The organism is Paenibacillus sp. LC231 (assembly GCF_001860525.1).
In the GTDB taxonomy this organism is placed as follows: Bacteria; Bacillota; Bacilli; order Paenibacillales; family Paenibacillaceae; genus Paenibacillus_AQ.
Window position 1 is genome coordinate 115,344 of sequence record NZ_JFOM01000053.1, and the last position, 57,671, is coordinate 173,014.

The window sequence follows — 57,671 nt, forward strand, 5'->3', positions numbered from 1 at the left end:
CTATCCTTGGTTGTCTAATGCTTTCTGATGAATCTCCAGATACTTATCCAGCTGCAATCCTTTAAATCCGCTGACATAGGCATCCCAGTCCTTCTCGATATCCTTGCTGCCGGTAACGAATTGGGCCAGATTCGATTTCACGTAATCCTGAATCGTCTTCTGAATCTGCGCGATAAAGGTTGCGTCTTTCGGATCGATGAACACATCCGTCGGGTACACAAGCTCCGGTTGGGCAAAAGGCTCGTATTTCTTCGCAGCCAGCCACAAGCGATATTCGTAGGCTCCGTTTCCGAGCGGATCTTCCGGAGCGACAAAGGATTCGCGGAGGGAATTCACCATCAGCATCGTGCCGAGCTGCCACCAGGTTACGTCAAGCGATCCCTCTGGCACATCCCGTTTCAGCGCTTCATATGCAGCCGGCTCGCCGTTGTAATCAAGCGCGCCGGACTCCGCCTTCCGCCATCCATCTCCTTCAAAACCCCAGGAAGTCATCACGGTGCCTTCTTCGGAGAACAGGTAATCCGCCAGCTTAATGGCCGCGATCCGCTGCTCCTCCGTCGCTTTGTTCGTAATGACAAACGATCCGTCTCCTGCTCCGACGCTATAACCTGCAAGCTGCACGCCGTTCGGTCCTTTCAGCGGCGGAACAACATCGTATTCCTTATGACGGGGCTTCGCGTCGGTCGGCTCCAGCACGCTGCTGATCAGCGCATAACCAACGGCGCCGACCACATTGTCCGCTTTGTTCCCGAGCTGCTTGACGGCATCGCCGTTTTGCGTAAACGCTCCTTTGTCAATCAGTCCTTCACTGTACAGCTTGCTGAGATATTTCAAGCCTTCCTTCCATTCGGACTCAGCCGCGGACAGAATCACCTTGCCATCCTTCACGCTTAGATAGGTCGTGCCATTGTTATATATAAAAGCATTCATCAAAAAGGCATCAACTCCTCCTCCCCACACATCAAGAGAAGTAGTCATCGGAATTTCGTCGGCCTTGCCGTTCCCGTTCGGGTCCTGCTCTTTAAAGGCTTTCAGCACTTGATAAAATTCATCGGTCGTGGTTGGCATCGCTAGACCTAACTTCTCAAGCCAGGTCGTATTGATCCACATCCGCTGTCCATACGTGCAGTGCAGGCACTCGTTCACCTTCGGAAGCGCGTATATATTTCCGTCCGGCGCGGTCATCGCCGATTTTAAATAGGAGACTTCCTCCATCGCTTTTTTTATGTTAGGTGCATGCTGGTCGATTAAATCATTCAAGGGAATAAAGGCCCCCTGCATACCGTACTTGATCTGATCCGCCTTGGATATGCCGGCATTCATAATGAGCGCCGGATAGTCACCGCTTGCCAGCATCAGCAGTTTCTTATCGTTAAATACCGCGTCGGGTGTCGTATTCCATTTGAACGTAATCCCCAGCTTCTCTTCGATATGCTTGGAGAATGGATTGACATCGAGACTCTCGATGCCGGCGGACTGGGGAGCAAATACCGACAGTTCAACGGGTCCCTCTGACCCCGGAGGGCTTGCCGGTCCTTCAGTTCCTGTTTCACTCGTCTTGCCGCAAGCGGATAGAACCAGCACTGCCACGAGAACCAGACTTAAACCTATTCCAGTGAACCTTTTCAAATGAATTCCTCCCTAATATGAAATGCTTGCCCGTACTTCGCATGACGAGCTGTAATTTTGCATATACCCCCTATGTGTCCGATCATCGGAATTACCTATTCTATAGTGCCGGCATCACCTCCTTCACGGAATAAGAATCACCCTTTTAAAGAACCGATCATTACGCCTTTGACAAAATACTTCTGCACAAACGGGTAAATGATCAATACCGGGGCGCTTGCCACCACGATCAGCGAATACTTCAGCAAATCCTTCAGCCCTTCACGGACCAGCAGTTCGTTGACGTTCGTCACCATTTCGGCGCTGACGGAATTCAGGATCAGAATATCCCTCAGGAAGATCTGAAGCGGAAACAGGCTGCTGTCCTTCAAATAAATCAAGGCGTTAAAATAGGAGTTCCAATGGCCAACGGCATACATGAGTGCGAGCACGGCCAAAATCGGCTTCGATAGCGGAAGGACGATTTTAAGGAAAAAGGTAATATCGCTGCTCCCGTCCATCTCGGCCGCTTCGGCCAATTCATCCGGAATCGTTGTCTGAAAAAAGGTTCTGGCGATGATGACCTGAAACACGGCTAGCGCCCCCGGTATAATCATGGCCCAACGCGTATCGAGCATGCCGAGCGACTTCACAAGAAGATAGTTCGGAATGAGCCCGCCGTCAAAAAACATCGTGAACACCAGCAGCATCATGATGATGTTGCGAACGTAAAACGTTTTGCGGGCGAGCGGATAGGCAAGCATCACGGTGAATGCGACATTCACGATCGTGCCGACAACGGCATAGAACAGCGAGTTGCCAAACCCGATCAGAATGTTGGAATTTTGGAATACCGCTTTGTAGCCGATCAGGGTCACATCCACCGGCCACAGCCACACTTTGCCCGAGGACACTGCGCCCGGAGAGCTAAAGGATGCGCTTACAATATGCAGCAGCGGAAACAGGATGACGATCAGTACGACAGACAGAAACAAATACACGATACCAAGGAAAATCCGGTCTGCAGCGGACTCCCGTACGGTTGATCTGCTCATGCGCTACCTCCTACCATAGACTTGTGGATGAAACTTTTCGGGATACGTAATTGACGATGACCAACAGAATGAAATTGATAATGGAGTTGAACAGGCCGATGGCGGCGGAGAAGCTGAAGTTGGCCCCGAGCAGGCCGACCTTGTACACATAGGTAGAGATGACTTCGGACGTGTTCTGATTGAGCGGGTTTTGCATAAGATAAATTTTCTCAAAGCCTAGACTCATCAGATTGCCCAGGTTCAATATGAGCAAAATGACGATGACCGGAAACAAGCTGGGAATATCGATATTGATGATCTTTTGAAGCCGGGTTGCCCCGTCCACTCTTGCCGCCTCATACAGATCCGGGTTGACTCCCGCCAAGGCCGCAATATAGATGATGGCACCGTAACCAGTGAACTGCCACACATCGGACCAGACATAGATTGACTTAAACAGTTCCGGCACGCCAAGGAAATCAACGGTCTCAAGCCCCAGTGCCCGGAATAGATTGCTCATCAGCCCCGTGTTGGGCGAGAGGTTCACAATCAGAATCGAGACGATGACCACCGTTGATATGAAGTACGGCGCGTATGTCACCATCTGGACGGTTTTCTTGAAGCGGCCGTTTCGGATTTCATTCAGTGCCAACGCTAACAGAATGGGGGCCGGGAAACCGACCAGCAGGCCGTACAGGGAAATCTCGAGCGTGTTGCGGACATACTGCCAGAAGAACGGAGCATCGAACAATTGCTTGAAATAATCGAACCCTACCCAGGGACTGCCGAATATCCCCTGTACGACGTTGTATTCCTTGAATGCAATCAAGACGCCGAACATCGGAACGTATTTGAAGAGGATGATGTAGACTAACGGGAAGAACACGAGCAGATAGAATTGCCAGTGCTTCATCAGCTTCTTCCTCGTTCGGTTCATAGGCTTGTTTGGCGGTAAATTCGTTGGCGCCTGTGCATCTGCAGGTACTGGGATTGCGCTGCTCATTCGAGCCACTTGGGTCACCCTCCTTCGCTTTGTGTTGATCCCAAGTCTAGGGCCGACAACACCTTCCGATCAATAAACAAGATTCTCCGAATCAACGTATTTCCGCGAACAGTGGGAACTTAAGGTCCGACAGGCCTTAAGGGCGTATAAACCTTTTTCCGTGGCTAAACCTATCTCCGTTTACAGCAAAAAGCCCGCGGGACGGTTCATCCGCAGGACTCTTTTGCTTGGTTATATATGCATGACCTGGTCAGAAGGATTCTCTACTTGATTCAGTACGCATGAAGCAGTTAGAAGCATCGTTAGTTCCCGTAATTCTGCTGCTTATAAGCAGCCTGCTCACGGTAATCCCCCGGTGACATCCCCATCAGCTTTTTAAACATCCGGCCAAACGAGATGGCATTGGAATACCCAACTTCGGTCGCGATATCTTGTACAGGCAGCATGGTCTCCTCGAGCAGCTTCCGGGCATGGTTCATCCGCAGCTCAATTAAATAATCCACGAATTTCTGGCCGGTCTCCTCCCGGAACAGCTTGCTCAGCGTCTTCCAGTTCATATTGAAGCGTTCGCTTAAATAATTGAGAGACAGATCCGGATTGCTCGAGTTCTGCTCCATAAACAAGCGCACCTTCTGAATCGTGTCCGCATGATTCCGGCCCTCCATGAGAGCGAGCATACTGTCGTACAGAGCGGATAAAGCCTCCCCGAACTCCTGTTCCAGCTGCTCCAATGTATCGGATGATTGAAGCGCGTTCCGTAACGCAGGCTGCCCCTCTGTCAGCCACAAATCCTGAAATTCTTTTGCCATGCACGACATCTCACGTCCGAGCGAGTACATCATGTAATCCACCAGGTTCACCACGCCGTCCCGGTCCAGCATGTTTTGTCCAATGTTAAGGATGAGGGCATTGTATTTCTCCTGCCAATCCCTGTTGCCGAGCCGGAAGGATTGAGCCATCGAACGGATCAGGTTCAAGAAATCAAAGGCATGGCCCCGCTCCTCCCCGGATACTTGGGTGTAATGAATGATTCGGTTCTCACCGAGGATCATTTTGTATTTCAATGCGGTGCGTGCCTGATCATAGGAGTCCGGGATATCCGTATATCGCTCTGTTTTCTCCCCCATACCAACGGTTATGGTCAGCTTCAGATGCTGCTCCACCCACTGGCGGGTCTGCTCAAGCAGCGTGACCACATGCTGTGCTGCGTCCTGGTCATCCGCCATCGTCATCACGCCCAGCTTCGAAGCGGATATCCATTCTGTCCAAGCACTCGTTTCCTGCCCGGCTGCAATTTCTTGAACGACGCTTTTGAGGGCAAATTTGATCAAATACTGGTCCTGCTGCGGGTACTGCTCGCAGAACAATGGATATTTATCGATTTCGATGACATTGACGATCTGTGATTCGGACAAGTCCGGCAGTCCCATGACGTCCCGCTGCTCATTCCACTGCTCCATATGGGACGGGTACTGCCCCTCCATCAGCTGCTGGAACAGATACGCTCTGCGCAGCAGCAAATCCTCCCGATGCTGCTGTTGAAAGCTGCTCGCCTGTTCCAGCATACTTTCGAGTGCCGATTCGATAAATGCGAACTCATCCTGTTTGCTGTTATGGATCAGCGCGCTCGTTTTAGACTGTGAATAGTTATGAATCCGGGACACGATGGCTTCAATCGGCTTATAGTTTCGGCGCGTAACCACTACGATCCAGACGACCCCGGCAACGCACATGAGCAAGCCAACAATAAACCAGATATTGTACAGCTGGCTGACGATACCGACCACTCTGCCTTGGGTAAGACCTCCCTCATATACCCACCCGGTATAAGGCGAAATCGCCTTGGAGACAAGCTCCCCACTCTCTGCCATGGAGGTACCGGGGAGCATGGACTGCCCCTGCGTATCCTTCATATGAATGAAACTAACATCGGGATTTACCATGCCCTGAATCATGTTTTGTATGGCGTCCACCTTGATATTAACGGCAATAACGCCTTTCCCATGGGTAACGAAGGGTGCATCTCGCACCAGGGTCACCACATGCTGCATACTGTTGAAGCTGAACTCCCGGAAATTCCGCATCGCACTCCACTTTGCTTCACTATTGACCTGGTCCAAATAAGGCTTGAGAAAGTCATAATCCGCATAATCCTGCAAGTTGAACGAGGACGAAGTACTCAACACGAACTCATCCTGGGTCCGCACGAGCACCATGGAATCCACAAGCGGATTGGACACCTTGAACTGCTTCATGGCCTTCACCGCCTGCATGTTCAAATAGACGTTGTCCTGATCCTCATGATTGAAAAATCCCGACATATCGGGGTTGAACAACAATTCCTGCACGAGCAGCTGATCGATGGCCTTCAGCGAGTTGTCCACCGAACGCATCGCCTGATGAATCATCGTTTCATTTGCCTGAATCGCACCTTGCCGAGACTGTTCCCCGAGCATCTGGAAAAAGACAAAAAACACAAATGAAATCACGATAAAGAAGACCGGCATATACGATAAAAGCTGACGGTAAAACCACGCTTTTCTTCCCATAGGCATCCCCCTAAAGCGAATAATTCCTTATCTCATCGTCGATTTGAAGTAATTTCATCATAGAAGAATGAGCGGAGTTTACCAACACTTTTTTAAAGAGCGGAAGAAAAACAAGTCTAAAGCATCACGACTTCCATAGCATGGACGTGGTCATTAAACATATGTGATTTGAAAGCAATGAAGGGAGTTAACAAATTCAAAAACTATTTGATTTTATGTTACATAATCTTGAAAAGACTATTTGTACTCCTCTTATAGATTTTTAACAAGTGCACAGCCGGCTGATCATGCGCTTGAAGAACACGAACAATCATCTTATCCTCCTTTTGAAGAATAGTGCATATACACGTCTCTTAAGTTACCTGCTTTATAATATGGATACTCCATCTTCTGCTGAACTTGAAGAACTGTCTCCTTGGTCGTCAACATTTCGACCAAGTATAGCCCCAAGTCGATGGAAGCCGTAACCCCCGCACCAGTTACCGTATTACCATCACGCACAACACGAGCAGAAATCACTTCCGCACAATAAGGAGCCAGTAAATCATATGCTGATGAGTTGGTAGTAGCCCTTTTCCCATTCAGGAAACCAGCTGCGCCCATTAGCAAAGCCCCAGTACAAATAGAAATCTTATACGGTACAAGTTCCGCTGTCCGAACCCAGCTCATGAAATCCTCATCAAATCGAAGCGTTCTGGTTGATAAGCCCCCAGGGAAAAACACTAAATCAAATTCACCTAAATTAGGCAACACCGCATCGGACTTCATTTTAAGCCCCCGGTCATCCGTGATCTCCGGCCTGTCTGCACAAAACGTCCATGATACGTTTTCCTTCGCTTTCAGGATCGCTAGCCAGGTCACTGCTTCATAAAATCCAGCTAAGTCCATGCTTGTCATTCCATCGAATAACACAAACGCTATTTTCATCGCCGCTACCAGTCCTTTCATTCCTTGAAAAATAAATAAAGCGCTTGATCAAAAGATCAAACACTTTGCCCAGGCGTACGGCATATAAAATATGTGCTTCCTCGTGGTTCAATCCACTTTTACGCCAGTCACACATACCAGATTTTTAATACTTAATATACATGATCTTTGTTCACATTGTAAATATATGGATTAAAGTAAAGAAGGAGCACCTGCCGCAGCAAACTGCTCCTTGTATATTGACATACATCTCCCGTTAGTTGAGGAAACCATGCCCTGCCAGTAATCAAAACATAACCGTTGACGATCCTTAGTCCTCTTGGAGAGAATTATGTCCTGTAAAACCCTCTTGGATCTTTTTCATTCTTTCAAGGTGTGGTTTCAACTGCCGTAGTATCTCCGCTTTATGTGACTCTATTTGATCTTGGAAAAACATGTGATGTGCGTCATCCTTAATCGACGTAATCGTTTCGTTTAACGCGCGGAGCTCAGTCGCCAATGAGCGCAAGGTTTCTCTAGTCTTGGCGTCTATTGTTTTAGGATTAGACTTCCAATACAAATAGCTTATATGGTATAACGGTGGCCATGTCCTTGCCTGAGTTGCAAGATAAAACATATCCTGCTGCATATTCGTTGTCATTGCCGTATTATTAACTGAAAGCTGAGGAACAGCATTGTTTCTGAAGGTATCGCTAAATTCAATGATTGTTAACAGTTGCTCATCGATTTCTTCCGCTTGGATCTTCGCCTTATCGATCAATTGCCGAATCTTAGCAGGATCTTCATTTTCCTTCGACTCACTAATTGCCATTAAAGTGTCAGCAAGCGGATTCATTTCAGAAGCGTGCTTTACTAAATAGACAAATGCCGAGTCGTTCTTCTGCTGATACAGTGAATAGAGGTCATTGTATTTTACAGATGATTGGTTTTCCAAATGTTTGTACATCGCAGCGTTTATTAATATGTAAATAATAAGTATTAGTACGTAAATCTTTATGTGCTTGGGCAAAGGGGACTTCCTTTCTGAAACATTTAATTGTCCTGGTAGCGTAAAACATTCAAAAGAATAGTTTAGCATGGAATTCATCACCCATAAATGGATAATATATTCCACTAAACTGCCCGTTTGCTTTAATGGGATGCCAAGATGGATTGACCTTAGGCAACCTTGTTATCGGGCATGTATTCACTTTCTCCTGAACTTACTTATTAATCATTCAATAATGAAAGAATTTGTACATCTTTCGCCTACAGGCCTGATTTTCATCAGGATACAATGGAAGCTATCAATAGGCGAGAGGTGATTAATCATGAATGCACAAACGGCACAGCCGGTGGGCAAGGCCAAGCTGGACAAGAATATGAAAGCGGTTGCCAAAACACTCAAAGGGCGCTGGAATGCTCCGTTAGCCGGCTACCTGTTCATCGCTCCCTGGCTGCTGGGCTTTCTTATTTTACAGCTGTGGCCCATTATCCAGTCCTTCTATTTATCCTTCACCGAGTATTCGCTGCTGGAGCCGGCCCGCTGGATCGGACTTGAGAACTACCAGGATATCGCTCACGACCGGCTCTTCTTCAATTCGCTGAAGGTGACATTTCTGTACGTGATCGCTTCCGTGCCGCTGAAACTGCTGGCCGCGCTGGCTGTAGCCCTGCTGCTGAACCGGAACATCCGGGGCATATCCTTTTACCGGACCATCATTTACCTGCCCTCTCTGATCGGCGGGAGCTTGGCGGTGGCCGTGCTGTGGCGCAATATTTTCGGTTTGAACGGCTTCATTAATCAGCTCGTGATTTGGGTCGGGATCGCCCCCAAAAACTGGATCGGCACCCCCTCCACCGCCCTCGGCACCCTGGTGCTGCTGACGGCCTGGCAGTTCGGTTCATCGATGATTATTTTCCTTGCCGGTCTCAAGCAAATCCCAAGTGAGCTGTATGAGGCCGCCTCCGTGGACGGGGCCTCGCCGCTCCGCAAGTTCATCCGGATTACCCTGCCCATGTTATCCCCGGTCATCCTGTTTAATCTGATCATGGGCATCATCAACGCATTCCAGATGTTCACATCGGCTTTTGTTGTCACGAATGGAGGACCGGTCAATTCAACCGAGATGTTTGCCCTGTTCCTGTACAATAAAGCCTTTGGATCCCTGCAGATGGGCTACGCCTCGGCCCTGGCCTGGATATTGCTCGTTATTATCGGCATCGCCACGGCGCTTAATTTTGTCGCGTCCAAATACTGGGTCTTCTACGAAACCGAAACGGAGGGCCGCAAATGACAGGTTCACATAATAAACAAAACTGGCTGGTCCATGTAGTGATGATTGCATTCTGTTTCGTGATGTTTTATCCCGTGCTTTGGTGGATCGGAGCCTCCTTCAAATCAACACCGGAAATCAGTCTACCCACCCTGTTCCCTAAAGTATGGTTGTGGCAAAATTATACGGAAGGCTGGATGGCACTGCCCAAGTATACATTTACACGCTTCTTTATGAACAGCCTCATGCTCAACGTGGCGACCACAATCATTCATGTCATTTCAGCCAGCCTGGTGGCTTTCGGCTTCGCCAGGCTGACCTTCCCGCTGAAGGGGTTATGGTTTTCCATCCTGCTCATGACCCTGATGCTTCCGGGACAGGTCACGCTCATCCCGCAGTATACGATGTTCCATTCCTTCGACTGGATCAATACCTATCTGCCGCTGATCGTCCCGTCAGCCATGGGCGGAGCCTTCTTTATTTTCCTGATTGTCCAATTCATCCGCGGCATTCCGCGGGAGCTCGATGAGTCAGCGAAAATCGACGGCTGCTCCTGGTTCGGCATTTATCTGCGCATCATCATGCCGCTGACCCTGCCGGCACTCATCACCGTTACGATCTTCTCGTTTATTTGGGGCTGGGACGAATACTTTGGGCCGCTGATTTATCTGAATACCGTGGACAAGTATACTGTCCCGCTCGCGCTCAGGATGTTCATCGACTCCCAGTCGGCCGTTCCGTGGGGGCAGCTGCTTGCCGTATCCCTGCTCTCCGTGCTCCCGCCGGTGATCATTTTCTTTCTGGCGCAAAAGCATTTCGTGGAAGGGATCGCCACAACCGGGCTGAAAGGTTAAGTTTCAGAGCGGTAAACGGATACTGTGCCGTGTTCTTTCAGCTCTTCTTCAGGCAGCGGTCAAGACGGAGAGGTTCAAGCATCCGGCTTCCGCCAACCAACATGGACATTGAGGCAGCAGCGTGAATGCAGAGTCCTCATGGCTTCCAAGGGGAGGGAAAAACGCATGAATCCGTTTCGCACGTTCCGCATCGATTACGTTTTTTTCTTCAGCTTTGCCGGTTTTATCGCGGTTCTCATCACGATTATGATGATTGTCAGCTATCGATTTTCGGCAGATGAGCAGGCGGACAGCGCCTCCATGTACCAGCAGGCGGTGCTGCAGCAGCTTAACAAGCAGCTTACCGACCAGATGAGCGCTGTGGAGCAAACCTCGCTGGCCGTGTCCATCAACTCCCCTCTGGTCAACTATATAACGATGAAAGGAGATTATTATGCACGCAAGAAAGCCAGCGACGAGCTGAACCGGGATTATTTGGCGCCGATGCTGAACAGCTCGCGCTCCATGTTTTCCTTTCAGATTTATATGAAAGATCCGCTTCAGGTTGATCCCAACGCCAACATTCAATACCTCCCGCTCGCCTCGGCCAGAGGAGAGAGCTGGTATCCGGCCGTCGACAAATCCGATTTTCTCTGGATCGGCCAGCGCGAGGTCGGTTCGCCGCAGGGAAAGCAGCAGGTGATCAGCTTCGTCCGGAAAATCACCACGCTGGACGGAGTAAACCGGGGAATTTTGATCATCAATGTTCGGGTTAAATTTTTGCAGGAAATTCTGACGGAAGACAACTCCTCGGCCAGTCGGCTGCTGCTCGACTCCGGCGGCCGGATGATCATGCACACCCGGATTGCTCCGCCCCCCGGGGAAATCGACGCCATCCTGGAGCGGGTCAGCGGGGACGCCGGCCATGCGCATCAGTTGTTGGCCGCCGCCGGCTCGCTCCCGGAGAAGGACATGCTCACCGTGTGGTCACGGACGTCCCCCGGCAGCTGGATGCTGGTGGAGCTTACGCCCTGGAAGGAAATCACCAGCGGGAGTGTCCGCCTCGCGTGGACGATGGCCGTGGTTGGAGCCGCCGCCATATTGCTGTCCCTGTTCTTCACGTTGTTCCTTTCCCGAAATTTCACACGGCCGATTCGGAAGCTGGTTCAGCTGATGCAGGCGTTCAATCCCGGGAAAGGCGGGCAGCCGCTGCCGACGGAATACCGCAACGAATTCGGCAGCCTGTTCAGCGGCTACCGCAAGCTCACCGAGCGGATCGAAACGCTGTATGCGTCGCTGGAGCAGCACTATAAAGCGCAGCGCGAAGCGGAGATCAAGGCGCTTCAAGCGATGATTAACCCCCATTTTCTCTACAATACCCTGGACCAGCTGAACTGGATGGCGCTTGAAGCCGGACAGGAGAAGATCAGCCACGTACTCGAGCTGATGGGGCAGATGTTCCGCATCGGACTGTCGGGCGGTGAATCCATGATTTCGATTCAGGAAGAGCTTCTGCACGTTGAATGCTATCTGAAAATCCAACAGTTCAAGTGGGGTGAAGGATTGGTATGGCACTTCGATTGCCCGGAGGATTTGCGGCAGCTGATGATTCCGAAACTGACCCTGCAGCCCTTTGTGGAAAATGCCGTTATGCACGGTTTTCATGGCAAACGCCAGGGCCGGATCCATCTGACTTGCGCGGAAGAGGACCGAGGCATCCGGATTCGGATTCGGGACGACGGCATCGGGCTGAGTGCCGACTGGAAAACGCGCAAACGCCATCCGACGGGCGGATATGGCATCCGCAACGTGACGGAGCGCATTCAGGTTTATTTCGGTCCGCCCTTTGGCGTTTCGCTTCGAAACCGTACCGATCCGTCGGGCACCGAAGCGGAGATCTATTTGCCAAGGCTAAATCAGCAGTGGGATCAGGATCAGGAAGGGGGAGGAAACCATGTGGACCATCGCTATCGTGGATGACGACCGGCAAGTGCTCGGCGGCATGTCCCGGCTGATTCCCTGGGAGCAGCTCGGAGTTCGGCTCGTCTTGGAGGCCATGGATGGTGAAGAAGGACTTCGGCTGATTGAAACAAGCCAACCCGACATCGTCATCACGGATATTTACATGCCGGTGATGAACGGTCTCGACATGATCGAACAGCTCCGTAAGCAGCAGTATGCCGGCAAAATCATCATTTTAAGCGGGTACTCGGATTTTGATTACGCTCGTAAGGCGCTTCGGCTTCAGGTTGACGATTATTTGCCCAAGCCGGCCTCACCAACCACGATCCGCGAGGTGCTGCAGCGTGTTACCCGCGAGCTTGCGGAACGCCGTGCGCTGGAAAACAGAGAGCGGGAGCTTCAAAACCAACTCATGGAGTATGAGCCGTATCTGGAAAGGGAATGGGGCAAATCCATCCTCATCGGAGGGACCTCCTCCCCGCTGACGGATCCCTCCCGTATGCTGGAGCGGCTGGGCTGGAAGAATGCCCAATTCATGATGCTGGCCTTAGAAATCAAGCGCCAGGGACGCATGGAAGGCATCTCCGTCCGGGACTGGCACCTGTTCCGTTTCGCCGTAGGCAATACGGTGGAAGAGCTGGCCGGGCAGGATGGGCTGCGCAGCTATTTCCTGGAGCTGCACAGTCACCACATGGCACTACTGCTGTATAAGCCCCTCACCTGGCCGACAGAGGCGTTCCGCTCGGAAGTTCTGGCGCTGGCAGGGCGAATCATTTCGTCCGTGCATCGATTCCTCAAGGTCAAGCTGCACATCGGTGCCGGTCTTCGCAAGGACGACTGGCTTGCCATCTCCGACTCCACCGAAGAAGCGTTTCAAGCACTCGCCGAGCGGCACGAACCGAATGTCGCCCATCCCTGGGTCTACGTATATAGCGAAGGCGGCTTCCGGCGTACAGCGCCGCGGAACGTACGGCCGGTGCGATTTTTCCAGGAGATGACCGACGCCGTGCGCACCTTCGATGAGCCCAGGGCGCTGCTGGCGCTGGACGACTTCTTCCGCAAAGACGGCGGCGCGGCTCAGCTCCAGCCCGATGAGCTTGCCGCCATCGGAACCCAGCTGTTCGCCATCCTCTCCTTTACCCTGTACGAGTCCGGCATTCGGCTTGACGATGAGCTATCTCTCGCGGACTTAACCAAAGAACAGGAGCAATTGGAAGATGCCCAGCAGTGGAAAGCATGGGTAGCGGAAAAAGTGAAACGAATCTGTTCGCGTTACACGCCCAATGAAAACCTCAAGCATAAGGAAACGGTCGATTATATCATCCAATACATTCATGAGCATTACGCCGAGAACATCCATCTTCAGGATGTGGCCGATCAGGTTTATATCTCCAAAAACTATCTCAGCACCTTATTCCGCCAGTTTACAGGCGAAACCTTTGGCGATTATCTAACCAGGGTTCGAATGGAAAAAGCCAAGAGCATGGTGCTTGAGAAAAAGCTGCTGATCGCCGAAATCGCCGAGCGGGTCGGTTACCGGAATGTTCCGTACTTTACCACCCTGTTCAAAAAGCATACCGGACGCAGTCCCACCGAGTTCCACAAGGCCTAAACGAAGGGTCGCGTTTATTCCTGGCGTCTGAGCATCTCCCCCATCATTCGATCATCGTAAAATACTGAAATGATTTGTTGATTTGTCCCCTACGAGAAGAGCCTTGGACTTGGTACGGTAAAGGAAGAAGAAGATTCGTTATTTAAGGGAGGTTCATCCGATGAGAAAATCTTGGCACCGTCTCGCCGTCGGCGCAGCGGCCGTGCTGTCACTGTCCCTGGTTCTATCCGCCTGCAGCGGGATCAAGAAGGAAGAAGCCGGATCCGTGGAGTCGGGAGACGGCAAATCCATCAAGCTCCGGATCATGTGGTGGGGCTCTCAGGCCCGGCATGACGCAACTTTGAAAGCGCTTGATTTGTACTCTGAAAAGCACCCGGGCATTACGTTCGAACCTGAGTATCAGTCGTTCGACGGGTATCAAGACAAGCTGTCGACCCAGTCGGCGGGGAAAAACACGCCGGATATTTTCCAAATGGATGCCGCCTGGTTCAACGATTGGGCGTCCAGCGGACGGCTGGAGGATCTCGCCTCCATTCCGGCGGACGATATCGATAAGGTGCTGCTCGAGACAGGCACCTACCAGGGCAAACTGTACGCGATGCCGCTCGGCAACAATGCCTGGGGCATGGTGTACAACAAGACGATGATGGACAGCCTCGGCGTTCAGCCGCCGAAGACATGGGACGAATTTTTTGCCATGGCGCGCGACCTGAAGCCAAGGCTGGCCAAGGACCAATACCTCACGCGGGACCTTACCGCGGACGGCGCCTTCTATATGTCGTATCAGCTGAGCATGGGCAAAGGCTTTTCCATGAGCAAGGACGGAAAATTCCATTATGACGAGGCTACCTGGAAGGATTGGATGAACAAATGGGCGGAGCTGCGCAAGGACAACCTCGTGACCCCCCCTGACGTAACCGTATCGGATAAAGCGCAGGACGCACAAATGGACCTGCTCATCCAGGAGAAGATTCTGCTTCGAGGCGCGCATGCCGCGGAGTTCGGCGGAACGGATGCCTTAAAACCCGGCGTGATGGCGTTAACGGCCCAGCCGAGGGGAACGCAGGCGGGCGGCTGGCTGAAAGCCTCCATGTACTGGAGCGTCAGTCCCAACAGCCAATATAAAGAGGAAGCGAAGAAGTTCATCGACTGGTTCGTCAACAGCGAGGAAGCCGGAGAAATTTTGGGTACCTCACGCGGGATTCCGGTCAACAAAACCGTAGCCGATACGCTCCAGCCCAAATTTACGGACGTCGATAAAAGCTCCCTGAGACTAATCAACGAGGTGTCCAAGGACGGCGCCGCGTTTGACCCCGGCCCCGGGAATAAGGGCGGCTGGGCCAACTTCACGAAGGAGTACGACAACATCACGCAGTCGATCATGTTCGGTAAACTCAGCATCGACGAGGGCTGGGACCAGATTGTCAAATTGAGCAAAAGCCTGGAGTAATCCATGCCGAAAAGCTGCTGCTATAATTTTGGATAGAAACCGTCATCGAAGCGGTGGCACGCCAAAAAGCACCTGAAGGAATCGGGTGCTTTTTTCTCGTTTTTATTTTTACAAATCTGAGTAGCATCTCGCAAAAAATCGTCTGCAATTCGTTCTGCCTGTATAACTGTCTTTTGAATATGGACTCACGTCATTCACCAGTACATATCCCAATCTTTAAAGACCCTCACCAACGCCTCGAAATAGAAATAGTCCCCCCAAATGCAGCATTCGTCGATGCCGTTGCCAAGCGGCTTTCCGTAGACCGCATGCTGCAGAATGCCGTTGGATTCAGGGAGCGTTGCCGTCGTATATCCATCGCTTAAAGACGCCAGGATGCGCAGTGCCGCGTTCTCGTATGTACGGCGCTGCGGATGCGAGAGCGGTACATGCTTGGCCAGCTCCAGCATTCCGCATACCGATATGGCGGCTGCCGAGCTGTCCCTCTCTTCCTGCCCTTCGGTGAATATCAAATCCCAATAGCACACATCATCCTCCGGCAGCCGATTCAAATAGTAATTCGTGACTCGCTCGGCATCATGCAGCCGTGTTTCTTCCTTCGTATAGGCATAACTGAGCGGCATACCGTAAATGGCCCAGGCCTGACCGCGGGACCAGCACGAATGATCCGCATATCCTTGGGACGTTTGCCCAAACCTTGGTTCTCCGCTCTCGACATCCATATAATACGTGTGATACGTTGAGGAATCCTCGCGGATCAAATATCGAGCGGATTGCTGTGCATGGCTTATGGCGGCGCGCCGATACTCCGGTTTGCGGGTTTCCTCCGTCGCCCAATAGAGCAAAGGCAAATTCATGCAGCAGTCGATGATCATTCGGCCGCGCTGTGACGGCCTGTCTAGCTTGCCCCAAGCCTGAATGATCCCGGCTTTCTCGAAATACCGCTCCATCAGCAGGTCTGCTGCGGCCAAGGCAATCCGTCTCGCTTCTTCATTCCCGGTCAGCTTATAAGCGGCAACGCAGGACAGGGAATACAAAAATCCCAGATCATGCGTCTCCGTGGCGATGCGCTGCTCCACGCGCTCCTTATAGCTGTGGAGCTGAAGCTCCGCTATCGACCGGTACTTCGTTTCCCCCGTGACCTCATAAGCAAGCCACAGCATTCCGGTCCAGAAGGACGATGTCCATTCCGTATTGCCGATTGGCTCATAAATATGATTGCGGCTTGCAGGAGATGGAAAATGGTCCGAAAATGTGTCTAAATTCTCATCGATCTTATCCAGCACGAATTCGATGGCGGCTTCGGTCCTTTGCCGCGTCCATATCGTTGCCTCGCCGTATTTTAAAGGTTCCCGGATCGCTTCCATGGCTAATTGGCCACTCCTCTCCTCGTTTAAGCGTTACTGCCCGCTTGCGCTCACCCGATATTTGCCAGGGGTCACCCCCTCCAATTTCTTGAATGCCCGGATGAACACAACATCATTGGTATAGCCGACCAGTTGGGCCAGCTGCGCATTGGTCAGTTCCGATTGCTCCATCAATGTCTTCGCCTTCTCAATCCTCGCACGGGTAATATAATCGGTGATATTGCATCGATTCATCTTTTTGAAGAAACTCGAGATATACTGCGGCGTCATGCCGAAATGGTCGGCAATCATGCCAAGTCCTAAATTATAATCGGTTAAATTCCTGTCGATGAATGCCATCATATCCTGCTGCAGCTGGATGCTGTGATCGCTATGCTCCGTATGAAAGAGACAGGTCAGTTTGTCATATAACCGCTTGGTCTCGGCCTGCATTTCATCACTTGTGGAACAACCGAATATGTGTTTTACGGGATCAAAGCTCGGGCCCAGCAGGCTTTCATGATCCGTGTTCGTCAAGTTCAGTATTTTCAGAAAGGTGCTAATGATATTGAAGAACAAGCATCTTCCCAGTTCCGGGGTCATCCCCGCCGATTTAAAGTTCATCGTATAAATATTGTCCAGCAGCTTAGCGACATTTTCCGTATCGCCGCCTCTCACATGGTTGACAAGCTGCGTCTCGAATTCGATCGGATAGTAATAATGATGCTTGATGTCGCGAACATGCCCGAAGTGAATGATCGAATTTCTTCCGCTGAACATACGGTAATCCAGGGCGGCCATGGCTTCGAGATAAGCGCTGCCGATCGTTCCGTTTCCTGTGTGTACGCTGCTGACGGCAATCGTCACGGAAATATGGAAACGGTCCTCCAGTACCCGGAGCAATCGCTCTGCAATCTCATGAAGAAAGAGCTCGGCTTCCGCCTCCTCAACCGGATGGAAATTAACCAGGATCGCTACCCGGTCGCGTTCCATATCGACGGCGAATCCCTGGTGACCCGAATTTGCGATATCCGTGCCGATATTCGAGATAATAAACCGAATTTGCGTCCAACCTTGCTCGGATGGCTCCGGCGACAACCTTGTAATATCCACGGCTTGAACAATGATTACGGCAAACTTGTCGGACTCGAAGCGGATGCCCATGGTCGCTAATGTCGGACCCCCTTGATCCCCTGCATGATCCGGATCGATGTACCCCCGAATGAGCCTTGACAGAAAATCAGCGCGGATGACGGGCGTCTGCCTGAACAGTCGCTCCCTCAGATGCCGCTGCTCAACGAGCGAGCCTTCGATCGTTTGCAATATGAAATCATATTCGTTCGCGGCCGGCTTATCCTGAATCGGCTTTCCTTGAAGAATGGCATCCACCACCCGTTTGACGGGACTGTATTGTCGGTATGCAAACCAACAAGCAACGGCCGCTCCTGCGACAAGCGATACGACAAACACCGTCAGCGCCATTCTCTTCAGTTGTGCTACTCGTTCCATGACACTGCCCATCGGCATGACGGACACATATTGCCAGCCGGCCTCCTTGGATTCCGTAAAGGTTACCATGCTGTCCGTGCCATTTAATGCTGTCTTGAACAATCCCGACGGACCGGCCAATCTTTCCGTCACCTGCGCGGACAGCCCCGAGCCCGACGAGCTTGCAATCACGCCCCGTTCCTTATCGAGGATATAAATCTCGCTGTCGTTGGCGGACTCGATTTGGCGGAACATCTCTTGAAGCTGCTGTCCATCGATCATAATAACCAGCGTTCCGCGGATATTGGACACGTCATGAAGTGGAAGGGATTGCGCATAGGTAATCACATCCGCCGGGTTGCCATTTCCTTGGTTCGGGTTCTGCAGCAGCACATCGGAGGGCAGGAATGCCTTGTTGTGGTAGCTGCCAAGCATCGTACGCTTCCATGATTCAAAGTCCATATGCTCAAACCGGTAATACTTCTCGTAAAAGGTTCTGGCATCCGTCCGCAATCCAGGCTTCAGGATGACGTCTCCGGCCTGCAGATGAACATAGTAGTCTCTTACGAATCCGCTTACAAAAGATTGATAGCGATTTAAGTAATCGCGGACGAATTCTACCTGGCGGTACGCCCCTCCTTGATCGTGCCGATCAAGATTCAGCAAATAAGTTAGTTTAGAGTTAAACATGATTTGCTTAGCCAAAATATCCACTTCTTTAAGCTTGCTGTCCACGGAAAGCCGCAGCTGCTCCAGCATCGCCGAATTTGATCGTTCCGCATTGTTTTCCATCACGTTTTCCACCCGTCCATATAGAAAAAGCCCCACGGTCATAGGCAACAAAAGGATGAGCATATACGAAACGATCATGGTTTTCAAGACGCGTCCCCGGCTGCTCTTTCGCTTGCCGGGAAGAAGGCCGGGTATCGAGATCATGTCGCATTCCTCCAAGAAAATGTATGGAAACCTATTTCTTGAATCCTTCGCCGAACGGACCAGCAAACCCTTTAATCCATTCGGTCACCCAAGAGAGAAGCCCCCGTGATAAGGAATGTTTCCATTTTGGGAACAGCGGGGTATTTAAAGCACCTGAACTAATCGCACGGAACGAAGCTTCACGGCAGCTGCCTGCCAAATTTCCGGTCCAAAAGGTTTCGGCTTCGCAAGCTTGCTCGATAAGGTCAACGCATACGTGCCCGGATTCTCTATTACGATCCGCCCGATCGTTGAATGTATCTCGGTGTACGGATGCTGACAAGAAATGGAGTCGCTGACGACTTTATCCTCTCGGGGAATATAAGCAATCGTCTGTCCTGCTGCCCGTACGGTGACTTCATGATCATATTCCTGTTCCCAAACGGCATCGGATTTCTTGAAATTGACGAGGTAGACTTCATATATGCCGGACGACGCTGCCTTGAAGGTCCACTGGGCCTCGTTCATCCCGTTGCCTGTCGTTATTTCCGACAGTACAAGATCCAACTTAACAGCGCCGTTCGCCTGTTGGATAAAACCCTGATCTACATCGATCCTTCCCTCGAGTTCCAATGCAATAACCGATACATGGTCTTCTGGCGGAAGTTCAGGCAAGCGGATCCGCATCTCGTGATGGTCAGTTTCCGGCCGATAGCTCTGGTGCACAGGAAGACATGTGCTGGGATCCGTGAGCAGATATGCTTTGCTAACCGTATTTCTTACACCGTTCAATACCAATTCTTCCGCAGGCCAAAAGCGATTGTACACATGCAGGAAGAGCGTATTCTCTTTTACCGTAACCGCTCCCCATTCCAGCTCATAAGGGAACGTGCTTGCACTTGTGCCGTATACCGCCTCGCCATTTCGCTCAAGCCAGGCACCCACTTCCTCCAGGCGTTCAACCGACTTCGCCGGAATCACGCCTGTTTCCGTCGGGCCGACATTAAGCAGCAGGTTCCCTCCCTTGCTTACGATATGCACCAACTTTCGGATCAGAGCATCCGTGGATTTCCACACTTGATCCTTGGTGCTGTACCCCCACGATTGATTTAAGGTCATCGGCGTCTCCCATTCCCGCGTTTCCTCGCCTTGCATCGGGATTTCGTTGTCACCCTTGGATTGATAGTCACCGAAATCAGGCCAATGGCTTACCCTGCTGTTAATCAGGCAATCGGGTTGAAGCTCGCGGATCATGTTTACCATCGCTTCGCTCTCCTTCTTCGACAATCCCCCGGATGTATCGAACCAGAGCAGCCCGACCGGACCATATTCCGTCAGCAGCTCACGCACTTGTCCCTTCGCTTTATGGTTCCAGTAACGAAAGAACGCCTTCTTCTCCAGCTCATAGTCCCATAGATTGTTAAACGTATCGTGAAGAGCATGCGGATGATGCCAATCAATGACATGGGAATAGTAGAAACAGAGCCGGATTCCTTCCTCCCTGCAAGCCTCGGATAATTCCTTCAACGGATCCCGGCCGAATGGAGAAGCATCCATGATATTGAACGGGTCCGTCCGTGAATGGTACATGGCGAAGCCATCGTGATGTTTGGCTGTGATGACGATATATTTCATGCCTGCCCTTTTGGCGCAATTGACCCAAGCCTTGGCATCAAACTGCATCGGATTAAATTCCTTGGCGAGTTTTTCATATTCCTTTACCGGAATTTTGTTGGCATACATGACCCACTCCCCTTTGCCGAGCAGCGAATATACCCCCCAGTGGATGAACATGCCGAATTTGGCATCCTTCCACCACTGCATCCGGCTCTTGCTTTGCGTTACGATATCTAATGAGTCAGCCATCGTTCTCCTCCTATTCCTTAATGGCGCCGATCAAAACGCCTTTGACGAAATATTTTTGCAAAAACGGATACAGAAGCAGTATCGGCAATGTGGAAACGATAATCGTTGCATATTTAATGGTGTCCGCGATCGCCATCCGGTCTCCCGAGGCCTCCGTCATCATGCTGTCGGTCGTATTGGTTATGAGAATTTCCCGGAGCACGAGCTGGAGCGGGAATAGCTCCCGATCCCTCAGATAGATGAGCGCCCCGAAATATGAATTCCAGTGTCCCACGGCATACCACAGAATCATGACGGCGATAACAGGCATGGACAGCGGAATAATGATACGGAACAGAATGATCAGGTCGTTCGCCCCGTCGATTTTCGCCGATTCCTCAAGACTTATCGGAACGGACTGAAAGGCAGTCCGCATAATGATCATATTGAACGTCCCGATCATCCCGGGGATCAGCATCGCCCAGATCGTGTTCAGCATCCCCAGGTTATTGATCAGCAGATAAGTCGGAATCAGCCCGCCGCCGAAAAACATGGTGATGACGATCAGCATCATCAGGACATTTTTGAAGTACAAATTTCTGCGGGACAGCACATATGCGCCGATCGCCGTGGCCACCAGATTGATGGCCGTTCCTGCCACAACGTAGATCAGCGTGTTCCGATATCCCGTCGTAATCATCGGATTGTTAAACACTGCCTTATAGGCTTCGAAGTTAATATCAAGCGGCGCGAACAGCAGCCCCCGGTGCTGGGCCAATGAAGCGGGATCGCTGAACGAAGCGAAGGCAACATACACGAACGGATATAAGGTGACGAAGCAGAGGCCCGTCAGGATCAACGCATTCAGACAGACGAAGGTTATCTCTCCAGCGGATCGTTTGTTAGCCATGGACGACCTCCTCTCTACCACAGTTTATGTTCGCTGACCCGCTTGCTGATTGAGTTCGCGAGTACAAGCAGGATAAAGCTGACTACCGCATTGAATAATCCAACGGCGGTCGTGAAGCCGTAATCCGTCTCCAGAACCCCTCTCCTGTAGACAAAGGTCGAGATCACGTCTGCCGTTTCATAAGTAAGCGGGCTGTACATCAGCAATACTTTTTCGCTGCCAACGCTAAGCATGGAGCCCATATTGAGAATGAAAATGATGATGATTGTCGGCAGCATGCCCGGCAGCGTAATGTGCAGCATCTGTTTCCAGCGGCCTGCACCGTCCATCTTGGCCGCCTCGTACAGGGTCGGATCAATGGTGGCGATGGCAGCAAGATAAATGATCGAACCCCAGCCTACGCCTTGCCAAATGCCGGAGCCGACATATATCGTACGGAACCAGTTGGCCTCGCTCATGAACGGAATCGATTCGATGCCGAAAAAGCCCAGAATCTGATTCACCAAGCCATCTCTTGCGAGAAAATCGAACATGATCCCGGTTACCACGACGATGGATACGAAATGCGGCAAATACGATATCGTCTGAACCGTACGCTTAAACAGCCGGCTGCGGATTTCGTTCAGCAGCAGGGCAAGGATAATCGGTGCCGGAAACGCGAAGATGAGCTCATAAATATTGATCAGAACGGTATTGCGCAGAAGGCGTTCGAAATAATAGCTGTTAAAAAAATTGCGGAAATGCTCAAATCCGATCCACTCGCTTCCCCAAATACCATCGGCAATGCTGAAATCTTTGAAAGCCATCAACAGGCCGTACATCGGTCCATAGTGGAAGACGGCATAGTATAGAATGACGGGAAGCGCCAGTATGTAGACGTATTTGTTCCGTTTCAAATCGTTCGCAATCGTTGTCCATTTCCCTTTGCGATGCTCGAAGGGATACTCCTGGGTTGCTGACAATCAAATCCCTCCCTCCAAATCAATTTATATGGCGCCAAGAGCGGCGGAGTCTGCATGTTTCCGCCGCTTCAGGACGTTTACCGTTTACCGTTTACCGCTTACCATAGCGCTCCAAGGCTTTCTGCTGTATTTCCAGAGCTTCGGCAAGACCCATGGATTCAATGGTTTTCACATACTTGTCAAACTGATCCAACGGCTCGGCGCCCATAACGAACTTCAAGTACATCTCGTCCTTGTATGTGTTGATGTCCGTCATGATGGAAGCGTAGCGGCTGCTCTCGGATTGGGTCGGCGTCGTGCGCGGCATTTTCTTCTCCATGGTCGGCTCTGCCCAGATGATCTTGGACTCCAGCTGATCCGGCTCGGTCGTATATTGTTGATCGAACCGAATATCAAGCATGAACGGCCCGCTGAAGGTTGCGCGGTTGTGCTTGGACATGGACTGGATCACCGGCAGTCCGGAAGGGTCCTTCAATACTTCGGGCTTAAATATCGGCTTGCCGTCCTCCATCGCATAGCTGACGCCCTCTTTTCCGAAGTTAAACAACAGGGTGCCTTCCTCGGAATAGCCGTAATCCAGCCACTTCACCGTTTCAATCGGGTTTTTGTTGCTGGTGGTAACCGCTGCCCCGATTCCGTTAAAGGCATGGTCCTTATATCCCCAGATCTGCTTGTCGCCCTTGTTCATCACAGGGTAGGGGGCTGCCACCAGTCTGAAGTTCGGATCTTTATCCTTCATGAGCGTTCCATACTTGCCAATCCCGCTGCCGGTGTATAGAATCGCTGATCCGATCTGCCCGCCCGTAATTTTCGCCTCCAGCATTTTCTCATCGGTCGTCGCAAAGTCTTGATCCAGCAAGCCTTCCTTGTACCACTGGTTCATGAGCGTCAAGAACTCCTTAAACCTCGGGTCCGTCGGGCCGTATTTAACCTGACCCTCCTCTTGGTAAAACCCGGCATTAATACCCCATGCCCCGAGAAAAGCGGTCGTTGTATCGACATCTCCTTTCGTCAGATACAGGGGAATCTCATCCGCCTTGCCATTGCCGTTCAGATCTTGCTCCTTAAAAGCCTTCAACACGTTGTACCATTCATCAATCGTTGTTGGCATCGAAAGTCCCAGCTTATCCAGCCAATCCTGCCGGATCGTCGGCCCGAGAAATACCTTAAGCTTGTCGTCGGTGCGGAGAAACGGGAACACATAGATGCTGCCGTCATCGGTCGTAATTTCCTTCTTCCACTCCGGATGCTCCTCGAGCACCTTTTTAAAGTTCGGGGCATATTGGTCGATCAAATCATTGAGTTTGATGATTTTACCGTCCTTGATCGCCTTCTCCGGTCCCCCCGGATAACCGGCCCATGAATATTCGATCACATCCGGGAGTTTATCCGAGGTCATCATGAGGTTGAACTGCTCCGTCGCCTGCTGGCCCTGCGGAGGATGCTGAAAATCCACTTTCACCCCGGTGATCCCCTCCAGTTCCTTATAAGCCTCGATTTCGTTGTAACTCTTCATCGTAGCGGACACCTGGCTAACGATTTGCACCCAATACGTCAGTTCCGATAGAACCGGAGGAGATTCCGGGTCCTTCGATGCCTCCGGTTGTTCCTTGGCAGGGCCGCCGCAGCCTGCCGCTGATATGGCCATGGTGGCGGCAAGCAAAACAATCCAGAATACTTTAAGCCTGTTGACCTTCATTATCATTTGCCTCCCTTTTCATTTGCTTGTTGTGTGAACTTCTGGTTGTTAAGCACCACCTTACTGAACATTTTGGCGATTGAACACTGCCGTGTTTTCTAATTGTGCAATATATTTTTAAGGCAGTACATTGTCTATATTTAATCTCGGACTGACTTATTTCATGATGGATGGTCATTACAGAAAGGAAGGGCGGCCGCAACGGCCGCCCTTTCATCCATGTAAGCTGCTAGGAAGCCGAGCTGCGGCTTCGGATGTAGTCAATGTCTCCAAGAAGAAGCTCTGCGAAGCCGGAATCGATATGCTTGCCCTGCTGCGCCTTAATGGCGTGCTCCAGCGAAGTCAGCGCATCTTCGGCGGCTTCGCTTCCTGCCGGCTGCTGCTGGAGATCCGCGATTTTGGCTAATAAGCTTCGGGTGATGCCCTGGTTATCGATCCAGCCCTTCTCTTCCCCCGCGGTAACGATATCGTCCAGATGATCCCGATTCACAACGACTTCGAAGGGATACTCGCGAACGGTGACGTTCCCGGCTGCATCTTCTGCCGTTATGCGCAGGGTGTGCGGTCCGGCTGACAGCGTTAACGGCTCTCTAACCAGCGTTTCGGAAGCTTCCTTGCCATCCAATTCCAAGCTGAAGCCGGATACGCCGCTTAATGTGTCCGTGATTTGAGGTGAAATGGTGAAACGCTCGGTTTGGTATACCGATTGGGCAACGGTCGCCGTAATGGCCGGCCCCGTCCGGTCGATCTTCACCGTCTTGGAAGCTTCGTCGCTTCTCACACCCGACATAGCGGCCGCGCGGGCATATACGATGGTCTCGCCTTCCGCTTCCACGAGGATAGGTGCCGTGTAATCCGTCCATTTGCCTTCGGATCCGATCTTATACTGGCTTCGCATGCCCGCCGCTTCAGCTTCCGCTGTCATGGTAACGGTGACCTTCACCGATTCACGGTTCCATTCGGTTCCCGTGTCGGCCTTGATCTCGGGTGGAGCACTCAGCGTATGCGTCTCCCGCAGCCGCCACAGCTCCTGCGTAGGCATCGGCAGATTCAGGGCGTCCACGCGGGAACGAACCTCTTCTTTGGAATACGGCAGTGCCCATTTGTCAAAAAACTCCGTCAGGTTCTCGCCTGCGATTGTGGATGCCATGACCACAAACGTATCGATCTCCTCTTGATTCGTCGCGGGCAGCTCCGTCGCCGGCAGCTCCCGGTAGGCCTGATGAAGCTCAGCATAAAAGTCCCATCCGTAAGCCAGGGAAAGCTGGCGGAACATTACGAGATAGCCGAAAAGATCCAGCTGGCCCGAGCTGCCGAACGACTTGTTCGGTATATCGCTTTCGATATAATCAAATGCTAAATCATAGAAATCTTTCCCATCGGCGTTGCGAATCAATAAGTTGCTGCTGTTGCCGAATTTCTCTTGGATGTATAGGGAGTAAATATTAACCGTGATTTCACCTGTCACGTTCCAGTTCCAGGCTCCTTGCTGATATTCGTGGCCGGTCTCGTGCCAGAAGCCCCAGCCTCCCTGGGTTACTCGGGATATGTCCACGGCGTGACCCGCTGAAGGATCGATGTGGAACATGATCGGATAGCCGGCATGCATATAACCCGCACTGATCTGACGATCCGCAACGTAACGGAATGGAAGGTCGATACTCTTATGCCGCAGTGGTTGATTCGGGGAAAGCCCCGCGACTTCCTCGGTGTAGTCCACGATCGCGTCCCACTTCTCCACTAATTGCTGTGGATCTCCAAGCTGCCTGATATACTCGGACGGAAGCGTCAGGATCACTCTGCGCCCTTGAAGCTCTGCCCATGGAGCGGGATGATGCCGAATCGTATCTTCCCATTCAGTCGAAGAGGTCTCACCAAGGATATAATACGGAGCGCGAACTCCGCCGCTGATTTCAATATCCTTCGCAACGCCCGGCTGCGGCTTGGTCGGAATCAGGTAAATCAGGCCGCCATAAGGGCTGCGGATCCGGTTCTCGCCCGGAAGGAGCGGCTTCCGCTGTGTGATGACAGGAGGTCGTTCCCATTCCGTTTTACTTGTCAAATTATCCGTGTGAGCCCCTACCTGCACATCTAAATTCTGGGTGCCTTCAGGAACATGAATCGTTACCCATTCTCCGGCCGGTGCGTATAACCCCGTGCTGATCCAATTCTTCGGAACCGTCCCTTGGCGTAAATAGTCAAAGGTTGAATAATCAAAATTCACGTGAACGGATTGTCCCGACACTCGCGGCGCGTCCCCCGGAACGGTTCCGGGAAATTGATCGGCATAAGGGGATTTGGGGGCCGTCAGGTCATTGCCGATCCGTCCCAATTGAAAAGCTAACAATGCGCTGGTATAGGGCGCTTTGGAACGGTCGAGCGGAAACGTAAGTTGGGACTCTAAGTCGCTGGCATCCTGCTCGATCACAGCATATAGCGGACTTTGCGGGGAGATGCTGCTGACGGTTCCACCGGTCACCGAAGCGATGACTTGCAGCTTCTTGTCAGCGCCGGCGCCAGGCCGTCCGACGTTCACCTGATCCGGTGATAGCGTTCCAGCCTCAATCGCCTCGGCCTGCTCCAGCAGCTTTAGCGAATGGTAATTGGCCGATTGCTCCGGTGTCAATATGGGCAAGGTTTCCGTTCGAGTCGACGCCGTATTGTTCATCAGACCAAGACCCATCCGGTTCAATAGGCGCTGCACCGGAAAATCTTCACTGAGCCTGCCCGAACGGCCCTGATATTCATTCCCGAGGAAGACGTGCGGATATTGCTCCATCACCCATCCTTTTAAGGGGACAACGACATGACCTCCTTGCGCGACGTAATGCTCGACGGCATCGACCTCGCTATCCTCCAGCGTCCCGTCAATATAAGCTACGGGGTAACGGGACGGATCCAGATGCTCCTCCGTGAATTGGTCCAACCGAACCAGATCGATCGGCACATCGGTTTCGATGATATAATTCTTCCACGTTGCCGACAACATGGGCAATCGCCCCTTGCCTTCCAACGCCTCCTGATAGGTCAACGTCTCGGAATCCTCTGTTAACCACAGGAGGATGTTGCGTGCCACCGTCTTCCGCTCATCGGTAATATCGGAGGTGAATTTGAAATAGGAGTCATCGCCTGCCACAACGACTTTGCCTTTTCCGTAGCGAGCCGCTGCAAGTATCGGCGTCGTGTCCGGGTTGACCGCCAGAACGAAGGCTTGATCTCCGATGGCCGCGACACCGCCGTTATAGGTGGCCGATACCGTCGGATAACCGGACAAATCCTTATAAATTACATCAAGATCATGCTGGGTTGCCAGGCTCGCTGCGGTATTCGTGCCTAATACATGAACGTCAGCCTGCTCCGTCATTCCATCCGCCGCCTTCAGTGTCTTCCCTGACGGCGGAACGGCTGCAAGCGTGCAAGCAACCGCCAATAACAGCTTCAACCACTTTTTGGTGTGGAAACCCATCAACCGTTCAACTCCTTTGCCGATGATTTCGTAATAGCAACGAGAAACGAACTGCTTCCGTTTCACCTCCCCCTCCCTCCAATTTCCTTTTTCCCTGCGTCCTAAATATAAAACAGCCGCCCGGAACACCATACAGTCGATATTTAAGATCGGACTGTATTTTTTCCGGGCGGCACTAACTTTTTTTAATATTTGGTTGTCGGTAATCAATAAGTGCAGCTGTTTATCAAGATCATCCTCTGGCTGCGGCATCCGCATAGAAAATAATCGTGTAAAATTTCGTGGTTTCATTCCCAGGGTTAACGTACCGATGAGGCCGATTAGCCGAGAAATGCACAGAGCTTCCGGCAGGGACGGTGTAGCTTTCGTCTTCGCGCCACAGCTCCAGCTCTCCCTGATGCACAAAAATATATTCCTCCACGCCATCATTATGCGCTTCTGAACCATGGTCACAGCCGGGATCCATGATGACCATATAGGACTCGAATTTGGTGCGCAGGTTGTAGGAGAACAAAGGGTATACCCGGTAAGCGCCTTCGGCCTCGTGAAAAGGCTCCACGTCCTCCAGGGATACCACGGTCACTTCGGTTTCCGCCTCTTCGATGAGCGTGGTGAATGAAATGCCGAGGCCGCTGACGATGCGCCACAATACCGAAATCGTCGGGTTGGAATCCCCCCGCTCGATCTGTCCCAGCATGGCTTTGCTTACACCGGTCAACTCGGCTACGTTATCGAGGCTGAGACCCCGTGATTTGCGGATAGCTTGCAGATTTCTCCCTACTTTTTTATGAATGGGTTCCAAGTGTAACCATATCCTCCTTCTGAAACTAAGCCGTTAACTGATCTTGCTCTGATCCGCTTGCGGCTTCTCCATAAGCTTTGACACCATATCATCGGTCATATGGTTCAAATCATATTGTACATCAAATCCCCATTCTTCGCGTGCCGCAGTTGCATCGATAGAATCCGGCCATTCGTTCGCAATCGCTTGACGGACAGGATCCACGTTATAGTCGAGGCTGAAATCCGGTATATGGCGGCGGATGCTGGCCGCAATCCCCTCAGGGTCGACGCTCATCGCCGTAACATTAAAGGCATTACGGTGCTTCAGCTTAGCCGGATCTGCTTCCATCAATGCAATGATAGCGGAGATCGCATCCGGCATGTACATCATGTCAAGGTAGGTCCCTTTATCAATGTAGGAAGTATAGATGCCGCTGCGGATAGCGGCCACATACATCTCAACCGCATAATCCGTCGTTCCCCCGCCCGGAGGCGCGGAATGGGAGATCAGTCCCGGAAAGCGCAATCCGCGGGTATCCACTCCGTATTTATGGTAATAGTAGTCGCACAACAGCTCCCCGGAGACCTTGCTGACTCCATACATGGTTAGCGGACGCTGCAGCGTATCTTGCGGCGTTGCGTTTTTGGGGGTGTCCGCCCCGAATGCCGCGATGGAGCTCGGCGTAAAGAACTGGCAGGACAAGGCCCGCGCCGTCTCCAGCGCACTTAACAAACCGCCCATGTTCAGGTTCCAGGCCAGTGCCGGATTGGATTCTGCCTTGGCGGACAACAGGGCTGCAAGATGGATAATCGTATCCGCGCGGTGTTCTTTAGCTGCTTCATGGAAAGCTTGGTGGTCGGTTACATCCAGTATTCGGAACGGTCCTGATTGCACCGTCTCATGATGGATTTGGCGAATGTCCGTTGCAAGAACAGCTTCTTCGCCATAAACTTGCCGCAATTTCGCCACCAGGTCTGAGCCAATCTGCCCGAGCGCACCGGTTACCATAATTCGTTTCATCACTTGTGCCCCCTTATTAGATCAGACCCAGTTCGCGTCCGATGGTTTCATATGCGGAAAGTGCGCGATCCAGCATCTCCTTCGTATGCATGGCGGTAGGCATGTTCCGAACTCTACCCGTGCCTTTTGGCACTGTAGGGAATACGATCGATTTGGCATACACGCCTTCTTCATACAATCTGGTGCTGAATTTCTGGGTGGTTGCTTCATCTCCAATAATGCAAGGCGTAATCGGCGTTTCCGTTCGGCCGACGGAATAGCCAAGACGCTTAAGGCCTTCCTGCAGATAACGGGTGTTCTCCCACAGCTTCATTTGCAGATCTTTGCTGTTCTGCAGGATGTCGATAGCGGTAATGCAAGCGGCTACGGTACCTGGAGGGAGCGCCGTGGAGAACAGGAACGGACGGCTGCGGACCTTAAGCCAATCGACCAGATCCCGTGATCCGGCAACATACCCGCCGACAACGCCAACTGCTTTGGACAGCGTGCCGATCTGGATATCCACTCGCTCCGACAATCCAAAATGCTTCACGGTGCCTGCTCCGCCGCCAAGAACGCCTGAGCCATGCGCATCGTCCACATAAGTGATCAGATCATAGGTCTCGGCGATCTCCACGATTTCGGGAAGCTTCGCAATATCGCCGTCCATCGAGAACACGCCGTCGGTAATGACCATAATTTTGTTATATAAACCGGATTCTCTCGCTTCTTGCGCTTTCAAACGCAAATCGTCCATGTCCGAATGGTTAAAACGGATAACCTTCGCCTTGGTCAATCGGCAGCCGTCAATAATGGACGCATGGTTCAGCTCATCCGACAAAATCGCATCCCCGGCACCCATCACCGCCGAGATCGCCGCCATATTGCAATTGAAACCGGACTGATACGTCAGCACCGCTTCGGTTCCCTTGAACTGCGCAAGCTTTTCCTCAAGCTCAACATGAAGCATGAGCGTTCCGTTAATGGAGCGAACGGCGCCGCTTCCGGTTCCGAAATCGGTCGTAGCCCGGATGGCCGCTTCTTTTAATCGCTCATCATTCGCCAGTCCGAGATAGTTGTTGGAAGATAAATTCACGAATTCACGACCCTGAATGGTAATAAGCGGACCATTCGGACTTTCAAGAGGCTGGATCGTATTATAGAGTCCTTGCTGCTTGAGTTCTGTTAGATTATCCTGTAAGAAAGCGCTTAACGATTGACTGGACATATGAAATTCCTCCCGTGGATCCGAAGTATCTTAACGTACATATCATTTACCATTTCATTGTATGCAAAAAGTCACTTGTATGCAATATCATGTACAAAAATATGTTATATTGCATAACAAACATAAAGAAGCCAGCCTTCCTCAACCGGAGGAAACCTGGCTTTTTCATGTTTACTCTCTTAACGTCCATATTTCGGTTTGCGGTTCAGGCAAATTCAATGAGGCAATCCTTCCTTTTCCGTCTTCCGTCAGACCTATTGCCCATTTGTCGAAAAATTCAGTCAGGTCCTCCCCCGCCGTTAGAGAAGCTATGACGGCAAAAGTATCCACCGTGCCTTGAATTTCGTCGCGAGATAATTCGCGGTAACTCTCGAATATCCGGGTATAGAATTCCCAGCCGTAAGCAAGCTGAAGCTGCTTGAACATCACCAGTCTTTCATAATTGCCGATTTGGCCGTATTTTTTAGCCGGGTCATTGTTCTCTACGAATGCGATCCCCCGATCGTAGTAATCTTTGCCGTCATTCCCGACTTTCAGCAGTTCGGAGGTATTGCCGTACTTCTCTTGGGTATATAGAGAGAACAGGTTTACGGTAACTTCCCCGACATCGCCCCACGTCCATGTCCTCTGCTGGTATTCGTGCCCAAGTTCATGCCAGAAGCCCCAAGCACTTGTTGTTATATAATCGACATCCAGCAGGTTGGCCGCATAACTGAACGGCATCATGATGGGATATCCCGCATGCATCGCCCCGGAAGAGATCTGTCCGTCAGCGACGTAACGGCGGTTCAATTGATGGGCAGTATGAGGCATCGCCCTGTCCGGATCAAGTCCGACCAGTTCATCATAACTGTCGTAGATTTCATCCCAGGTCCGCATCAATTCCTCCGGGTGGGTCACTTGCCGGATCAAATCCGAGGGAACCGTCAGGATAACACGTTCTCCCTGAAACTCGGCAAAAGGAACGGCGACCGCTCCCGTGCGAATCCGCTCCCACTCCTCGAGCGTAGTCTTGCCGAGTACATAATACGGGGCTTCCGCCGCACCGCTGATTTTGACGGTTGCCCGGAAATTCTCCTTCGCCTTTAGCGGAATGAGATAGATGAAACCGCCATACGGGCTGTTCACTTGATGGATGCCCGGTGTCAGCTTCAGGTGGTTTACGATAAGCGGAACACGTGCCCACTTGCCGGATCCCCTCAAATCGTCGTCATGCGAACCAATTTGAACCGTTAAATGCTCAACGCCTTCCGGCACTTCAAGCGTAATGACTTTACCGGGGGGCGCATACAATCCGGTGCTGATCCAGTTTTTTGATGGAAGCGCATGCGTGTACATCGTATTTGGAAAATCAAAGTCGACCTCGATTTCCCGGTCGTTGACGATGGTCGCTTCCTCTCCGACCATTCCCGGAAATGCGTCGGCATAAGGAGATTTCTCGTTGGCGGGATCCAAGGTAAAATGACTAAAGCGGAAGTTATGCAGCGCATTCGTATAGGGCTGCTGGAATTTTTGAATCGGGAACACGGCAGGCGGAAGACTTTCGGCCTCCGATTCTGCCCAAGCATACAGCGGGGATTCGCTGGTTAACGTTTCGATTGTCTCGTTTAGTATATGGTAGAGCCGCTCCTGCTTTTTGTTCGCGGGTGTACCCGGCGGACCGATCTCGATTTGATCATAAGTGAGCGTCCCCTCTTCTACTTCCTTGCCTTGCTCGAGCCGTGTCTTGATATGATGAGCGTCGGCTTGGTCATAGGTCAATGCCGATTCGCCCACAGTGGACTCCGAGCCTCTGTTCATCAGCGTCAGCCCAGCACGGTTAAGCAGCTTTTGAATCACAAAATCGCGGCTGAGCCTAGCTCCCCTCAAATTGCCGACCTGAAGCACGGTTTCCTCGGGAGTATCGCGCGTTATTCCCTCAACACCGCTCAGGTTATCCGCCACGATGATGCCGCCCCCTAACCGTAAATATTGACCCAGCGCTTCGAGATCCTTATCCTTCATCGTCTGGTCTACATGGGCTACCGCATATTTTTGCGGATTCAGGTTTACGGAATCCCAGCTGTCGATTTTCACAAGCTCAATAGGCAAATCCGGATTAACCATGAGCTCGTCGGAGGTCGTTATCAGTCTAATCTTCTTTCCCGGCTGCTCTAATGCATCTTCATAGCGATTGGTACGGTCATTGCCTTGGCCTTGATTTGTAGAGGCATCGTCCGTCAACCACCATAAAATATTCCGGGCCAGCTTACCCGCAGCATCACCCGCCGACTCGGACAGATTGAAATACGCCTTGCTCCCGGCGACAACGATACGCCCTTTGCCATAACGGGCTGCCGAGATGGATGGAATATAATCATCGGGCACGTTGATATTGAATGCAGCATCCCCTACTGCAGCAACGCCGCCGCCAGCGAAATATGGAATCGCTTGCAAATCCTTATAAAATATGCTGAAATCGTTCTTAAGCACGTCCAACGGCGTTCCGGCCGACCAGGGAGCATCAGCCAATGCGGATGATTGAAGTTCGGTCGGTCCGGTAGCATTTGCCATTGCAGGATCTTTTACCGTCCGTTTACTGATCTCCGCAGGTTCGGCAGCTGCAATGGATGCGGTCATTAATAATACCGCGGACCCGATTACTGCGAAATTCTTAATCCGTTTCATCATCTTCATTCCTTAACGATTCCTCCTCGATTTCCTTTGATATCCTGATGGAATGGCAGATCAGTCCTAAGCTTTGATGTCATTACCTCCCCCTTGATATGTCATTGAATGGGATTTCTCATTTAGCTTAATGAATACCACTCGGATTTGAAATGCATAAAAAACACATCAATGTATCCAAAATACACAACCGGTAGGGGGCAGCCAATGGATATAAACTACCTGAAGTTGATTCAAAATTACCTGGCTAACGCGAATCTTCGCTTATCCATTGCCAAGGTTGATAAAGTGTCCCAGAACTGGCGCTTTTTTAATATGAGACCGTCCTATAACGCCCTATATTTTATACGGGAAGGGGAGGGCTGGATTAAGATCGACGACCAAGAATATCATCCCTCCCCCGGGCAAATCGTTCTCATGCCAGCTGGATCGCTTCATTCCATCTCTGTCGTGGGCGACAACACCTACAGGAAGTTCTGGTGCCATTTTACCGCCAAGGTGGACACGCTGAACTTGTTTCAGCTAATTCATCTTCCCCACGTGCTGGATGTGCCGGACGAGGCATATATGGAGCAGTTATTCAAGGAATTGATCGATGCCTATGGGAGCAGCGCTTGGACCGCCCCGCTGCAAAGGAACGAAATATTGATGAAGCTTGTCAGGCATTATCTTGACATCGTTCCCGATCGTCAACTCTCGCTGTCCATGCTGCCCGATATGCAGAAGCTGAACACGGTATTCCAGTATATTGAGGAGCATATCAACGATAACGTCAGCGTGGAACAATTGGCGGGACTTATCCATTATAATCCCAACTATTTCATCCGCTTCTTCAAATCCAAAATGAAGATGACACCTGTGCAGTATATTATTAAAGTCAGGATCGAGAAAACAAAGGGTCTATTGATGACCACGGATTTGACCCTGGAGGAAATCGGGAGAAAGGTGGGAATGGAGGTCCATTACTTATGCCGGGTGTTCAGGCAATTCACCAACATGTCTCCGGGAGAATTCCGCAACCAGATCATGTCCAACCGCTAATAAAATCCCCTGAGAGGGTTATCGTAATCCTTTTCCGATACCTCCCAAGGGGATATATGAAGAGCCATTATTTGATTACAAATTCCAAATCGTCCGCATCCGCCGGATGATGCCCATGTTGAATGATAGTTGCAAGTGGCGTAGTTGAGTCGTAATAATGAGATCCTCCGGGAATCCCTTCACCGTTTTCCCATCAAAATCAAGTGGATATCGCCTCATGCAGCGCCTCGACATAAGCTGCCGCAAGCTTGGACAGAGTTGCATTCTTATGACTGATCCAACCGACGTTAATCGTCTCATCGCATGCGAGCGGAACCGGAATAATCTCATTCCCGTTCAGGTCAGCGCTCAGCACCCCGGTCGAAATGGTATAGCCATTCAAGCCGATGAGCAGATTGAACAGGGTCGCGCGATCATTGACCCGGATGCTTTTTTTATGGGATAACGTGCTGAGGATTTCCTCAGAGAAGTGGAATGAATTGTATTCCCCTTGCTCGAATGACAAATACGGATAATTCTGAAGCTCGTCAATGGTCACAATGGACTGCTTGGCCAGCGGATTTTTGATGCTGATAAAAATATGCGGCCTCGCCGTAAACAAGCTGGTAAACTGCAGTCCTGCATCCTTCAGCAGCTTGTTGATCACCTTGGCATTGAACTCATTGAGATACAGGATGCCGATCTCGCTGCGCAGGGTTTTGACGTCTTGGATGATTTCGTAGGTCTTCGTCTCACGCAGCGCCAATTCGTATTCATCCTGTCCGTATTCTTGAACGAGGTTCACAAATGCATTCACCGCAAAAGCATAATGCTGTGTGGATACCGAAAAATGCTGCGGAGAAGGCTTCGCATTCAGATAACGTCCCTCCAGCAGCTCGGCCTGCTCTACCACCTGCCGTGCATATCCCAGAAACTCCGCCCCCTCCTTCGAAAGTGATATCCCTTTGTTCGTCCGCTCGAATATCGTAATATGTAGCTCCTCTTCCAGATCCTTAATCGCGTTGGACAGACTGGGCTGGGAAATAAATAACCGTTTGGCCGCCTCATTCATCGAACCACGGTTGGCTACTTCGATGGCGTACTTTAATTGTTGTAAGGTCAAAGCAGACGCCTCCTCTATAATTTTGAATCGAGATGCCGATAAATAACGGGTATAGAACAATTTTTTATATTTTAAAAATACACATCTCCATTTGAAGGAAAAATTTAACTCATGTCAAATAGGTAGGCTGTATCGGAATTTTCAAACCACGATGTCGAAAGATAAGGAGCTCGATAAATTCTTTATGCTGAAACAAAAAATCAAACTTATGAATTCAGTCTCACTGGCCGTCATCGTTATTGCCGGCATTGTACACCTGCTCGCTCGGAAATTTCATGTATTTGATCACGCCATGACAACACATGGAATACTCACTTCTACCGAGATGGAAAGTCAGTTCGGCCCCGCACTGTACGCGCTGCTGGCTGTTCCTGTTGTTTTGTTAGCCATATCCCTAGCCGTGTATGCACGACGTTCAGATCATCCGATCATTCCGTATCTACATACGCTCATCCTAACGCTGGGAAGCATTTCGATGATTGCCGGCGCAGGCGGGCACGTCGAATTTCACTTTTCCATCTTTATGGTTGTTGCTGCATTATCCTACTATAAAGATATAAGACTCATCGTTTTGATGACAGCTATTTTTGCCGTACACCATCTGCTTGGCTATCTGGTCATTCCTGAACTGGTGTTCGGAACAACCAGTTACTCACTCACCATGCTGATCATACATGCTTTATTCTTGATCTTCACATCGGCAGCAACCAGCTGGCAAATTATCAGCACATTGAAGATCGAAACATTACTCAAAGAGGAGCAGCATCAACAGCGTGCCGCGATCATTGAAGAGATCACGTCGAAATTGTTGCAGACCTCCCTCCAATTGAATGACACGGCACTGCAGCTAAGCAGTCAATCGGGGCAGAGCACAGAGATCAGTAAGCATCTCGGCGGAGTTGTTCAGCAAGTAGCCGCCGGAGCACATCATCAGTTACATGTTATGAACATGAATACCGCCGCCATTGGCGATATTGCCGTAGGAATCCGGCATGTGGCAGCTTCGGCAACAGAAGCGGCAGCTGCATCCGAAGAATCCGCCAGACAGGCAGAGTTCGGCAGTCATATGATCGGTAATATCGTATCCGAGATCCGGAATACCGGTCAATCCGTCACTAGATCGCAAGAGGCGGTAAATGCGTTAAACCACCATATTGCCCGGATCGGACATATATTGCAGGTGGTTCAAAGTATTGCAAGCCAGACCAATTTGCTGGCATTGAATGCTTCCATCGAGTCGGCAAGAGCCGGCGAGGCGGGTAGAGGGTTCGCGGTTGTAGCGAGTGAAATCCGTAAGCTCGCCGAGCAATCCTCCTCCTCCGTTGAGGAAATCACGGAGCTTATCCGGACTATACATAGAGAAACCGCTGATCTGTTAGGCAGCATCGGCCAAGTGGATCACAATATGAACACCGGGCTGCAGGTTGTCGATCAGGCGAAGGCTTCATTCGAAGTAATCTATCATGCCGTCAAGCAGGTAGCACTCCAAATGCAAGAAATCTCCGTATCCACACAGCAGTTGAATACAGGCTCCGACCAAATGAATCAGTCCATACAAGAAATGACCCGGTTTACAAGTGAAACGGCGGATCATACTCATGAAATCGTCGAAGCGTTCGGGGGACATTTTCAATCCATTAAGCAAGTATCGGATGCAGCCGACATCATGACCAAGCTGGTGGCCGATTTAAATCTTATTATAGAGCGATTGAAGGAGTGAAATTGGGGAATGCCTGCATGCTCCAAATGAAAAAACAGGGACAGTCGCATGGACTGTCCCTGCACTTCGAGCTTCCTTGATGCTCTAAATATTCACCTTATACCCTAAAGCCAGTTCATCCCCGGGAAGCCCCCGGATTCCCCAGTTGTGCTGCGGCGTTTCGAATATCGTAATTTCCTTATCCTGGGAATAGATATGCAGCGAGTGCTCGATCCGTTCGAATAACAATCGAATCAGCTGTTTCTTGGCCTCCACGGTCCGGCCTTCAAATATGCTGATCTCGATCACCGTGTAGCGATCCGTTCTCCCGTCAGGGAAGAAGAAATCCTCGCGACTCATGGGGAAAAAACGATGGAATTTCTTATCCGCCGGAAGTTGAAAAACGTCTACCACGCATGAATGTATCACTTCCGACAGCTGTTCCTTCACCGGGTTCAGCCGCTCCCGGACGCCATAAATTTTGATCTGCGCCATGCTCTGCTCATCTCCTCTACTCTCCACCCTACTCATCTATGCCAAGGTTTACGCTACCTATTATTTCTATTCGACCTTGGTCGAAACAAAACCTCTTGCCCTAATAACACATGTTGAACAAGGTATGCGAAACATTGTGCCGATCACTTTTGTTCCCCGGTTCAATCCCCCATGTGCCCCCTATTCCCCGATCTGGAACTGCTTCTTCGCCCACTCTACGTAGGATGGATGGCTTCGAATCAATTCTTCATGCGTCCCGCTTCCCGTAATGTGCCCCTTCTCCAGGACAATAATCTGATCCGCCTCGACCACGGTAGATAACCGGTGGGCAATGACCACGGTCGTTCGTTCCACCATCAGATTGTTCAGCGCCTTCTGCACTTCGTGCTCGGAGTCGCTGTCCAGGCTTGCCGTCGCTTCATCCAGAAGCAGGATGTCCGGTTTCCGCAGCAAAGCCCTTGCAATCGCTACACGTTGTCGCTGACCCCCGGACAACTGGATGCCTCGCTCCCCAACTTCCGTGTCATATCCTCGCGGCAGTGCCTCGATAAATCCCTCCGCATAGGCCAGTCTCGCCGCTTCTGCAATTTCCTCGTCAGACACCGGCTCCTCCCGTCCATAGACGATATTATCCCGGATCGTTCCGGTCATCAGCGGGCTGTCCTGGGACACATACCCTAGCTTTCGCCGCCAGGACTCCAGAGTATAATCACGGATCGCTTCGGAGCCAAAGTAAATCTCCCCGCCGGATGGCGCGTAGAACCGCTCAATCAAGGAGAACACCGTGGTTTTGCCGCTGCCGCTGGGACCTACCAGAGCGGTGACCTTCTTGGCAGGAATCGAAAAGGATACCTCGGACAGAATGGTCTCGCCTTCATGATAAGCAAACGTCACCTCTTTAAATTCAACGTCCCGATGCCCATTCGGTGCAGTACGCACCGCACGATCGTCGCTCTCCGGCTCATATTCGAGGATCAGCCGCAATCTCTCGGTGGCCGCCATCACCTTCTGAAGCTGGGAATAGAATGTGGCAAACTGGCTGAAAGGAAACATGATCTGGAACAGCAGCAGGATAAACGATACCAGCTCGCCTGCGCTAAGAGCGCCGGAAGAGACGCGAACGCCGCCGTATCCGATGATGACCACCAGCAGGACGACCATGACCATCGACATCAACGGAATCAGGACCGAGTTGATTTTGGCTTCCTTCATGCCGAATCGGTACAGGCTGTCCATATCGTCATACCCGCTTTTCTCCTCCCTCCGCTCTGCATTGGAGGCTTTCACCAGCCTGATCTCGCCGATCACCTGGGTCAGCATGGCGGACAGCTGGGCCAGCTGTCCATACATGCTGATGGAGATTTTGTACATCTTTCCGCCGATGGGCATTAATATGCCGAACCCTACCGGAACGGCAATCAGGATGATGAGGGTCATCCGCCAATCCAAGTAAAACAAGATTGCAACGGCCCCCAAAACGGTCAATAGATTCGAGCAAAAGGCAATCAAATGATCCGTGATCAGGGTTTTTACTTCATTCGTATCGTTGGTCACCCGGCTCATCGTTTCTGCCGAGCGGTGCTTGTCAAAGAACGGAACCGGCAGTGCCAGCACCTTGGTCCAGAGCCGTTTACGAATTTTGTTCACCGTCTGGTTTCCGACATAGGCAAGCATATAATAGGAAAGTCCGCTCGCCACGGCTTCCAGCAGGAACAGAACGGCCAGAAAGCCGACCGTGCGAATATTAAATGAATCTGCAGCAAAATTGTCGATTAATTGGCCGGTGATGAGCGGGACGACCAGTCCCGTAACCGCACCAACCAAACTGAGCACAATGGCCAGAAAGAGCACCAGCTTCGGAATACCCGAAGAGCGCAGCAGCTTGATAAAATATCGGATCGTTGTCTTCGTTACCTTGCCTTTCTCTTCTACAACGGTTTGCTCCACTTTGAATCCCTCCCTTCAACGTCAATCCGTCACATATAGATTTCTTTGATAAAACGGCCGGTGAACGAGGCTTCCACAGCCGCTACTTCCTCAGGCGTTCCTGTCGCCACAACAGACCCGCCGGCAGCTCCTCCGCCAGGCCCGATATCGATGAGCCAATCCGAATGCCAGATCAGGTCCAAATTGTGTTCAACCAAAATCACGGTGTTCCCCGCGTCCACCAAGCGGTTCAACAGAACGAGCAGCTGCCGGACATCTCCGGGGTGAAGCCCGGTTGAAGGCTCATCCAGCAAATACAGCGTGTGGTTTTTGGTCTTTTTGCTCAGCTCCTTAGCCAATTTAATCCGCTGTCCCTCACCGCCGGATAAGGTGCTCACCGATTGCCCCCACTTCAAATACCCAAGCCCGACATCGCAGAGCAGCCGGGTCAATTCCATGATTTTCGGCCGATCCTCCAGAATCGACAGACTTTCCTCAATCGTCATATCCAAAATGTCGGAGATGGTGTAACCGTTATAGGTCACGCGCAGAACCTCTTCCTTAAACCGCTTGCCCTTACAATCCGGACAACGTACCTCCAGCTCCGGAAGGAAGTGCATATGCACTGACACAACGCCAAGTCCTTGGCATGTCTCGCAGCGCCCGCCTTGTGTATTAAAGGAAAAGTGCTTGGCCGTCAATTGACTCTCCTTGGCTTCCGGCAAGCTGGCGTACCAGTTTCTGATATGGGTGTAAACATCGGTATACGTAGCAATGTTGGAGCGCTGCATTCGGGATACCGGTGATTGGTCAACCGTAATCAGCTGCCCTACCGATTCCCAACCCGTGATGGCCTTGCAGCCGTTTGGAGTTGATTGATCGCTTCCGGATTCCGCCAGAAGATCAAACAAAAGCGTGGATTTACCAGATCCCGATACGCCTGTCACCGATATGAGACAGCCGAGCGGGAAAGAGGTCGTGATATGTTTCAGATTTCTTAAATGTGCATCCTCGATCGTCAGCAGGCTTCCGTTTCCAGCCCTGCGCCGGTTCGGAGCCGTAAGCATCGTGTTCTCCCGGAAGTAGGATCCGGTCACGGACGTGGGATTAAGGATAAGCTCCTCCAGCGTTCCTTGACCGACGACCGTACCGCCCATCGTTCCCGCACCTGGTCCGATATCAATGATATGGTCGGCGGCCCGCATCACTTCTTCGTCATGCTCGATGACGAGCACCGTGTTGCCCAGATCCCTCAGTTGTTTCAGAACCTGGATCAGTCCCCTGGTATCTTTGGGATGCAGTCCCGTTGTCGGTTCGTCCAAAATGTACAGTACCCCTGTCAGGCCAGATCCCAGAATCGATGCGAGTCGAAGCCTCTGGGCTTCTCCGCCTGACATTGTGACGACCTGCCTCTCCATGGACATGTAACCCAGCCCGACATCCATAATGCGTTTCAGTCTGACAACGGAATCATGAATGAGCGGTTCCACAATTGTTAATTGGTCTTCCGTCAGCTTCCTCAGCAGCGCCTCCATCCAATTTAAGGCTTCCCCGATCGACCAGGCGTTGACTTCGTTAATGGAGACTCCATCCACCCGGACGCGGCGGCTGTCCTCCTTCAGCTTCGTTCCGTGACAATCCGGACAGAGGTGCTCATGAAACAGGGACGCTTCACCAGACTCGCTTCCCTTCTCCCGGTACCTTCTCCATATCCCGGTGACTACACCCTCGTACTTGCCTTGTCCTACGGACTTCGGCGGTTTGACGTCAGGAAAATGCCGGCTGAACTGCTCACTCTCTACACCGAAATACAGGAGAGCACGCTGAACCTCGTCATAGTCCCGAAGCGGCATGAACTCATCGAATGTGAACCCGTAATACTTGGCTGCCGCTTTCAGAATGGTGGTGTTATAATCGGTAAGAGCGCTGTACCACGTTGCCACCCCGCCGTCCCTTAAGCTTAGTTCCGGACGAAACACGGCCTCCATGTTCAAACTCACCGTTTGACCGAGTCCGCTGCACGTTTCGCATGCGCCTTCCGGCTTATTAAAGGAAAAATGCGACATCGTCAATTTTTCGAGACCATGGCCGCATCGCCTACAATGAACCGTCTCGTGAGAATCGCTGATTTCTTCCTCCTCAGCCGGACCGTGATAGGCTTCTCCCTCCACATGAGGTATCACCGTATCGCCGCACGACGGACAAGTACGTTCACCAAGCTTAGAAAACAGAATTCGAAGCAGCGTGTAGATATCCGTCACCGTTCCGATGGTGGATCTCGGGTTCCGGTTCGTAATGTGCTGTCCCACGCTGATTGACGGGGATAGTCCTTCAATCGAATCCACCTTCGGCTTGCTGACCGAGTCCGACACCATGCCCATGGATTCCATGTACTGCCGCTGGCACTCCCGCTGCAGCGTATCCATCGCGAGCGTGGACTTGCCCGAGCCGGACGGACCTGTCATGACAACCAGTTTGTACTTCGGGATTTCAAGCGAGACATTCTTCAGATTGTTCTCCCGGGCACCGCGAATCTTAATCGTTCCTTCCATATATCCCAACCTCCTAAATGTTTTGTGGAGCTTAGCTTCATTGAGAAACCTCGCAATAAAACTCGCTTCGCAAGCTTTACTCTTTCGTTTTGGAAGCCTGACTCCAATCCTTCAATTTACAAACCCATCTTACAACATTGATGCAAGTACAAAATTCCAAACGGAAAAAGGTTGATCTATCGCCGTTTTCGAGATCAAAAGCCGTCACAGAGCTTTAAGGTTTATGTATAATGTTTGATGCTGTTTCATTTGTATAAACACAGCATTGACTATATAATGGGCTACAAATAATACTTATCGTATGTTTTGAGGAGAGCGGTAACCATGCCGAAAAAAATCGCACCCGAATTTTATTTTATTGGCAACCATCCGATGCTGGATTTCGTGAATACCAAGATTGCGGTTGATGGACAACCCCTGGATTTGCTTGATACATTCGATTCTTTATTGGATTGGATGGTGAAGGCGAACCTGCTGTCCGAGGTTGAGCGCAACCTGCGCAAGGCGGTATATAACGGCTCCGAGGAGGAAGCTGGAATCGTGGAAGCCGCCCGGTTGCTCCGCGACCATCTCTTTAATCTAATTCAGCCTGGCAGCGTGAACGAGACCTCAAAGGAAGCTAGCCTGCAGTATGTCAATGGGCTGCTGAAGGAGCAAATCCTTCGCACAACGCTTGTGGCAGAAGGGAACGCGTACAGCCGCAAAAGCCGGATGCTTTTTCGCAAGCCGCTGGATCTGTTGACCCCGGTCGCCGCATCTGCCGTTGATTTTTTAACTACCCATGACCTGAAATTGGTGAAAAAATGCGAAAATCCGGCGTGCGTGCTTCGCTTTTACGACAATAGCAAAAATAGCACAAGGCGCTGGTGCAGCCCAAAAACATGCGGGAACCGCATGAAGGTCGCTGCCTATCTGGAGCGTCAGAAACAGCAGCAAACGAAGGAATCTTAGATAAATCATCTAAGATTCTTTTTTAATACCCAAAATAACGATTTACAGGTTAATAATTAGGATGTATAATTCCCTTAATCGTATTTAGATGGTTAATAAACAAAATAAGGTGGTGTTTTCTTCTTATCATTACGACCAGTCAAAAGGCTCTACATAACAATTGCATCATAAAAATTCGTAGATAATTCAAGGAGGCATTTATCAGATGAATCATAAAATCCAGTATCGCACGGCTCGAATCGAAGGTTTGGATATTTTTTACCGTGAAGCGGGGGCTCCCGGCTCGCCTGTTGTCCTGCTGCTGCATGGTTTCCCGACTTCCAGTCAAATGTATCGTCAATTGATCCCGGCTCTTGCCGATCAGTACCACGTGATTGCACCGGATTATCCTGGTTTTGGTTACAGCAGTGCGCCTGACCATAATCAATTCCAGTACAGCTTTAACCATTTCAGTCAGCTCATCGAGGAATTGCTCGCTCAATTAAATATCAAGAGCTTCTACGTCTACCTTATGGATTACGGCGCACCCGTTGGATTCCGGATTGCAGCACGCCATCCCGAGCGGGTTCGGGGGCTGATCATACAGAATGGCAATGCCTATGAGGAGGGGCTCGAGGAATTCTGGAATCCCATTAAAGCGTACTGGGAAGATCCCGCGAATCCGGATAAACGCGAAGCCCTGCGCTGGTTAACCAGCATCGAGGCAACAAAATGGCAATATACCCATGGCGTCCGTGATACCTCCCTCATCAGCCCCGACACCTACACGCTGGATCAAGCGCTGCTGGATCGGCCCGGGAACCAGGAAATACAACTGGATTTGTTTCTGGATTACGGATCAAATCCTCCCTTATATCCGGCTTGGCAGCAGTATTTCCGCGATGCGCAGCCGCCGACCCTGATCGTGTGGGGGCAAGGCGACCATATCTTCCCTGAGAACGGGGCCCATCCGTATCTGCGCGATCTGCCCGATGCCGAGCTTCACATCCTGAAGGATGCCGGGCATTTTGCGTTGGAGTCACATGGACCAGAAATCATTGATTACATCCGGGCATTCTTGGAACGTCAATCTTCATAATATGAGCATGACAATGATATAAGCTAATTTCCCGGCAGGCTTTTCATTGGGCTGTTCTTCATGATACAATCCCCCAGAAAAAAGTATTCAAACAGATTCTTGCATGAGGTAAGGGGGACCGTCATGGGTATCAGACCGATTGATATAGCCAAGAAACTGGGGATTACCACAAGTGCGCTCAAGCATTATGAAAAATGGGGCATTGTCCCTCCTGCAAAGCGTGCCCCGAACGGATACCGGGTGTATACGGAGGAGCATGCCGCATACTTCGAATGCATAAGAGCCATGTTTCCCGGCTTCGGTGTAGACGTTACAAAGCAAGTAATGATCAAGCTGCAGGAGAAAGAGCTGGATGAAGCGCTCTGGATTGTAAACGAGGTGCAGGCCAATCTGCAGCAGGATAAAGTCCTCGCGGAGCGGACCATCCGCATTCTGGAAACCGAGCAGCTTGACGTTGTCGATGCCCGTGGGCGGAAAAGAGAGCTGACTATCGGGGAGGTTGCGGCCGAAACCGGCGTTCCGACCTCGGCTATCCGCCACTGGGAGAAGGAAGGCGTCCTGATTCTGCCTCGGGATCGGGAAAACGGCTATCGGAAGTTCGAGGGCGCGCAGATCCGCCAGATCATGATCATTCGGATTCTTCGCTCGGCCAATTACCCGCTGGAAGTCATCAAAGACGTACTGCATGAACTCGAGCATCATCAAGTTGATAATGCCAGACGCGTGCTCAAGGACACGCTTGTATACCTCAACTATCGCAACCATAACCAAATACGCGGCGTGCACTATCTATATCAGCTGTGCCAAGTCCTGAAATTAATGTAAAGCCCACTCCCTGTGTACACTGTTGTTTAACATACAAAAAAACAATCAAGGATGAACTAGATCCATGATTGTTTTTTTATGTTTAAGGATCCTTGATCCCCCTCATCATGTGCCGATTATGGATTAACTTTAATGGAACCTACAGAGGTCGTCAGGAATATTTTCGCTCCCCCGCCGTTTACGTCGCTCTGCCCCCGGCTTGCTCCAGTAATCTGTCCAAGCTCGGTTTCAGTATCCAGCGTGTATTTCATGGACGGCGCAAACGTGGCCGTGATGCTGCCTGCCGATGTGTTGGCCGTCAACATGCTGTCCTTATCGATCTGCTCAAGATCCAGTTTCACGCTGCCCGCCTCGGATACGATCTTGGAATTGCCCGTGATTTCCGTTTTGGCCAGCTGAATTTCCCCGGCTCCCAACTGGAGTTCAAAAGCCCCCTTCAATTCGTTCACCCGAATCTTCCCTACATCATTCTTGATGCGGATATTCTGCATGTCTTCCGGCACTTCGATTACATAATCTATCATGAATCCGGAGTCGCCAAATTGCTTCTGCGACCAATCCCATAAACTCTTGCTGGAGTCCTCCCTAGGGTGCGTTCTTAATTCCAGGATGTCGTCCTTGAGCGTAAAAGAAGTAGCGGCCTGCTCCGTAACCTGGGTACGAATGTTGTCATTCTTGAAGAAGCTTTCGTTAAACCACACGGTGGTTTTTACTTTGATCTCATTACCGGGTACAGCGATGAGCTCAATATTGCCTACCGCATGATCGATGGCCAATCCCTCGGCTGTCCCTGCTTCCTGAGCCGTCGTCAACTCAAACTCTTTCCCTTCCCGCTTTACTTGATCACTGATAGCTAGCGCTGAATCGCCGGCCAAATTCCCGACTTGTGCCAATTGATCAAGCTCCCGCTTTACTGCTTCCTCCGCATTATTAGCGGCATCGCATCCTACCAGGACAGCAAATATCAACAGCGATGAGATTTTCACTGCCATCATACTCTGTTTCTTCATAAATTCCTCCACGTCCATTCCCTCTTTATGTATATGTTCATTATATCGTGAAGGAAAAAGTTAACACGCTGCCACGGACCAGTTTCTACCTGGACCTTAGTCTGGGACGTCTCCTCCGTCTTTTGTATGACGCTGCGGCATTCGAATCACCCTCCCATCGCCGCTGCCCCCAAATGTCGATTGTTGTTTTGTAACGGCTGAAATTCGGGGACAAAGGCGATGACTTTCATCTCATGGCTGGTCTATCCGCAGCACGACCTTCCCCCGAACGTGGCCGGACTCCACAGTGCGATGAGCTTCTGCTGCTTCGCTCAGCGAAAACGCCCGGAACACATGGATCTGCAGTTTGCCTTGTTCATATAACTGAACCAGTTCGGCCAATCGATCCTTGGATCGCTGACTGCGGATCGCGAGAACCCCCAGCTCTTCTACCCGATCGAAGGCTACAATCGTGCCGATGCGGCTCCGGTCGCCGACAAGCTCCAACGAGGCCAGCAGCGCTTCTTCGCCAGCGGCATCCAGCGCGGCACTGACTCCCTCTGGGGCGGCGGCTTTGACCCGGTCTACAAGGCCTGGACCATAAACAACAGGAACAGCACCCAGTGAACGAAGATAATCATGATTTCGCTCGCTTGCCGTTCCGATGACCCGGGCTCCCCAGGCACGAGCGAGCTGGACGGCGAAAGAACCGACGCCACCTGCTGCCGCATGAATCAGGACGGTATCGCCTTCACCGATTCCTAACGCCTGAAGGGCCGTATGGGCAGTTTGCCCCGATGCAGTCAGCACGCCCGCTTCTTCCCACGGCATCGAATCCGGTTTACGAACCACTTGATCTGCGTCAACCACGACATACTCCGCGTAACAGGCGAGTAAAGACCAGCCAATGACGTCCTCGCCAACCTCAAAGCCTCTGACCCCCTCACCTACCTGATCTATCGTTCCGGCGAACTCATTGCCCAGAATTTGCGGCATCTGCAATGTCACATTAGGGGGCGCCCAGCCGCTTCCCCTTATCCCGCAGTCGGCTGGCTGTACGCCAGCTGCCTTGATTTTAACTCTGATCTGACCGCTACCGGCCTGAGGATCTTCAAATTCCATGACATGCAGGACATCCGGCGGTCCAATCGTACTAAACGCCACGGCTTTCATATCGATCATCCTTTCATGAATCTCTTGATCTTGTTTCTGAGATCATTCTATAATCATCGATAGATAATAAAAAATACAAAAATGTCTATGTATACATATACTGGAGTATATAAGCGAGGACGGTGAACCGGAATGGAAATGTTACAGCTGAAGTATTTTGTAACCGTAGCAAGACTTGAACATATGACCAAAGCCGCAGAGGAGCTCCATATTGCTCAGCCGGCGCTCAGCAAGACCATTGCCAGACTTGAGGAGGATCTTGGCGCTCCGTTATTCGAACGCCAAGGCCGGCAGATCCGCCTCAATCCGTATGGCAAAGCATTTTTGACCAAAGCCAGAGCAGCCCTGCAGCTGCTGGAGGAGGGACGGCGTGAAGTCGAGGATCTGGCGGGACTGGAGCATGGGCGTATTCATTTGGCCTTATCCAACATGGAGCAGCTCCGCGAGCCCTTAAGATTGTTTCTAAGCAAACATCCGAAGGTCAACTTTCATATCATCCAGTCTTCGATGGAGGATATGGTTCAGACGATTGAACATAACGAGGTTGATTTCTTTCTCACCTCCATGCCCATCCGGCACCCGGATATACGCAGCTTGCCTTTACTCGTCGAAGAGGTGTTCTTGGCCGTCCCCCCCACTCACCGCTTAGCCGAAAAAAATCAAATTCACTTAAGCGAGGCTGCAGGTGAATCGTTTGTCGGTTATAAAGAAGGTCATCCGTATCAGAAGATGAACAATGAGTTTTGCAAACAAGCCGGTTTTCTGCCGAAAGTCGTCTGCGAGGTGGAGGACCCCGGAACCATAGCCGATCTGGTACGTTCCGGATTTGGCGTGGCTTTAATCGGGGAATGCAGAAGCGGCGAGGAATTAAAGCTGACGAAGCTGAGCATTGACGAGCCTCAGGCCCGCCGCATATTCCAAATAGCATGGCTGGAATCCAGGTACTTGTCCAAGGCCGCGATTTCTTTCCGTGATTTTCTCGTGGAATATTACGCAGAATCACGGTAAGACGACCGCAAGGAGCTGTCCCAAAAGATCTTAAATCTTGCCGGAGGCCCTCTTCTTGCTGTTAGAAGACGCTCCGTCTACCAATCGTTCCTCCCATCGCTGTTGCCCCCACATTTCTTGGAATGGTTTTGAACAAGGATGAAATATGGGGCAGAGGCGAGCGCTGACGCTTGTCCGGTATCGATTTGTCCTCTCCGCTACGCCGTTCAGATACTCACTGGATAAAATCTTCTTGAGCGTGCTTCAGTTTCTTGCCCAGGAGGATTACGTCAAAGACAGAAATGGCGGTACAGGACTGACCTCCCTGGAACCGCCATTTTTTGATATTTTTTCATCCATTGAGCCGTCTCATCGAGTAAGCAGACTTACTTATGGAACGGCCCCTAAAGTACCGGATCTAACGTAAACTCTTGGATGCTTACGTTAGATCCGAATGCCAAAGCAACAGGATTGGCATTCAAATCCTATACTCGAATCCCATCATGCCCGTCTCTAATCGTCATCTTATTCAAGCCAACTTGCTGCCGCATTTTAACGTCATCGCCATATTGCGCACGGTACGCTCCATATTGGCGGCGGCTTGTCTTATCGCATCGTCCAGGTTGCATACGCCGGGCACGATCGTGAACACCATATCGATACCATGCTCAAGCACCGCTTCATGCCCGTCCGCAAGCGAGCCCGCGATGCCGATGACCGGCACTCCGTACCGCTTGGCCGTCTTGGCCACGCCCATCGGCGTTTTGCCGTAAATCGTCTGGCCGTCGATGCGGCCTTCTCCCGTAATGACGAGATCCGCATCCTTCACATGCGAATCCAGCCCCGTCGCTTCGATAACAATATCCACGCCCCGCTTCAACTCAGCGGCCAAAAATGCGAGCATACCGGCGCCAAGCCCTCCGGCTGCGCCAGCGCCGGGAATCATGGCCACGTCGCGGCCCAAGCATGACTTAATCATCGCCGCATAATGGGCGAGATTGCCGTCAAGCTGCTGTACCATGGCCGGATCGGCGCCTTTTTGGGGGCCAAACACGGCCGAGGCGCCGCGCTCGCCGGTCAGCGGATTGTCCACATCGCACGCGGCCACGAAGGCAACCTGCTTCAGCCGTGGATCGGCTCCGCCCGTATCGATGCGGGCAATGCGATGCAACTCTCCGCCGCCATGGCCAATTTCCGAGCCATCGGCGTCAAGCAGCCGCACCCCGATCGCCTGCGCCATGCCAGCGCCGCCGTCGTTCGTGGCGCTGCCGCCCAAGCCGAGAATAATCGTGCTGACGCCTTCGTTCAGCGCCGACGTAATAAGCTCGCCGGTCCCGCGCGTCGTCGTCGCGAGCGGATTGCGCTGCCCCGGCGGCACAAGCGCTAGTCCCGAGGCGGCCGCCATTTCAATAATCGCGGTCTTCCCGTCACCAAGTATGCCGTAGAACGCGGTCACGGGGGTGCCAAGCGGTCCCGTCACTTCGGTGTGAACCAATCGTCCACCTGTCGCATCCACCAAAGACTGCACCGTGCCCTCCCCGCCGTCGGCCATCGGCACATTGACGATATCCGCTTCGGGATACACGGCGCGCAATCCCTTCTCTATGGCATGGCATGCCTCTAATGCGGATAAACTCTCTTTAAATGAGTCTGGAGCAATTACAACCTTCATTCTCTCCACTCCCTCTCCGTCAGTCTTAACCAACTGTCTGAACAATCATTTTGCCGCAGATTACAAGAACCAGCCGAACACGCCGAACACCAATGTCGATACGACGGCCAGGACGAGACCGATTGCAGTCTCATACGGAATAAGACGCAGCCGCTCCTTCATCACCATATTGACGCTTCCGCCCGTTGCGTGGAAGAAGCTGCCGTGCGGCATATGGTCGAAGACGGTCGCCCCGGCGTGAATCATCGCCGCAGCGCCCAGGGATGCAACACCAAGCTCCATAATCGTCGAGCCGAACACCGAGCTGGCGACCGCGGTACCCGCTGTTGTCGAAGCGGTGGCCAAGGACATGAACGCGCCGCTTATCGGTGCAAGCAAGTAAGCCGGCAAGCCGGAGGAGGCCAGACTATCGATGATGACATCCTTCAATTGCGAATTCGATATAATGCCGGCCAACGTCCCCGTGCCGAGCAGCATGATAGCCACGCCCGACATTTTGCCCAAGCCCGATACCGCAAATTGATTGATCTGCTTGATGCGGCCCATGCACAAAGCCCCGACGAGGCCGCCGACCGGAAGCGCGATCACCGGATCGATGACGATGCCGGCCAGCGGGCGTAGTGCCAACAGCACAATCGCCGTGATTGGAGCCATCATCGCCGCCAAGAAGCTCGGAAGCTGCTGAGCGCCGTCGTCTACGCTTTCCTGGCCCGTAATCTTCGTTCCCTTTTTGGACAGGCGCTTCGCGATCAGATAAGTGGCAAACAGCCCAAGGACAGCCGGTATGATTCCTGCCATCATCATCGATGTCAGTGGAATATGGAATGCGTCTGCTGCCGCGATGGCGTTCGGATTCGGCGACATAATGTTGCCGGCCTTCCCGCCGCCGATCATGGCGAGCAATATCGCCATGCGGGACAAGTCGGCGCGCTGCGCAATCGCGATCGCAATCGGCGCCACCGTAATGACCGCGACGTCGATAAATACGCCGACCGCCGTCAGTACCATCGTCGCGAACGCCAGCGCAAACAGCGCACGCGTCTCCCCGAACTTGCGGACCAACGTTTCGGCAATCGTCTTCGCGCCGCCCGATTCAATCAGGACGCCGGCAAGCACGCCGGCTGCCAGGATGCGCAGCACGGCCGGAATCATGCCCTTCGCGCCATCCATCATCAAATTCACCGAATCAACCAGCCCGATTCCGCCGACGATTCCCCCGGCAAGTGCCCCAATCATCATGCCATAGGCAGGAGGGACTTTACGCAATATAAGCACAATCGCCACAACCAATGCCGTCAAAGCACCAAGTACAGTTACAGATACGTCCATAGTCAAGACCCCCTAATGTGTTGTCTCAATTCGTTATACTGTTACTGTACCTGTAATCTGAAAGCGCTTCATCATGCATAAAAATGAAATAAAGCGCTTTATAGAACATGTTTTTTGTTCAAATGCACAAATCATGCATGTTCCTTCCAGACGCGCTCACTCTCCGGCTTCCTCTCTTCCAGCGCGCTTAGCCAGCGGGCCGTCATCAGCGTATATAAATCGCGAAAATGCTTCGGGTCTTTGCCGGTCGCCTCATGAATGCGCTGCAGCCGGTAGCGAAGCGTATTCCGGTGAATCGACAGCCGCTCGGCGATGCGCTGCTGCTCGCCGTTCTCATCGTAATAGGCCTCCAGTGTCTGCTGCAATTCCCCGCTCTTGTCCTCCTGCGCGAATCGCCACCATAACCGCTTCAGCTCTTCCGCCACCCACGAGGGCGTAACGTTCGCTGCCACGGTCTCATTCGGCATATCTTCGCTGTAGTATACCGTCTGCTCCGGGAATATCGCCTGGCCTGCCCGCATCGTATCTTGCGCGGAACGGTAAGATGCGATTAAGCCGTCGATGCCGGCATACGCCTTGCCAACCGCAATGCGGAGCGGCGCAATCCGCTTCTCCTCCAGCAGCCTGCGAATGTGACGGATGCCCTCGCATATATCGGCGTTCGGCTCCCGCGGATGGAGATGGGGCTTATACAACACGATTTGGCGCGTATTGTGAATGGCGATCAGGTCGATGGCGGGCCGACCCTCCAATAATTCGGCCACCTGCTTGAGCGTAGACAATGAACTCGCGTCCTGCGCACCGGTCAGCTCCATAATGCACGCAACCCGCGCCTTATCCGGATGGAAGCCAATCCGTTCCGCCTGGAGGCGCAGCATGGCATTATCCTTGCCGTCCGCATGAATGACGGACAGAAGGAAATCCTCCTTCATCCGCTTATCCCATTGGGCTTTTTCCAGCAGATCTGCTTGCTCCAAATACATTTCCGCCGTCATTTTCACCAGCTCGCCGTACTTGGTCACCTCGTTCGGATCGCCGGTGATGCCGATGACCCCAACAACTTCGCCCTGGAAGTGAATGGCCAGATTCGTTCCGGGCAGCACCCCTTGCAGCTTGCGGGCGCTTTCCTCGTCAATCTCGAAGCGACCCTTCCTCTCAATCGCAATGAGCGCCCCTTCATGCTTCTGATATAAGCGCGAGCGGTCGCCAGAACCGATAATCCGCCCCCGTTCATCCATGACGTTCACATTATAATGAATCACTTGCATCGTCCGCGTTACAATTTCTTGCGCCAATTCCTTCGTCAATCTGCTCATCTTGTCTATCCCCTGTCTATGTTCGCCACAATATGAAAAAACGCCCTCCATCCGATAAGCGCGATTAATCGCATTCTTGCCGGGATAGGGGCATTCAGCTTGGAATAACGTTATATACGCCCTAAATGTGAGTGTTAACACGAGGAAGGGTATTTCCTCACGGGTGGCTGTTATTCGGTGAGGTACTATAATTAACGGTTATTTTGTCTGAGTATACGCTCTCGCGTTTCTTTTGTAAACTCAAACACCACCAGTATGGCCTCAAGAGAACGCATGTAATCATGATTCCGTCGCTTGCGGTTGAGGACTGCCGGTGAATCGTTTGTTGGCTGAGCATTTCATGCTGCGAACCAACAAACCGATCCTCATGGATCGGTTTGTTACTCCCTGTCTCACCTGAGTTTGAGGCTCCCCATCTATGCTATTTCACGGTACGGTTATAATCCTGGATTTTGGTCGTAATTTCTTTTGCTGCGTCATCCAGTGCCTGCTGCGGTGACTTTTTGTTGTTCAGCACTTCTTCAATCGCCCCTTCCACAATCTGTCTTGCCTCGGGAAATACGCCCATCACAGCACCTTGGGTCGCTTTAACCAGTTTCGTCTGGTGCAGCTGATCAATGGCCGTCTGGAATTGCGGGAACTTCTTCAGATTCTCCTTTACGCTTTCTTCTTCATACGCCTTCGTGGTAATCGGGAAATACCCGGTATTGATATGCCAGTATGCCTGTTCCGATGGAGAGGTTAGGAATTTAATGAACTCCCATGCGGCTTTTTGCTCTGCTTCAGGACGACTGTTCATCATCCACAGGCTTGCACCGCCCACGATAACACCACCTTCTCCAGCTCCTTCCGGCTTCGGAAGGAAGCCTGTGCCTACTTCAAACTTGCCCTCGGCACTATCCACAAGTCCCTTCAAGGCTGCGGTTGAGTCCAGAATCATGGCGACCTGACCGGCCGAAAATGCCTTCTTGGAATCATCGGTTTTACGTCCCAGGTTATTGGCTGCCTTGGAGTCGATCAGATCCTTCCACCAAGTCAGCACCTTTACGCCAGGCTCGGTATTGACGAGCGACTCGGTCGCCAGAGCATGCCGGCCGTTGCCGTTGTTCACATATTCCGCACCCTGATTAGCAAACAACTGCTCCATAAACCAACCGTATATAGCAAAATTCGCCCCTACCGCTTTCCCTTTTTTCGATATCGTGTCTGCCGCGACTTTCAGTTCTTCAAACGTCTTGGGCGGATTTTCCGGGTCGAGTCCTGCATCCTTAAACAGGTCTTTATTGTAATACAGTATCGGATTGGAGGAGTTGAAAGGCATGGAATACAGCTTATCATCAAACGTATAATACCCGCTGATGTTAGGTTCCAGCTGCGACACATCCCACTGATCCGCATCGATGAACTCCTGCATGGGTGTAATTAGTTTGGAATCGATCATAAACCGGCTGCCGATCTCGTACATCTGGACCACGGAGGGTCCCTCGTTCGAACCCATCGACGCCTTCAGTTTACTTAACAGGTCATCATAGGTTCCCTGATACACCGCCTCTACCTGCACCTTGTCCTGCGAAGCGTTAAAGTTAGCGACCAATTGATCAACCACCTTGGTTGTCGCTCCTCCCATCGCATGCCAGAACACCACTTTTTGAGTGCCAGCCTCCGTCTTTGGTACGGGTTCCGTCCCCTTTTCAGGCTCCTCGCCCATGTTAATGTTACATGCACTAACCAGCAGCATGATCGCAGCTAACAAGATACTTACCAACCTCGTTCTTCTTCTCATCCGTAATCCCTTCCCCTTTCGTTCGTAAAATGCACCCTATGATAAACCTGCATATGACAGGTCAACCACCGCACTAACCTTTCAACGCGCCAGCAGTAATTCCGCGCACCAATTGTTTGACGCCAAAAGCCAGCAGCACAAAGGAAGGAATCAGCACGATGGTCACGCCGGCCAGAATCAGGTTCCATGACATTACCTCAGCATGCTGCAGCATAGCCACCCCGATCTGTACGGTTCGCATCGAGGCCTGATTCGTGATCAAAAGCGGCCACAAAAAGTGATTCCAGTGCGTGAGGAATGTATACACCGCCAAGGTGGCAATGGAAGACCGGGACAACGGCAGCACCATGGACAAATAACTGCGGATATGACCGCATCCGTCGATTTTGGCCGCATCAAACAGCTCACGCGGAAGCTGCAGAAAAAACTGGCGCAGTAAAAACACGCCAAAAGCCCCTGCCATAAACGGCACGATCAATCCCTGGTAGCTGTCCATCCAGCCCCAATCCTTAATGGTCAGATAATTCGGAATAATTGTGACTTCCCAAGGAATCATCATCGTTGACAAGAAGAGCCCGAACAGCAATGCCTTGCCCTTAAAATTCAGAAATGCAAACGCGTATGCGGCCAGACTCGATGTAATAACCTGACTGATCATGATGGCCGTCGAGACAATGAAGCTGTTCAGAATGAAGCGAATGATCGGGAAGCCGGAGATGGCCTCCGTAAAGTTGCCCAGATAGAAGCTTGACGGGAACAGCGGTGGTGGAAAATTAGCTACCTCCTTCTCGGTCATAAAGGATGAGAACACCGTAAAGATGAGCGGATATAACACAATCAACGACAGGAGGATAAGCAGCAGATAGGTGAACAGGGATGTGATTCCGCGGAGGGTCATTGATAATGCACCTTCTTCTCCAGAACTTTAAACTGCAGCAGTGTAAGGAGCAGAATAATCGCAAACAGGATCAGAGCCTGTGCGCTGCCGATGCCAAACCGGAAATTGACGAAGGCATCCTGATAAATGGAGTAAACGATGACATTCGTGGAGTTGATCGGGCCTCCCTTGGTCAGAATGTGAATTTGCCCGAAGGCTTGAAATGCACCGATAACCGATACAATCAAGGCAAAGAAAATCGTGGGCGACAGCAGCGGCAGTACGATTTGGATAAATGTCCGGATCGGCCCGGAGCCGTCCATTTTGGCGCTTTCGTATATTTCCTCCGGAACTCCCTGTAAACCGCTGGACAGCACAATAAACAGAAACCCCATGTTCATCCAGATCGTCATGATCGAGATTGAGATCAGAGCCCAGGAAGGATCGGTTAACCAAGGGATCGGCCCCAGATGAACGAAGCTTAGAAAATAGTTCAGCATGCCCGCCGTAGGATGAAACAACAGAAACCATATAATCGAGCCGGTCCCGACGGAAATGACAATCGGCAGTGAGAAAACAAACTGAAACACCTTCATCCCTCGCAGCTTGTTGTGGGTAATCGCGGCAAGAAACAGCGACCAGATCAATGAGGTGGGCACGGTAAACAAAATAAACATCAGCGTTACGCCAAGATTCTTATAGAATGAATCAGTTGATAGAAGCCGGACAAAATTCTCCAACCATACAAATTCAACAACCTGACCCCGCGGATCCGTTATCGTCATGCTGAGATAAACCGATTTCAGCATCGGGTAGAACAAGAACATCATAAACAAGATGATGGAGGGTGCCAGAAATCCATAAGCTAAAGCATGCTCACCCCAGAGCCTTTTTCTTACCGCTGTGCTTTTAGGTTTCTTGCCATGTAAAACGCTTTCATTACTAGACAACCGACATTCCCCTTTCTTCGAAAATTTCTGCTTTGCCATTCGAAAAGACGCAAGGATTCGCAAAAAAGAGAACAAAAAAACACATAAACTGCATGCCGAAAAACAGACAAGCAATTGATGTGATTCTCCTCTTCTCCATCACATATGCAGATGCTCTTAACCATCCTCCCTTCATTATTATCAATAACAATGAACATTTAGAACATTCCATGCCTTGATATTTCGAAAGTTGACAATACTTGGGAAGTGACTATAATATTGAGTAAATACTCAGTTTTCTAAGATTCGTCATTACATAATAAAGGAAGCCATCTGCCTATGCCTGCAACCAATCGAAATGCCAAGAAGGAACGGATATTGAACGCTGCTCTGAAGCTGTTCTCCCATCAGGGATATCATGCAACGACAACCAAAGAAATTGCCGCCGAAAGCGGCGTAGCCGAAGGGCTGATCTTCTACCACTTCGGAGATAAACGGAAGCTGCTGCTCTACCTTGTGAACAATTTTTCCTTTGTTACACAGCTTCAGGAGGAGGCGGGGGAACTGTCGAAGCTGCCTGCGGAGGAGGCCCTGTTTCAATTCGGCTTGGCATATCTCGGGTTCCTCAGGACAAACATGGATTATCTAATGCTCATTTGGTCACCGGAACTCATAAGGGATGCCGAGGTATCGAATGAAGTGTCACAGCTGATCGGAGGTATTGGGACAGCAGGCAGCAGCATACTCAAACAGGCGGCGGGATCGAAGCATCAACCAGAACATACGGTTCAGACCGCGATGATGATGATGACCTCCTCCATCCTGGTCTATTGCATGCTCCATACCCGCTTCGGACAGGAAACGCTCCCGCTTGGGGACGAATCGTATATTCGTGAGCTCGTCCGGCTGCTGATGCATGGGTTGACTGAAGAATCCTAAGCCGCCGGTGTTCATCACAGGAAGGATTGAGTAGAAAAGCTGATCGCAGAACAGAAACAACATCTCTGCATCAGCTTCTTTTATCCTTTGAATTTGAGTGTATACTCAGTTTATTTAGATATCGAAAACATTGTAGATTGAAGGGAGAAATGAAGATCATGCTGTCATTCATGTCAGATTGGAGTATCGTCATGATATTGTGGCTGCTGCCGGTTGTATTTTTCACTCACGATGGAGAAGAGATTGCCACGATGGAACGGTGGCTCAGGAAGAACAAGAATAACCCTGTGCTATCCAAAATCTCGCCGGTCTCCACTCCGTGGGATAAAAATATCACCCTGCAATTCACCTTTGCCGTTCTGCTGATTGGCTTTATTCTCACCAGCGTAACGCTCCTTACGTCTCTTAACTTCGAAATCAGCAGTCCATTCAACGCGCTGTTCGCGGGATTTGTCACGGTGTTCCT

At 51.3% G+C, this 57,671-nt stretch carries 43 protein-coding genes and 1 riboswitch (1 of these 44 only partly in view); of the genes, 14 read left to right on the forward strand and 29 right to left on the reverse strand.

The genetic code is table 11. The features are described from left to right. The 6 genes from AK95_RS27865 to AK95_RS27890 all read right to left on the reverse strand — a co-directional run bounded on the left by AK95_RS27865 (window position 1) and on the right by AK95_RS27890 (window position 8,199). A complete protein-coding gene (locus tag AK95_RS27865; protein ID WP_071223166.1) occupies window positions 1-1,629 on the reverse strand; it encodes an ABC transporter substrate-binding protein in 1,629 nt (542 codons plus the stop codon). Between the two features lie 137 nt (window positions 1,630-1,766). Further along, entirely contained in the window at window positions 1,767-2,663 is an 897-nt protein-coding gene (locus AK95_RS27870) for a carbohydrate ABC transporter permease (protein ID WP_071223167.1), read from the reverse strand. A 10-nt stretch (window positions 2,664-2,673) separates the two neighbouring features. Next, window positions 2,674-3,645, reverse strand: coding sequence for an ABC transporter permease (locus AK95_RS27875; protein ID WP_253300292.1), 972 nt, complete (start codon window positions 3,643-3,645; stop codon window positions 2,674-2,676). 302 nt (window positions 3,646-3,947) lie between these two features. Continuing rightward, the gene (locus AK95_RS27880) at window positions 3,948-6,194 is read right to left on the reverse strand and encodes a helix-turn-helix domain-containing protein (protein WP_071223169.1); all 2,247 of its coding nucleotides are present in this window, start codon (window positions 6,192-6,194) and stop codon (window positions 3,948-3,950) included. Between the two features lie 315 nt (window positions 6,195-6,509). After that, window positions 6,510-7,121: a DJ-1/PfpI family protein gene (locus AK95_RS27885; protein ID WP_071223170.1), complete on the reverse strand. Its 612-nt coding sequence runs from the start codon at window positions 7,119-7,121 to the stop codon at window positions 6,510-6,512. A gap of 60 nt (window positions 7,122-7,181) precedes the next feature. Further along, window positions 7,182-7,263, reverse strand: a riboswitch (ZMP/ZTP riboswitch). Window positions 7,264-7,431: 168 nt separating this feature from the next. Beyond that, window positions 7,432-8,199, reverse strand: coding sequence for a hypothetical protein (locus tag AK95_RS27890; RefSeq protein WP_235613238.1), 768 nt, complete (start codon window positions 8,197-8,199; stop codon window positions 7,432-7,434). Between the two features lie 232 nt (window positions 8,200-8,431). Between AK95_RS27890 and AK95_RS27895 the strand changes: the two genes are divergently transcribed. The 5 genes from AK95_RS27895 to AK95_RS27915 all read left to right on the forward strand — a co-directional run bounded on the left by AK95_RS27895 (window position 8,432) and on the right by AK95_RS27915 (window position 15,233). Next, on the forward strand, window positions 8,432-9,397 hold the full coding sequence (locus AK95_RS27895; RefSeq protein WP_071223172.1) for a carbohydrate ABC transporter permease: 966 nt from the start codon (window positions 8,432-8,434) through the stop codon (window positions 9,395-9,397). Further along, window positions 9,394-10,230, forward strand: coding sequence for a carbohydrate ABC transporter permease (locus AK95_RS27900; RefSeq protein WP_071223173.1), 837 nt, complete (start codon window positions 9,394-9,396; stop codon window positions 10,228-10,230). The genes AK95_RS27895 and AK95_RS27900 overlap by 4 nt, the downstream gene beginning before the upstream one ends. A 165-nt stretch (window positions 10,231-10,395) precedes the next feature. Further along, window positions 10,396-12,189: a cache domain-containing sensor histidine kinase gene (locus AK95_RS27905; RefSeq protein WP_071223174.1), complete on the forward strand. Its 1,794-nt coding sequence runs from the start codon at window positions 10,396-10,398 to the stop codon at window positions 12,187-12,189. After that, complete coding sequence (locus tag AK95_RS27910; protein ID WP_071223175.1) at window positions 12,164-13,783, forward strand: response regulator transcription factor; 1,620 nt, start codon at window positions 12,164-12,166, stop codon at window positions 13,781-13,783. The genes AK95_RS27905 and AK95_RS27910 overlap by 26 nt, the downstream gene beginning before the upstream one ends. A 160-nt stretch (window positions 13,784-13,943) precedes the next feature. Further along, the gene (locus AK95_RS27915; protein WP_071223176.1) at window positions 13,944-15,233 is read left to right on the forward strand and encodes an ABC transporter substrate-binding protein; all 1,290 of its coding nucleotides are present in this window, start codon (window positions 13,944-13,946) and stop codon (window positions 15,231-15,233) included. 194 nt (window positions 15,234-15,427) lie between these two features. Here AK95_RS27915 and AK95_RS27920 read toward each other — a convergent pair whose 3' ends face one another. The 11 genes from AK95_RS27920 to AK95_RS27970 all read right to left on the reverse strand — a co-directional run bounded on the left by AK95_RS27920 (window position 15,428) and on the right by AK95_RS27970 (window position 33,551). Beyond that, a complete protein-coding gene (locus AK95_RS27920; protein WP_071223177.1) occupies window positions 15,428-16,600 on the reverse strand; it encodes a glycoside hydrolase family 88 protein in 1,173 nt (390 codons plus the stop codon). A 33-nt stretch (window positions 16,601-16,633) separates the two neighbouring features. Next, the gene (locus AK95_RS27925) at window positions 16,634-19,003 is read right to left on the reverse strand and encodes a helix-turn-helix domain-containing protein (protein WP_071223178.1); all 2,370 of its coding nucleotides are present in this window, start codon (window positions 19,001-19,003) and stop codon (window positions 16,634-16,636) included. 144 nt (window positions 19,004-19,147) lie between these two features. Then, the gene (locus AK95_RS27930; RefSeq protein ID WP_071223179.1) at window positions 19,148-20,848 is read right to left on the reverse strand and encodes an alpha-L-fucosidase; all 1,701 of its coding nucleotides are present in this window, start codon (window positions 20,846-20,848) and stop codon (window positions 19,148-19,150) included. A 10-nt stretch (window positions 20,849-20,858) separates the two neighbouring features. After that, window positions 20,859-21,737 (reverse strand): carbohydrate ABC transporter permease, encoded by an 879-nt coding sequence (locus tag AK95_RS27935; RefSeq protein ID WP_071223180.1) that lies wholly within the window; start codon window positions 21,735-21,737, stop codon window positions 20,859-20,861. A 14-nt stretch (window positions 21,738-21,751) separates the two neighbouring features. Beyond that, entirely contained in the window at window positions 21,752-22,699 is a 948-nt protein-coding gene (locus AK95_RS27940) for an ABC transporter permease (RefSeq protein WP_071223181.1), read from the reverse strand. Between the two features lie 91 nt (window positions 22,700-22,790). Then, window positions 22,791-24,398 (reverse strand): type 2 periplasmic-binding domain-containing protein, encoded by a 1,608-nt coding sequence (locus tag AK95_RS27945; RefSeq protein WP_071223182.1) that lies wholly within the window; start codon window positions 24,396-24,398, stop codon window positions 22,791-22,793. Between the two features lie 229 nt (window positions 24,399-24,627). Then, window positions 24,628-27,930, reverse strand: coding sequence for a M60 family metallopeptidase (locus AK95_RS27950; protein ID WP_235613239.1), 3,303 nt, complete (start codon window positions 27,928-27,930; stop codon window positions 24,628-24,630). A 166-nt stretch (window positions 27,931-28,096) separates the two neighbouring features. Beyond that, window positions 28,097-28,666 carry a helix-turn-helix domain-containing protein gene (locus AK95_RS27955; RefSeq protein WP_071223183.1) on the reverse strand — a complete coding sequence of 190 codons (570 nt, stop codon included), beginning with the start codon at window positions 28,664-28,666 and terminating at the stop codon, window positions 28,097-28,099. Between the two features lie 33 nt (window positions 28,667-28,699). Further along, window positions 28,700-29,668 (reverse strand): NAD-dependent epimerase/dehydratase family protein, encoded by a 969-nt coding sequence (locus tag AK95_RS27960; RefSeq protein ID WP_071223184.1) that lies wholly within the window; start codon window positions 29,666-29,668, stop codon window positions 28,700-28,702. 16 nt (window positions 29,669-29,684) lie between these two features. Beyond that, window positions 29,685-30,875 (reverse strand): glycine C-acetyltransferase, encoded by a 1,191-nt coding sequence (locus AK95_RS27965; protein ID WP_071223185.1) that lies wholly within the window; start codon window positions 30,873-30,875, stop codon window positions 29,685-29,687. A gap of 171 nt (window positions 30,876-31,046) precedes the next feature. Continuing rightward, complete coding sequence (locus AK95_RS27970) at window positions 31,047-33,551, reverse strand: M60 family metallopeptidase (RefSeq protein ID WP_071223186.1); 2,505 nt, start codon at window positions 33,549-33,551, stop codon at window positions 31,047-31,049. Window positions 33,552-33,749: 198 nt separating this feature from the next. On the opposite strand from AK95_RS27970, the gene AK95_RS27975 reads away from it, so the two are divergent. Then, window positions 33,750-34,583, forward strand: a complete 834-nt coding sequence (locus AK95_RS27975) for a helix-turn-helix transcriptional regulator (protein WP_071223187.1) — start codon at window positions 33,750-33,752, stop codon at window positions 34,581-34,583. 199 nt (window positions 34,584-34,782) lie between these two features. Here AK95_RS27975 and AK95_RS27980 read toward each other — a convergent pair whose 3' ends face one another. Next, a complete protein-coding gene (locus tag AK95_RS27980; protein WP_071223188.1) occupies window positions 34,783-35,685 on the reverse strand; it encodes a LysR family transcriptional regulator in 903 nt (300 codons plus the stop codon). Between the two features lie 184 nt (window positions 35,686-35,869). On the opposite strand from AK95_RS27980, the gene AK95_RS27985 reads away from it, so the two are divergent. Continuing rightward, entirely contained in the window at window positions 35,870-37,405 is a 1,536-nt protein-coding gene (locus tag AK95_RS27985; RefSeq protein WP_162487660.1) for a methyl-accepting chemotaxis protein, read from the forward strand. A gap of 84 nt (window positions 37,406-37,489) precedes the next feature. On the opposite strand, the gene AK95_RS27990 is transcribed toward AK95_RS27985, so the two are convergent. The 3 genes from AK95_RS27990 to uvrA form a co-directional block, all read right to left on the reverse strand. Then, window positions 37,490-37,879 (reverse strand): tautomerase family protein, encoded by a 390-nt coding sequence (locus AK95_RS27990; RefSeq protein WP_071223190.1) that lies wholly within the window; start codon window positions 37,877-37,879, stop codon window positions 37,490-37,492. A 180-nt stretch (window positions 37,880-38,059) separates the two neighbouring features. Continuing rightward, window positions 38,060-39,826 carry an ABC transporter ATP-binding protein gene (locus AK95_RS27995; protein WP_071223191.1) on the reverse strand — a complete coding sequence of 589 codons (1,767 nt, stop codon included), beginning with the start codon at window positions 39,824-39,826 and terminating at the stop codon, window positions 38,060-38,062. 29 nt (window positions 39,827-39,855) lie between these two features. Further along, a complete protein-coding gene (uvrA, locus tag AK95_RS28000) occupies window positions 39,856-42,357 on the reverse strand; it encodes an excinuclease ABC subunit UvrA (protein ID WP_071223192.1) in 2,502 nt (833 codons plus the stop codon). 324 nt (window positions 42,358-42,681) lie between these two features. Between uvrA and AK95_RS28005 the strand changes: the two genes are divergently transcribed. The 3 genes from AK95_RS28005 (at window position 42,682) to AK95_RS28015 (ending at window position 45,211) form a co-directional block, all read left to right on the forward strand. After that, window positions 42,682-43,308 carry a CGNR zinc finger domain-containing protein gene (locus AK95_RS28005; protein ID WP_071223193.1) on the forward strand — a complete coding sequence of 209 codons (627 nt, stop codon included), beginning with the start codon at window positions 42,682-42,684 and terminating at the stop codon, window positions 43,306-43,308. Between the two features lie 205 nt (window positions 43,309-43,513). Beyond that, window positions 43,514-44,386 carry an alpha/beta fold hydrolase gene (locus AK95_RS28010; protein WP_071223194.1) on the forward strand — a complete coding sequence of 291 codons (873 nt, stop codon included), beginning with the start codon at window positions 43,514-43,516 and terminating at the stop codon, window positions 44,384-44,386. Between the two features lie 123 nt (window positions 44,387-44,509). Beyond that, window positions 44,510-45,211 (forward strand): MerR family transcriptional regulator, encoded by a 702-nt coding sequence (locus tag AK95_RS28015; RefSeq protein ID WP_071223195.1) that lies wholly within the window; start codon window positions 44,510-44,512, stop codon window positions 45,209-45,211. 116 nt (window positions 45,212-45,327) lie between these two features. On the opposite strand, the gene AK95_RS28020 is transcribed toward AK95_RS28015, so the two are convergent. Together AK95_RS28020 and AK95_RS28025 are read right to left on the reverse strand one after the other, a co-directional pair. After that, window positions 45,328-46,221: a DUF4097 family beta strand repeat-containing protein gene (locus AK95_RS28020; protein WP_235613240.1), complete on the reverse strand. Its 894-nt coding sequence runs from the start codon at window positions 46,219-46,221 to the stop codon at window positions 45,328-45,330. A gap of 231 nt (window positions 46,222-46,452) precedes the next feature. After that, window positions 46,453-47,373 (reverse strand): NADP-dependent oxidoreductase, encoded by a 921-nt coding sequence (locus AK95_RS28025; protein ID WP_071223377.1) that lies wholly within the window; start codon window positions 47,371-47,373, stop codon window positions 46,453-46,455. A 132-nt stretch (window positions 47,374-47,505) separates the two neighbouring features. Here AK95_RS28025 and AK95_RS28030 point away from each other — a divergent pair, with 132 nt between their 5' ends. Further along, on the forward strand, window positions 47,506-48,381 hold the full coding sequence (locus AK95_RS28030; RefSeq protein ID WP_071223197.1) for a LysR family transcriptional regulator: 876 nt from the start codon (window positions 47,506-47,508) through the stop codon (window positions 48,379-48,381). A 145-nt stretch (window positions 48,382-48,526) separates the two neighbouring features. Continuing rightward, the gene (locus AK95_RS28035; RefSeq protein WP_071223198.1) at window positions 48,527-48,787 is read left to right on the forward strand and encodes a hypothetical protein; all 261 of its coding nucleotides are present in this window, start codon (window positions 48,527-48,529) and stop codon (window positions 48,785-48,787) included. A gap of 102 nt (window positions 48,788-48,889) precedes the next feature. Here the strand turns inward: AK95_RS28035 and AK95_RS28040 are convergent, their stop codons facing one another. The 6 genes from AK95_RS28040 to AK95_RS28065 all read right to left on the reverse strand — a co-directional run bounded on the left by AK95_RS28040 (window position 48,890) and on the right by AK95_RS28065 (window position 56,287). Beyond that, entirely contained in the window at window positions 48,890-50,032 is a 1,143-nt protein-coding gene (locus AK95_RS28040) for a glycerate kinase (protein WP_071223199.1), read from the reverse strand. A 60-nt stretch (window positions 50,033-50,092) separates the two neighbouring features. Then, complete coding sequence (locus AK95_RS28045; protein WP_071223200.1) at window positions 50,093-51,361, reverse strand: GntP family permease; 1,269 nt, start codon at window positions 51,359-51,361, stop codon at window positions 50,093-50,095. 131 nt (window positions 51,362-51,492) lie between these two features. Beyond that, window positions 51,493-52,677, reverse strand: coding sequence for a sugar diacid recognition domain-containing protein (locus AK95_RS28050; RefSeq protein ID WP_071223201.1), 1,185 nt, complete (start codon window positions 52,675-52,677; stop codon window positions 51,493-51,495). 421 nt (window positions 52,678-53,098) lie between these two features. Beyond that, window positions 53,099-54,460, reverse strand: coding sequence for an ABC transporter substrate-binding protein (locus AK95_RS28055; RefSeq protein WP_071223202.1), 1,362 nt, complete (start codon window positions 54,458-54,460; stop codon window positions 53,099-53,101). 73 nt (window positions 54,461-54,533) lie between these two features. Continuing rightward, entirely contained in the window at window positions 54,534-55,358 is an 825-nt protein-coding gene (locus tag AK95_RS28060; RefSeq protein WP_071223203.1) for a carbohydrate ABC transporter permease, read from the reverse strand. Then, window positions 55,355-56,287, reverse strand: coding sequence for a carbohydrate ABC transporter permease (locus tag AK95_RS28065; RefSeq protein WP_071223204.1), 933 nt, complete (start codon window positions 56,285-56,287; stop codon window positions 55,355-55,357). Before AK95_RS28065 ends, AK95_RS28060 begins: the two co-directional genes overlap by 4 nt. A gap of 318 nt (window positions 56,288-56,605) precedes the next feature. Here AK95_RS28065 and AK95_RS28070 point away from each other — a divergent pair, with 318 nt between their 5' ends. Together AK95_RS28070 and AK95_RS28075 are read left to right on the forward strand one after the other, a co-directional pair. Continuing rightward, window positions 56,606-57,205 (forward strand): TetR/AcrR family transcriptional regulator, encoded by a 600-nt coding sequence (locus tag AK95_RS28070; protein ID WP_071223205.1) that lies wholly within the window; start codon window positions 56,606-56,608, stop codon window positions 57,203-57,205. Between the two features lie 158 nt (window positions 57,206-57,363). Then, window positions 57,364-57,671, forward strand: partial view of an HXXEE domain-containing protein gene (locus tag AK95_RS28075; RefSeq protein WP_071223378.1) — the 5' portion only. The gene runs 250 nt beyond the window's last position; 308 of the gene's 558 nt are visible here — the first part of the coding sequence; the start codon lies at window positions 57,364-57,366; its stop codon lies off the right edge, out of view.

What these genes read in the sequence shown, in the direction of transcription:
- AK95_RS28025 (WP_071223377.1), bottom strand. Translation starts at nt 47,373, where the DNA reads ATGAAAGCCGTGGCGTTTAGTACGATTGGACCGCCGGATGTCCTGCAT.
- AK95_RS28015 (WP_071223195.1), top strand. Translation starts at nt 44,510, where the DNA reads ATGGGTATCAGACCGATTGATATAGCCAAGAAACTGGGGATTACCACA.
- AK95_RS27925 (WP_071223178.1), bottom strand. Translation starts at nt 19,003, where the DNA reads ATGATCTCGATACCCGGCCTTCTTCCCGGCAAGCGAAAGAGCAGCCGG.
- AK95_RS27960 (WP_071223184.1), bottom strand. Translation starts at nt 29,668, where the DNA reads ATGAAACGAATTATGGTAACCGGTGCGCTCGGGCAGATTGGCTCAGAC.
- AK95_RS27920 (WP_071223177.1), bottom strand. Translation starts at nt 16,600, where the DNA reads ATGGAAGCGATCCGGGAACCTTTAAAATACGGCGAGGCAACGATATGG.
- AK95_RS28050 (WP_071223201.1), bottom strand. Translation starts at nt 52,677, where the DNA reads ATGAGCAGATTGACGAAGGAATTGGCGCAAGAAATTGTAACGCGGACG.
- uvrA (WP_071223192.1), bottom strand. Translation starts at nt 42,357, where the DNA reads ATGGAAGGAACGATTAAGATTCGCGGTGCCCGGGAGAACAATCTGAAG.
- AK95_RS27910 (WP_071223175.1), top strand. Translation starts at nt 12,164, where the DNA reads ATGTGGACCATCGCTATCGTGGATGACGACCGGCAAGTGCTCGGCGGC.
- AK95_RS27930 (WP_071223179.1), bottom strand. Translation starts at nt 20,848, where the DNA reads ATGGCTGACTCATTAGATATCGTAACGCAAAGCAAGAGCCGGATGCAG.
- AK95_RS27945 (WP_071223182.1), bottom strand. Translation starts at nt 24,398, where the DNA reads ATGAAGGTCAACAGGCTTAAAGTATTCTGGATTGTTTTGCTTGCCGCC.
- AK95_RS28055 (WP_071223202.1), bottom strand. Translation starts at nt 54,460, where the DNA reads ATGAGAAGAAGAACGAGGTTGGTAAGTATCTTGTTAGCTGCGATCATG.
- AK95_RS28010 (WP_071223194.1), top strand. Translation starts at nt 43,514, where the DNA reads ATGAATCATAAAATCCAGTATCGCACGGCTCGAATCGAAGGTTTGGAT.
- AK95_RS27905 (WP_071223174.1), top strand. Translation starts at nt 10,396, where the DNA reads ATGAATCCGTTTCGCACGTTCCGCATCGATTACGTTTTTTTCTTCAGC.
- AK95_RS27890 (WP_235613238.1), bottom strand. Translation starts at nt 8,199, where the DNA reads ATGCTAAACTATTCTTTTGAATGTTTTACGCTACCAGGACAATTAAAT.
- AK95_RS27990 (WP_071223190.1), bottom strand. Translation starts at nt 37,879, where the DNA reads ATGGCGCAGATCAAAATTTATGGCGTCCGGGAGCGGCTGAACCCGGTG.
- AK95_RS27875 (WP_253300292.1), bottom strand. Translation starts at nt 3,645, where the DNA reads ATGAGCAGCGCAATCCCAGTACCTGCAGATGCACAGGCGCCAACGAAT.
- AK95_RS28040 (WP_071223199.1), bottom strand. Translation starts at nt 50,032, where the DNA reads ATGAAGGTTGTAATTGCTCCAGACTCATTTAAAGAGAGTTTATCCGCA.
- AK95_RS28020 (WP_235613240.1), bottom strand. Translation starts at nt 46,221, where the DNA reads ATGAAGAAACAGAGTATGATGGCAGTGAAAATCTCATCGCTGTTGATA.
- AK95_RS27935 (WP_071223180.1), bottom strand. Translation starts at nt 21,737, where the DNA reads ATGGCTAACAAACGATCCGCTGGAGAGATAACCTTCGTCTGTCTGAAT.
- AK95_RS27915 (WP_071223176.1), top strand. Translation starts at nt 13,944, where the DNA reads ATGAGAAAATCTTGGCACCGTCTCGCCGTCGGCGCAGCGGCCGTGCTG.
- AK95_RS27880 (WP_071223169.1), bottom strand. Translation starts at nt 6,194, where the DNA reads ATGGGAAGAAAAGCGTGGTTTTACCGTCAGCTTTTATCGTATATGCCG.
- AK95_RS28005 (WP_071223193.1), top strand. Translation starts at nt 42,682, where the DNA reads ATGCCGAAAAAAATCGCACCCGAATTTTATTTTATTGGCAACCATCCG.
- AK95_RS27985 (WP_162487660.1), top strand. Translation starts at nt 35,870, where the DNA reads ATGCTGAAACAAAAAATCAAACTTATGAATTCAGTCTCACTGGCCGTC.
- AK95_RS28045 (WP_071223200.1), bottom strand. Translation starts at nt 51,361, where the DNA reads ATGGACGTATCTGTAACTGTACTTGGTGCTTTGACGGCATTGGTTGTG.
- AK95_RS28030 (WP_071223197.1), top strand. Translation starts at nt 47,506, where the DNA reads ATGGAAATGTTACAGCTGAAGTATTTTGTAACCGTAGCAAGACTTGAA.
- AK95_RS27965 (WP_071223185.1), bottom strand. Translation starts at nt 30,875, where the DNA reads ATGTCCAGTCAATCGTTAAGCGCTTTCTTACAGGATAATCTAACAGAA.
- AK95_RS27870 (WP_071223167.1), bottom strand. Translation starts at nt 2,663, where the DNA reads ATGAGCAGATCAACCGTACGGGAGTCCGCTGCAGACCGGATTTTCCTT.
- AK95_RS27900 (WP_071223173.1), top strand. Translation starts at nt 9,394, where the DNA reads ATGACAGGTTCACATAATAAACAAAACTGGCTGGTCCATGTAGTGATG.
- AK95_RS28035 (WP_071223198.1), top strand. Translation starts at nt 48,527, where the DNA reads ATGGGGCAGAGGCGAGCGCTGACGCTTGTCCGGTATCGATTTGTCCTC.
- AK95_RS28060 (WP_071223203.1), bottom strand. Translation starts at nt 55,358, where the DNA reads ATGACCCTCCGCGGAATCACATCCCTGTTCACCTATCTGCTGCTTATC.
- AK95_RS27885 (WP_071223170.1), bottom strand. Translation starts at nt 7,121, where the DNA reads ATGAAAATAGCGTTTGTGTTATTCGATGGAATGACAAGCATGGACTTA.
- AK95_RS27895 (WP_071223172.1), top strand. Translation starts at nt 8,432, where the DNA reads ATGAATGCACAAACGGCACAGCCGGTGGGCAAGGCCAAGCTGGACAAG.
- AK95_RS27975 (WP_071223187.1), top strand. Translation starts at nt 33,750, where the DNA reads ATGGATATAAACTACCTGAAGTTGATTCAAAATTACCTGGCTAACGCG.
- AK95_RS27970 (WP_071223186.1), bottom strand. Translation starts at nt 33,551, where the DNA reads ATGAAGATGATGAAACGGATTAAGAATTTCGCAGTAATCGGGTCCGCG.
- AK95_RS28070 (WP_071223205.1), top strand. Translation starts at nt 56,606, where the DNA reads ATGCCTGCAACCAATCGAAATGCCAAGAAGGAACGGATATTGAACGCT.